The organism is Corynebacterium sp. HMSC074C03 (assembly GCF_001838285.1).
Taxonomy (GTDB): Bacteria; Actinomycetota; Actinomycetes; order Mycobacteriales; family Mycobacteriaceae; genus Corynebacterium; species Corynebacterium amycolatum.
In genome coordinates, this window is sequence record NZ_KV836214.1 from 57672 (window position 1) to 105978 (window position 48307).

General features: G+C 60.2%; 47 protein-coding genes (1 of these 47 running past the window's edge). 12 read left to right on the forward strand and 35 right to left on the reverse strand.

All coding sequences use genetic code 11. The features are described from left to right. The 3 genes from HMPREF2847_RS05500 to HMPREF2847_RS05510 form a co-directional block, all read right to left on the reverse strand. A protein-coding gene (locus HMPREF2847_RS05500; protein ID WP_038627602.1) for a DUF3592 domain-containing protein crosses the window boundary here: on the reverse strand, positions 1-322 show its 5' portion. Its footprint begins 170 nt before the window's first position; 322 of the gene's 492 nt are visible here — the first part of the coding sequence; its start codon is at positions 320-322; the stop codon falls past the left edge of the window. Positions 323-419: 97 nt separating this feature from the next. Further along, positions 420-2159: a 2-succinyl-5-enolpyruvyl-6-hydroxy-3-cyclohexene-1-carboxylic-acid synthase gene (gene menD, locus HMPREF2847_RS05505; RefSeq protein WP_168168364.1), complete on the reverse strand. Its 1740-nt coding sequence runs from the start codon at positions 2157-2159 to the stop codon at positions 420-422. Between the two features lie 337 nt (positions 2160-2496). Next, the gene (locus tag HMPREF2847_RS05510; protein ID WP_070851755.1) at positions 2497-3522 is read right to left on the reverse strand and encodes an o-succinylbenzoate synthase; all 1026 of its coding nucleotides are present in this window, start codon (positions 3520-3522) and stop codon (positions 2497-2499) included. Between the two features lie 13 nt (positions 3523-3535). Between HMPREF2847_RS05510 and HMPREF2847_RS05515 the strand changes: the two genes are divergently transcribed. Next, positions 3536-4516 (forward strand): 1,4-dihydroxy-2-naphthoyl-CoA synthase, encoded by a 981-nt coding sequence (locus tag HMPREF2847_RS05515; RefSeq protein ID WP_016422029.1) that lies wholly within the window; start codon positions 3536-3538, stop codon positions 4514-4516. A 106-nt stretch (positions 4517-4622) separates the two neighbouring features. On the opposite strand, the gene HMPREF2847_RS05520 is transcribed toward HMPREF2847_RS05515, so the two are convergent. The 5 genes from HMPREF2847_RS05520 to HMPREF2847_RS11250 all read right to left on the reverse strand — a co-directional run bounded on the left by HMPREF2847_RS05520 (position 4623) and on the right by HMPREF2847_RS11250 (position 9588). Then, positions 4623-5282: an ABC transporter ATP-binding protein gene (locus tag HMPREF2847_RS05520; RefSeq protein ID WP_080969612.1), complete on the reverse strand. Its 660-nt coding sequence runs from the start codon at positions 5280-5282 to the stop codon at positions 4623-4625. Positions 5283-5461: 179 nt separating this feature from the next. Continuing rightward, on the reverse strand, positions 5462-6511 hold the full coding sequence (locus tag HMPREF2847_RS05525) for a FecCD family ABC transporter permease (protein ID WP_070851786.1): 1050 nt from the start codon (positions 6509-6511) through the stop codon (positions 5462-5464). Between the two features lie 95 nt (positions 6512-6606). Further along, entirely contained in the window at positions 6607-7728 is a 1122-nt protein-coding gene (locus tag HMPREF2847_RS05530; RefSeq protein WP_246821952.1) for an ABC transporter substrate-binding protein, read from the reverse strand. Positions 7729-7942: 214 nt separating this feature from the next. Further along, positions 7943-9343: an MATE family efflux transporter gene (locus tag HMPREF2847_RS05535; RefSeq protein ID WP_065421727.1), complete on the reverse strand. Its 1401-nt coding sequence runs from the start codon at positions 9341-9343 to the stop codon at positions 7943-7945. After that, positions 9340-9588 (reverse strand): hypothetical protein, encoded by a 249-nt coding sequence (locus HMPREF2847_RS11250; protein ID WP_241482443.1) that lies wholly within the window; start codon positions 9586-9588, stop codon positions 9340-9342. Before HMPREF2847_RS11250 ends, HMPREF2847_RS05535 begins: the two co-directional genes overlap by 4 nt. A gap of 6 nt (positions 9589-9594) precedes the next feature. Here HMPREF2847_RS11250 and HMPREF2847_RS11770 point away from each other — a divergent pair, with 6 nt between their 5' ends. Then, positions 9595-9744 (forward strand): hypothetical protein, encoded by a 150-nt coding sequence (locus HMPREF2847_RS11770; protein ID WP_241482441.1) that lies wholly within the window; start codon positions 9595-9597, stop codon positions 9742-9744. 454 nt (positions 9745-10198) lie between these two features. On the opposite strand, the gene HMPREF2847_RS05545 is transcribed toward HMPREF2847_RS11770, so the two are convergent. From HMPREF2847_RS05545 to arfB, 7 genes are all read right to left on the reverse strand, one after another. Next, entirely contained in the window at positions 10199-10951 is a 753-nt protein-coding gene (locus HMPREF2847_RS05545; RefSeq protein WP_083317223.1) for an ABC transporter ATP-binding protein, read from the reverse strand. Continuing rightward, positions 10948-11898, reverse strand: a complete 951-nt coding sequence (locus HMPREF2847_RS05550; protein ID WP_016422020.1) for an ATP-binding cassette domain-containing protein — start codon at positions 11896-11898, stop codon at positions 10948-10950. Before HMPREF2847_RS05550 ends, HMPREF2847_RS05545 begins: the two co-directional genes overlap by 4 nt. Further along, a complete protein-coding gene (locus tag HMPREF2847_RS05555; protein ID WP_016422019.1) occupies positions 11895-12722 on the reverse strand; it encodes an ABC transporter permease in 828 nt (275 codons plus the stop codon). The genes HMPREF2847_RS05550 and HMPREF2847_RS05555 overlap by 4 nt, the downstream gene beginning before the upstream one ends. Beyond that, positions 12715-13662: an ABC transporter permease gene (locus tag HMPREF2847_RS05560; protein ID WP_016422018.1), complete on the reverse strand. Its 948-nt coding sequence runs from the start codon at positions 13660-13662 to the stop codon at positions 12715-12717. The genes HMPREF2847_RS05555 and HMPREF2847_RS05560 overlap by 8 nt, the downstream gene beginning before the upstream one ends. A 126-nt stretch (positions 13663-13788) precedes the next feature. Next, positions 13789-15441: an ABC transporter substrate-binding protein gene (locus HMPREF2847_RS05565; RefSeq protein ID WP_070563925.1), complete on the reverse strand. Its 1653-nt coding sequence runs from the start codon at positions 15439-15441 to the stop codon at positions 13789-13791. Between the two features lie 231 nt (positions 15442-15672). Continuing rightward, positions 15673-16599, reverse strand: a complete 927-nt coding sequence (gene pdxY, locus HMPREF2847_RS05570) for a pyridoxal kinase PdxY (RefSeq protein WP_224784074.1) — start codon at positions 16597-16599, stop codon at positions 15673-15675. Positions 16600-16640: 41 nt separating this feature from the next. After that, positions 16641-17084, reverse strand: a complete 444-nt coding sequence (gene arfB, locus HMPREF2847_RS05575; protein WP_070851757.1) for an alternative ribosome rescue aminoacyl-tRNA hydrolase ArfB — start codon at positions 17082-17084, stop codon at positions 16641-16643. A gap of 139 nt (positions 17085-17223) precedes the next feature. Here arfB and HMPREF2847_RS05580 point away from each other — a divergent pair, with 139 nt between their 5' ends. From HMPREF2847_RS05580 to HMPREF2847_RS05605, 6 genes are all read left to right on the forward strand, one after another. Next, positions 17224-18006, forward strand: coding sequence for an SDR family oxidoreductase (locus HMPREF2847_RS05580; RefSeq protein ID WP_048759274.1), 783 nt, complete (start codon positions 17224-17226; stop codon positions 18004-18006). Positions 18007-18022: 16 nt separating this feature from the next. Beyond that, positions 18023-18703 carry an alpha-ketoglutarate-dependent dioxygenase AlkB family protein gene (locus tag HMPREF2847_RS05585; RefSeq protein ID WP_070851758.1) on the forward strand — a complete coding sequence of 227 codons (681 nt, stop codon included), beginning with the start codon at positions 18023-18025 and terminating at the stop codon, positions 18701-18703. 33 nt (positions 18704-18736) lie between these two features. Next, a complete protein-coding gene (locus tag HMPREF2847_RS05590) occupies positions 18737-19966 on the forward strand; it encodes a sensor histidine kinase (RefSeq protein WP_070851759.1) in 1230 nt (409 codons plus the stop codon). A 52-nt stretch (positions 19967-20018) separates the two neighbouring features. Then, positions 20019-20726, forward strand: coding sequence for a response regulator (locus tag HMPREF2847_RS05595; RefSeq protein WP_070851760.1), 708 nt, complete (start codon positions 20019-20021; stop codon positions 20724-20726). Between the two features lie 118 nt (positions 20727-20844). Beyond that, positions 20845-21588, forward strand: a complete 744-nt coding sequence (locus HMPREF2847_RS05600) for an ABC transporter ATP-binding protein (RefSeq protein ID WP_070560785.1) — start codon at positions 20845-20847, stop codon at positions 21586-21588. After that, positions 21585-23018: an ABC-2 family transporter permease gene (locus HMPREF2847_RS05605; RefSeq protein WP_070851761.1), complete on the forward strand. Its 1434-nt coding sequence runs from the start codon at positions 21585-21587 to the stop codon at positions 23016-23018. The genes HMPREF2847_RS05600 and HMPREF2847_RS05605 overlap by 4 nt, the downstream gene beginning before the upstream one ends. Positions 23019-23052: 34 nt before the next feature. On the opposite strand, the gene HMPREF2847_RS05610 is transcribed toward HMPREF2847_RS05605, so the two are convergent. Continuing rightward, complete coding sequence (locus HMPREF2847_RS05610) at positions 23053-24234, reverse strand: YkvI family membrane protein (RefSeq protein ID WP_070851762.1); 1182 nt, start codon at positions 24232-24234, stop codon at positions 23053-23055. A 99-nt stretch (positions 24235-24333) separates the two neighbouring features. Continuing rightward, positions 24334-24990 carry a peptide-methionine (S)-S-oxide reductase MsrA gene (gene msrA / locus HMPREF2847_RS05615; RefSeq protein ID WP_070851763.1) on the reverse strand — a complete coding sequence of 219 codons (657 nt, stop codon included), beginning with the start codon at positions 24988-24990 and terminating at the stop codon, positions 24334-24336. Between the two features lie 150 nt (positions 24991-25140). On the opposite strand from msrA, the gene menE reads away from it, so the two are divergent. The 3 genes from menE to HMPREF2847_RS05630 all read left to right on the forward strand — a co-directional run bounded on the left by menE (position 25141) and on the right by HMPREF2847_RS05630 (position 28467). Then, positions 25141-26301: an o-succinylbenzoate--CoA ligase gene (menE, locus tag HMPREF2847_RS05620; RefSeq protein ID WP_070851764.1), complete on the forward strand. Its 1161-nt coding sequence runs from the start codon at positions 25141-25143 to the stop codon at positions 26299-26301. Positions 26302-26379: 78 nt separating this feature from the next. Then, on the forward strand, positions 26380-27276 hold the full coding sequence (locus HMPREF2847_RS05625; RefSeq protein ID WP_070851765.1) for a 1,4-dihydroxy-2-naphthoate polyprenyltransferase: 897 nt from the start codon (positions 26380-26382) through the stop codon (positions 27274-27276). Positions 27277-27285: 9 nt separating this feature from the next. After that, entirely contained in the window at positions 27286-28467 is a 1182-nt protein-coding gene (locus tag HMPREF2847_RS05630; protein ID WP_083327327.1) for an alpha/beta fold hydrolase, read from the forward strand. 26 nt (positions 28468-28493) lie between these two features. Here the strand turns inward: HMPREF2847_RS05630 and HMPREF2847_RS05635 are convergent, their stop codons facing one another. Then, a complete protein-coding gene (locus tag HMPREF2847_RS05635) occupies positions 28494-28895 on the reverse strand; it encodes a DUF4229 domain-containing protein (RefSeq protein ID WP_070851766.1) in 402 nt (133 codons plus the stop codon). Between the two features lie 193 nt (positions 28896-29088). On the opposite strand from HMPREF2847_RS05635, the gene HMPREF2847_RS05640 reads away from it, so the two are divergent. Further along, positions 29089-29391: a hypothetical protein gene (locus HMPREF2847_RS05640; protein ID WP_070851767.1), complete on the forward strand. Its 303-nt coding sequence runs from the start codon at positions 29089-29091 to the stop codon at positions 29389-29391. Here HMPREF2847_RS05640 and rfbA read toward each other — a convergent pair. The 17 genes from rfbA to HMPREF2847_RS05725 all read right to left on the reverse strand — a co-directional run bounded on the left by rfbA (position 29388) and on the right by HMPREF2847_RS05725 (position 48190). Continuing rightward, positions 29388-30263: a glucose-1-phosphate thymidylyltransferase RfbA gene (gene rfbA / locus HMPREF2847_RS05645; protein WP_048759301.1), complete on the reverse strand. Its 876-nt coding sequence runs from the start codon at positions 30261-30263 to the stop codon at positions 29388-29390. The two genes, HMPREF2847_RS05640 and rfbA, sit on opposite strands and share 4 nt — an antisense overlap. Before the next feature lie 20 nt (positions 30264-30283). Beyond that, complete coding sequence (locus tag HMPREF2847_RS05650) at positions 30284-30973, reverse strand: dTDP-4-dehydrorhamnose 3,5-epimerase family protein (protein ID WP_070851768.1); 690 nt, start codon at positions 30971-30973, stop codon at positions 30284-30286. 103 nt (positions 30974-31076) lie between these two features. After that, positions 31077-32069: a dTDP-glucose 4,6-dehydratase gene (gene rfbB / locus HMPREF2847_RS05655; protein WP_070851769.1), complete on the reverse strand. Its 993-nt coding sequence runs from the start codon at positions 32067-32069 to the stop codon at positions 31077-31079. 52 nt (positions 32070-32121) lie between these two features. Further along, positions 32122-33132, reverse strand: a complete 1011-nt coding sequence (ccsB, locus tag HMPREF2847_RS05660; protein ID WP_070851770.1) for a c-type cytochrome biogenesis protein CcsB — start codon at positions 33130-33132, stop codon at positions 32122-32124. Between the two features lie 172 nt (positions 33133-33304). Next, positions 33305-34993 (reverse strand): cytochrome c biogenesis protein ResB, encoded by a 1689-nt coding sequence (locus tag HMPREF2847_RS05665; RefSeq protein ID WP_070851771.1) that lies wholly within the window; start codon positions 34991-34993, stop codon positions 33305-33307. A 15-nt stretch (positions 34994-35008) separates the two neighbouring features. Next, positions 35009-35869 (reverse strand): cytochrome c biogenesis CcdA family protein, encoded by an 861-nt coding sequence (locus tag HMPREF2847_RS05670; protein WP_070851772.1) that lies wholly within the window; start codon positions 35867-35869, stop codon positions 35009-35011. A 23-nt stretch (positions 35870-35892) separates the two neighbouring features. Next, positions 35893-36507, reverse strand: a complete 615-nt coding sequence (locus HMPREF2847_RS05675) for a TlpA disulfide reductase family protein (RefSeq protein ID WP_070851773.1) — start codon at positions 36505-36507, stop codon at positions 35893-35895. A 54-nt stretch (positions 36508-36561) separates the two neighbouring features. Further along, a complete protein-coding gene (locus tag HMPREF2847_RS05680; protein WP_070851789.1) occupies positions 36562-37155 on the reverse strand; it encodes a histidine phosphatase family protein in 594 nt (197 codons plus the stop codon). Positions 37156-37303: 148 nt separating this feature from the next. Then, a complete protein-coding gene (hemL, locus tag HMPREF2847_RS05685) occupies positions 37304-38650 on the reverse strand; it encodes a glutamate-1-semialdehyde 2,1-aminomutase (protein ID WP_070851774.1) in 1347 nt (448 codons plus the stop codon). Between the two features lie 35 nt (positions 38651-38685). After that, positions 38686-41277 carry a heavy metal translocating P-type ATPase gene (locus HMPREF2847_RS05690; protein WP_070851775.1) on the reverse strand — a complete coding sequence of 864 codons (2592 nt, stop codon included), beginning with the start codon at positions 41275-41277 and terminating at the stop codon, positions 38686-38688. Positions 41278-41296: 19 nt separating this feature from the next. After that, positions 41297-41677 (reverse strand): hypothetical protein, encoded by a 381-nt coding sequence (locus tag HMPREF2847_RS05695; protein ID WP_070851776.1) that lies wholly within the window; start codon positions 41675-41677, stop codon positions 41297-41299. Next, positions 41674-42309: a hypothetical protein gene (locus tag HMPREF2847_RS05700; RefSeq protein WP_070851777.1), complete on the reverse strand. Its 636-nt coding sequence runs from the start codon at positions 42307-42309 to the stop codon at positions 41674-41676. The genes HMPREF2847_RS05695 and HMPREF2847_RS05700 overlap by 4 nt, the downstream gene beginning before the upstream one ends. Positions 42310-42354: 45 nt before the next feature. After that, positions 42355-43413 (reverse strand): porphobilinogen synthase, encoded by a 1059-nt coding sequence (gene hemB / locus HMPREF2847_RS05705; RefSeq protein WP_070438168.1) that lies wholly within the window; start codon positions 43411-43413, stop codon positions 42355-42357. A 47-nt stretch (positions 43414-43460) separates the two neighbouring features. Beyond that, positions 43461-45128: a bifunctional uroporphyrinogen-III C-methyltransferase/uroporphyrinogen-III synthase gene (locus HMPREF2847_RS05710; protein WP_070851778.1), complete on the reverse strand. Its 1668-nt coding sequence runs from the start codon at positions 45126-45128 to the stop codon at positions 43461-43463. Positions 45129-45332: 204 nt separating this feature from the next. Next, complete coding sequence (gene hemC / locus HMPREF2847_RS05715; RefSeq protein ID WP_070851779.1) at positions 45333-46265, reverse strand: hydroxymethylbilane synthase; 933 nt, start codon at positions 46263-46265, stop codon at positions 45333-45335. A 15-nt stretch (positions 46266-46280) separates the two neighbouring features. After that, positions 46281-47723, reverse strand: coding sequence for a glutamyl-tRNA reductase (locus HMPREF2847_RS05720; RefSeq protein WP_083327328.1), 1443 nt, complete (start codon positions 47721-47723; stop codon positions 46281-46283). A 224-nt stretch (positions 47724-47947) separates the two neighbouring features. Then, a complete protein-coding gene (locus HMPREF2847_RS05725; protein ID WP_070851780.1) occupies positions 47948-48190 on the reverse strand; it encodes a glutaredoxin family protein in 243 nt (80 codons plus the stop codon). Positions 48191-48307 lie beyond the last annotated feature (117 nt).

A 48307-nucleotide genomic window follows, 5' to 3' on the forward strand; every position in this document is an offset into this window, starting at 1 on the left:
CGGCGACGCGGACGACATTGGGGTCAGTGCGGTCGTATTCGACGCGGACGCGCTGCCCCTCTTCCAGACCAACGGGATAGAGCAAGCCGGTTGGTGGCGACTGAAAATCACCATTCTCGTCGACGAAATCGACCGTGGTGCGAAGAAGCTCGACCGAGCGCACATTGGCTACGGACTGCCCCATGTTCGACTCGATATTGCGGTCATTAATGAAGCAGCCAACCACCATGGCCAGGCACGAAAGCAACAGGCAAATAATTACAAAGAGCAGCACCTGACGAAGGAAGCGCGGCCAATTGGCCAGGGCAGTTTTCCACTGCATGGCGGTCGCGACCTCCTTATTCTTCTGTCCTTGATTGTTTCCAGCTCTAATCTGATGCTGCCGGCCAGCTAGTCCTTATCCAGCAAGCCTTGTTCAGCTAGTGCTTGTCCAGCACCCCAATCTCCGCATTGTATGCCAGCTTGTGATGCAACTGTCTCCGCGTCGCACGCGTGGTCGCCACCTCGATGACGCGGATGCCATCGACGTCGGTATCCGGGTGCAGCTGCGCGAGCAGATCTGGGAGGCGGTCAACATGCACGTGCTCGACCCCGTAAGCCTGACAGATGCCCTCAAAGTCCACGTTCTGCGGTGTGCCGAAGATGCGCTCGAAGCTTCCCCGCAGAGCCGGGCTGCCCGCCTCCAGCGTCTCGAAGATACCGCCACCGGCATCGTTGGCCACCACGATGGTGAGGTTTTCCGGCCTCGGCTCCAGCGGCCCAATCGCCAACGCTGCGGAGTCGTGCTGGAACGTCAGGTCCCCCATGAGCGCAATCGTCCGCGGCGGGCGGATCTCGTCGGCATGCTCGCGGTCGGACGCCAGCGCAATTCCAATCGCCGTCGCCACCGTGCCGTCGATGCCCGCGGCGCCCCTCCCCGCATACGTGTTCACCCCCGGGAAAGGCAGGCCCGTGTACGACGCATCGCGCACCGGGTTCGACGCGCCTAACACCACATTGTCACCCGTGCGCAGGCTATCCGTCAGCGCTGCCGCCACATGAAATCCGGTCAGTGGCTCCTCCGCTTCAATCGACTCGGTAATCGTCTCCCGCACGGACTTCACCGCCAATTCACTGGCAGCCTCACAGATTTTCGTCCACTGCGGGTCCTGGTCCCCCATAGTCTGCACATGCTTGACGACGGCCCTTGCGTTCGCCGTTACATCCGGAAACTCCACCCCAAAGCCGTGGTTTTCCGCATCCGAGACAACCGTCAACTCGATATCAGGATTGGCCAGCAGCTTAGAGATCCCTCGGTGCAGCGTCGGTCTGCCGACCAACACAATCTGCTCCGGCGGAATCTGCGCAAAAGTACCCGCCGCAAGCGGGTGAACCGGGTGCGCCGGCGCATATGCATTCGGCTCAGCGATGGTTGGCAAATCCTCCAACTCTGGCAGATGCGGGGCATTCGAGCCCGCAATCACGAGTGTGCGGCGGCTGATGTCAATTGTGGCTGTGCTAGCCGCGTTGGCCGGGCTGGTAGGGGCCGAGTTGGCCGCGATGGCGGCTGCGCCGACGTTGTTGCTGTTGGTAGGCGCAATCGTGGTCCAGGGGCCGCCGTCTGCGCGACCCTCGGGGATGTCGGCAACGGAGTCGTCGCCAGGCACGAGCGGTTCGACAAAACGGACGTTGAGGTGGCCGGCCCCGGATGCCATGGCGGCAACAACGCGATCAATGCGGGCGCGAATCTGCGCGGCAGTGGCATTCGTGACCGGGGCGGTGCCGTCCAGATCGAACTCAACGACGGAGGCATCGGCGAACAGGCGGTCCTGGACGATGGTCTGGTTCGCGCCGGTGCCGCGATAATGCGCGGGGCGATCGGCGGTCAGTGCCAGCAGCGGAATGCCCGACGCGGTGGCTTCGACCATGGCGGGCACGAGGTTCGCGACAGCTGTGCCGGATGTTGTGATTACCGGGGTCACCTTGCGGGTGCGCGAGGCCAGGCCGAGGGCGAGGAAGGCGGCGGAGCGTTCATCGATGCGCACATGGAGGCGGACCTTCGCCGCATCGGCGGCCTGGACCAGAGCGCGGGCCAGCGGGGCGGACCGGGAACCCGGGCACACTACGGCATCGACCATGCCGAGACGCAGCAGCTCATCGACAATGAGGCCCGCTACCACTGCGGATGGGGCCGCGGGGGCTGTATGGGCTGCGGAGGTGTGGGGCGTGGCGTCGGTTGCCGAGGCTGGGGTGCCAGCATCGGTGGCGGCGGCATTGGTGATGTTGGTGCCCTGAGCGTGCGAAGTCTGGGAGGTGTCCTGGTTGTCGTTCACACTCAATAGGCTACTTGTCAGGTCGGATATCGGGCTCGTTGGGAGTTACTGACCCCGTTTATGACAGTTTGGAGCCGTTTTTCGAACTCAAAGTGTCATAAACGGGGTCAGTATCTCTGGATGCTCCGTGAGTTGGAGCAGGTTGTAGAGCAGCTACAGGTGGGATAGGCCGCCAGGTGCGCCGCTACAGGTGGGCGTACGCCGCGCGGAGGCGGTCGAACCACCAATCGCGGCGGGGACCCGGCGCGGCGAGCTCGGCCAGGCGGGAAGGGTCGGGGGCGGGGTTGGTGACGGGCAAACGGCCATCGATAAGTGGCCGGGGCTCGATGACGTCCTCGATAAACAGCGAGGACGTGGCCAAACCCGCCGCGTTCGGCTCCGGCTGCAGCTCGGTAGTAGGCAGGGCCGCCGCCGCGAACAAGCCGGCAGCCATGCCAACGCCAGTGTCCAACGCGCTGGCGACGGTCACCTTCATCTCCAGCTCCTCGGCCAACCGAAGCAAACGGCGTGGCCCACCAAGTGGCGCGACCTTCATTACGCCCACGTCAGCCGCCTGCTCGCGCGCAACCAAATACGGATCCTCAGCCTTGCGGATCGACTCATCGGCAGCAACCGGGCAAAACTCCCCCACTGCGTCGCGGACCTGCCGCAGCTCGGCGACAGTCGCAACGGGCTGTTCCATATACTCCAGCGGGCCCAACTCATGAGCGGCGCGGATGGCCTGCTCCACCGACCAGCCACGGTTCGCATCCACCCGCACCACAGGTTCATAGCCATAGGCTTCGGCCACCGCGGTGCGGACGGCGGCTACGCGCTCGATGTCGTCGTTAAGCGATTGGCCGCTCTCTGCGACCTTGACCTTGAACGTGCGGCACCCGGGGTAACGCCCCACGACCTCCGGCACCTGCTCGGGTGTGATGGCGGGGATGGTGGCGTTGACCTCGACAAACTCGCGCTTCGGGGTGGGCAGGCCGACGTAGGCGCATTCGATGGCCGAGCGCAGCCACGCGGCGGCCTCGGGCGCCTCGTACTCCAGGAAGGGCGCGAACTCGCCCCAGGTGACGGGGCCGTCGATGAGGAGCGCCTCGCGAGTGGTGACGCCACGGAATTTCACTGCCATGGGCAGAGCCACGACGTGGGCGCGGTCGAGGATGTCGTCGATTGGCGGAAGCTGGATGTTGGGCGCAGCGGACACACACATACCCCTCATGCTAGAGACCTTTATGCTGGAAGCCATGACTGATACCGCGAAGTACTCGACCGATAACCCCTTCCGCCCTGAGCAGTGGAAGACGGTTGATGGTTTTGAGGATTTGACCGACATCACCTACCACCGCCACGTCGGCGAGGGCCGCGAAAACGGCATTGTGCGTATTGCGTTTGATCGCCCAGAGGTTCGTAACGCATTCCGCCCGCATACCGTCGATGAGCTCTACCGCGCACTCGACCACGCGCGTCGCACCCCGGATGTCGGCGTTGTGCTGCTGACCGGTAACGGCCCGAGCACCAAGGACGGTGGCTGGGCATTCTGTTCGGGTGGTGACCAGCGCATTCGCGGTCGTTCCGGCTACCAGTACGCCACATCCCACGAGCATGACGACGCTACCGCGGACGCATCCACCATCGATACCGCGCGTGCCAAGGTCGAGGGTGGCCGCCTGCACATCCTGGAGGTGCAGCGCCTGATTCGCACTATGCCGAAGGTTGTCATTGCCGTGGTCAATGGTTGGGCCGCAGGTGGCGGACACTCCCTGCACGTGGTGTGTGACCTGACACTGGCATCCCGCCAGGAGGCCCGCTTTAAGCAGACCGACGCTGACGTGGGATCTTTCGATGCCGGCTATGGCTCGGCCTACCTGGCGAAGCAGGTTGGTCAGAAGTTTGCCCGCGAGATTTTCTTCCTCGGCCGTTCCTACGACGCTGAGACCATGCACCGCATGGGCGCTGTCAACGAGGTCGCCGACCACGCTGAGCTGGAAGATGTCGCGGTGGAGTGGGGCCGCATGATCAACGGCAAGTCCCCGACGGCGCAGCGTATGCTGAAGTTCGCTTTCAACCTGACCGATGACGGACTGATGGGCCAGCAGGTCTTCGCGGGCGAGGCCACTCGCCTGGCGTACATGACCGACGAGGCCGTCGAGGGCAAGGAAGCGTTCTTGGAAAAGCGCGACCCGAACTGGGATGAGTTCCCGTTCTATTACTAGGGGCAGTTAGGGGGCGCCGGCTGGGGCGCTCGTCGGGCCCTGCACTTTAGCGCTCATTCGTGGCTGTAGAACAGCCGAGAGCGTGCGCTACAGTCACGGGTCTGCGCTAGAGTGCCTCCGACGCTTCGACCGCCAGCCCGCCATTGCGAGTCGGGAGCACCGCACCTTCTACCTGATAAACCTCTCGCAGCATAGCTTCATTAATGACCTCTGCCGGAGGCCCTGCACTGCTGACCCGACCATCGGCTAGAACAACCACATGTTCGCAAAAGCGCGCCGCTTGCCCCAGGTCATGAAGTGTCATCACTACCGCGCAGGGCAATTCCCGCGCACACTTGCGTACCTGCCCGAGAAGCATCAATTGGTTACGCAGGTCGAGTGCGCTGGTGGGCTCGTCGAGAAGCAATACCCGAGGTCGTCGCACAACCGCCTGCGCAAAACTCACCAACTGCCGCTGTCCCCCAGACAACTCAGACATCAGCCGCGATGACAACGCAACCAACCCAAGTCGTTCAATGGTGGCCTGCACTTCTGCCCGCACTGTGGATCCGACACGCAGTGCGGAAAACCCAGAAAACGACTGTTGCCGGGCAAGCAGGACGCTTTCGTACACGGTCAATGAGCTCAGCGGCGGAGGGTCCTGTGGCAAATATAGAGATCTTTCAGCACGTACCTGCCCCGAGCAGTTTTCAAGGCCCGCCAAACACCTCAGCAGTGTCGATTTGCCAGCTCCGTTGGGACCGACCAACGCAGTCACGCTTCCCATCGGAAGAGGCCCAACGTCGACATTGTGCAGGACATGATGGCCGTCGTAAGCAAAAGACACTCCTCGCGCGCTAAGAGCGGACGATTCTGGAGGGGTTTCGCCGAGGGGTTTACCGTCAGGTTTACTGGGGCTGTCGTGATGACCATGTACAGCGTCGTTCCCGACAAAGCGACTTGCCTTTAGCCAACCCACATTTTCCTCCTCTGGCCAGCGATAATCGCGACAAATACGGGCACTCCTACAATTGCGGTAATAATGCCTACGGGAAGAATTACACCCGGTTGAATCACCTTCGACACTGCCGATGCCGCAACCAGAAGCAGCGCCCCTACCAAAGTCGAAGCAGTAAGAAAATAACGTTGATCTTCGCCTACCAATAAGCGCGCAACGTGTGGGCCGACGAGACCGATAAATCCAATCGTACCGGCCATCGACACAGCGGTTGCCGCCATAAAGGACACCACGATAAGGGTCAGCGCACGCAGTCGATCAACGTCTACGCCAAGGGCTTTTGCGCGGTCATCGCCCATCCGGAATGCAGTCAGCGACCAGGCATTGAGGTAAAAGAAGAGTAGCCCCATCACGAATATCACCGCGAGCAACGCAATCTGCGTCCAGTTCGAGCGGGTGAGACTACCCATCGTCCAGAACACAACCTGTTCCAACTGCGTCTCCGAGGCCAGGTATTGCATCAGGGCCAGTAGAGCGTCGAAAAAGAATACAATCGCGATACCGAGGAGAATCATCCCCTCGACTCCTGGGCCACGAAATCGGGAAAAGAGCAGAATCGCAGCGCAGGCCAGCATCGCGAACACCCACGCAGTCCCGGCCATCCCCAGCACCGCACCGATTCCCTCAGAAGCGAAGCCGGTGACCACAGCCAGGGCAGCACCGAATCCGGCCGCCGCTGACACGCCCAGGGTGTACGGCTCGGCCAGGGGATTTCCCAGAATTGTCTGCATTTGTGAGCCCGCCGCTGCCAGCGTCGCTCCGACGAGCACTGCAGTCACGGTCATCGGAAGCCGAATGTCGAAAACAATCTGGTGGTCAATGGGTCGCGCACCAACCGGATGGGTCAATGTATGCAAAACTTCGCTGGCAGGCATGCTACCGCCACCGAGTAGAAAGTCAGCAAGCGATGTCAAAGCCAACACCACAGTAATCAGAGCGATTATCACCCACTTCTTCCGTGCTGCGCGCTGATACCAGTGAAAAATTGACTGCACCATTACTCTATCAGGGCTGACTTCCTGCTCCCCGCGAACGGCGTCTCCGCTCCCCTGCGTTGTTGCCAGGTTTCCGTGCGAAACTTGCATGTTCGACATCACTCCAGCCCAGTCCAGAAGGTGCCCGAGGCCTCGATTGGCAGGAACTTATCGTGCAGGTCCTGTACCTCTCGTTCAGTGTCAATGTCGCCGAACAAGTCCGGGTGCATGGCCTTTGCAAACATCTCGACTGCCAGGAAGTTATATGGCGAATCGTAAAAATGATGCCATGCGACGAAAGTACGCTTACTTTTCACCGCGTCGACTTCACGCACAGCGGGTTGCTTATCGACGACATCGTGAAGGGCCTTTTGCGCCTCTTCCTTCGATTCCGAGTAACCCAGCGGTACGTAATTTCCTTCCTTGACCGGAGTCTTACCCTGATCCCAGTCTGCGCCTGTGGCAATGATGACTTCAGGATTCTTCCCGGCCAATGCCTCTGGCGATACCTGCCCTTGCTTCGCATCAATCATTTCGTCGCCAAGGTTTAGTCCACCGGCAAAATTGACAATCTGCGCCAGGTTGGACTTGGCGAAGGTTGAGCAGCAGTCAAAGTAACCGGGTGCTCGCCACAGGAATGTCGGTGTCGGTGCTGGTTTCTTCTCGGCAAGGCGGTCAGCGACCTTGTTGACCTTCTTCTCGTAGTAGTTGATAAAGTCTTCCGCCTGCTTTTCACGCCCCAGCAGTTGTCCCATCATTCGAATACTGGGCTCGGTGTTTTTCACTGGGTCAATGAAGTAGTCGACAGTCACCGTCGGCACGCCTGCCTTTTCTAATCCATCAACGATTCCAGCATCTTTAGCCGCGTCGAAGACACCCGCGTTTACTACGAAGACATCGGGTCGGGACTCCAGAGCCTGTTCCAGCGACATAGTGTTGTTGTAAATCTCGCCTGTGGTCGGGATGTCCTTGATTTTGGGGAACTTCTCAACGTAGCGGTCGTAAGTGGCTTTGTCGTTTTCCTTCAGGTCCTCTGGCCAGGCAACGATCTTGTCAGTTGGATTGTCTGGGTTCAGAAGCGCCGTCGTGTAAAGCATCTTCTGCCCGCCCATCAGGATTCGCTCGACATTCTGCGGGACTTTAACTTCGCGTCCTAGCGCATCGACGACGGTACGCTTCTCACTGCTAGCGGATGCGTCTCCATTTCCATCTGAGCAAGCGGCGAGAAGGACGAGCGACATGCATAGGAGTACCGCGAAAAGCACCCTTGCGGGGAAGTCACGCAGTAGCACGCTTGGAGTAAGAGGAGAACTAACCTTCATTTTCTTCTTTCCGGAGCAGGCGGTCAGTCGACCGCATATTCAGCTCCTCGGATCCCCTTCGGTAGAGGGAAAACGTCATCTTTACGTGGATGGTTCAGACTATTTCTGGATGGGTGTTACGAAGCTTCGGCCGTCACACGGAACTAGTGGGTTGCAGGTGACGCTGCAGAGCGCGGTAAAGCAGAGCAGCGGTCGTGGAAAAGCCAAGGATGAGCCCAACCCAAACGCCATATCCTTCCCAACGAAGGCCAAGGCCAAGAATCAGGAGAGCTGGAACCCCCACCGCCCAGTAGCCCCAAAGGGTCGCACTGAGACCCGACTTCGTGTCGCGCAGCCCACGAAGGAGCCCCACCAGCACGTTCTGGGAGCCTTTAGCGAACTGCTGAAGCACGGCAAGGCACAACAAGATTGTCGCTATATGGCGTACATCGGGATTGGCACTAACGTTGGAATCAGTAAGGAACAGTCCAACGACGTACTTGCCCAGTAGCAACCAGAGCAAACCGACGACGGCAAGATAAATACCCACTGCGTGCAAAACCCGACGTGATACCTGTTTGACTGCCTCGGCACCATCCGCTAATGCACGGCTGACCAGTATAGATCCTCCGTGCGAGAAGCCGATACATACTTGGTAGACGATATAAGCGAGTTGGTTAACAACGGTGTGCGCTGCCAGCATGACTGGGCTAACCAGGCCCATCGCTAGACCTGCGATAGTAGTAATCGCAGCTTCAGAGCCGTAGGTAAGCGAAACTGGAATCCCAAGCCGAATAATGCGCCTCATGCATGCTGCGTCGCCGGGCCTCGGAATGACCGCGAAGAATTTCCGTAGCTGACGGTCTCTTTGCAGCAAGCCAGCAAAGGACAGCAGGGTAAAAACCTGGACGCAGGTGGTCGACAGACCGATGCCCACCAGTCCCCATGCAGTTCCCCATTCATTGACACTTGTTAGCCGGAGGAATCCAGCGTTGAGAGCAGCGTTGACAACGATGGAGATGAGCGTAACCACCAGCAGAGAGCCCGGCCGACGCATGCCGACTGCAAACTGCCGCAGGACATTGAGCCAAATCATCGGGATAAGGCCTGGTGCAAGCGCGACCGTCATCGAGAACGCTAGCTCGGCAACAGTGTCGTCGATGGGCAAGATGAGTGCAAGCGCACCAAATGAAATCACGATGAGGCCACCAATGATTGCAGTTGCGGTACCGACGGCCATGCAACTGCGTACCGCTTGGCGGATTCGCTCAGCCGCAACTTCCTCGCCTGTCTTTTCCCACTCCGACGCGGCCTCGGCTACTAGGTTGCCTCCGGCGGTGACCATACCGACACACATGGTGCGAATCTGGTTGTAGAACTGCATTGCGAGTCCGCCGCCGGCAATTGCCACTACACCGAGGGTCTGCAGCATCAGCACATCGGTCGTGGTTAGCGCAACCCCCGCTAGCTGAACGCCCGCGATGGGTAGCGCAAGCGAATAGACATCACGGTAGGACACGGTTTGCTGGCCAATTGCACGAGCTGGATTTATCACCCGGCCACCTCGAAGGAACTAGCAATGGCACGAGAATCACCATAGGCTCTGAGCATTCGCGAAACTTGACGCTCCATAACTTCTGAATACAAATGATTTTTCTGAAGCCAATCAGTATCAAAAATTGTGTCGAGATATTTCTCACCAGCATCACAAACAATGACGACCATTGTTGTTCCTGCCTGAAACTCGTGTAGATGACGCAAACCTTCGTAGATTGCAGCACCTGCTGTGCCTCCAACCATGAGCCCATGTTCCCTAGCCAACACTCGGGCCACAGCGAATGCCTTGACATCGCTAACTTTGACTCCATGGTCGATGAGGTCGTAGCGGGAGTTCGCGAGGCTCCAACTTTTTGGCAGTCCATTAGCGCGTATGGCATGCCGCTTTCATCGTCGTAGAGACTAATGGTGGTGTAGTACTTATCTGGGTTGTCGCTTCCGTGGCGATAAGAGGTCTTGTATCCAACGAGATCACGGTTGGCATCAAAACCGAGCATCGAAAAAGCAATCGAGTCCCGGCTCTCAACCGGTAAGTCAATCATCATTTTTGTCGGGCACTGCGAGGAACCTTCCGCGAATGCCAAGTATCCATCTTCTACTGCACGGATAACCAGCGAAGGTTCGAGTTCGATATCTTCCAAGTCCGATCGGGTCAAAAGTCGAAGCTTTGGAGTTTTTGAATCAATCAATAGAAGTCCTTCAAGCAAGTAACGATTGATAGCCAACCATTCAACCAACAAAAGGAGAGCCTACACTACCTGTCATAGGTATGGCTACCCTAATTCCTAGATTCTATCGGCGATCACAGGCAGTGAAGGTTCAATGACTCCAAGCTGGGCGCTAAGCAATATCGCTACTCTAAGGCGAGGACGCCGTCGCACACGGCGGCGAGAAGCCTGTGTTCATGGCTAATCATGAGAACACCGCCGCCAGATACGGCGAAATCCCGGATGACCTCGACGATTGCCGCGGAGTTGGCGGCGTCGAGCATGGCGGTCATCTCGTCGCAGATGAGGTAGCGTGGACCGGCGGCCAGGGTGCGAGCGACTGCGGCACGCTGGAGCTGCCCGTCTGAGACCTGGCTAGGGAAGCGATCGAGAAGGTCCGGAGTCAGCCCAACGTTTCGGATGAGCTCGTCGATGTCCACACTTTTCCCGGTTCGCTGACCATCCCGCCGCCCTTGCCGCCCCTGTCGTGCGGCTGAGCGAATGGTGCGCCCCAAAGTCATCCGCGGGTCGCAGGACCTTCGGGGAGACTGAAACACCATCCCAATCTGGCCACGAACCCGCTGCCCGGCGCGGCTGCGCACAGCGCCGACCGGCACCCCGTCGCAGAAGCACTGCCCTAAATCGGGCACTTCCAGGCCTGCGAGGATACGGCCGAGCGTGGACTTGCCAGCCCCCGAAGGCCCACGAAGCCCGACGATCTGCCCTGGATCAACCCTGATGGAAACGTCCGATAAAACGACTCTCGCAGAGCCGTCCTTGGCGCCGAATGACTTCGACACGTTCTCGGCGACCAGCGCTTTGCCACTCGCCTGCGCGTCACAGCTCACCGAAGCCTGCTCACTCACCAACGCCTTACTCACCACAGCCTCCTCGTTCATTTCCCCGCCTCCTCGAGCCTGCGCGCGTAGCAATAGTCCTCGTCCAGGTTCGTCAAGCTCGGCACCACGCCGGGCATCGGCCGCATGCCGTTTTCGGGCAGCGCTGCGAGCAGGTCGCGCATGTATTCGCTGGCTGGGGCCTCAATCACCTGTTTTGCCGGTCCCGTCTCCTCAAGGCGCGATGCGTACATCACTGCAACTCGGTCGGCGATGCCGCTATCGCGCAGCTCGGAAATGTCGTGCGTAATTAGCATGACTCCCACACCACTGTCGGCGATTTGGCGAAGCATGCGCAGCAGGGCCATGGTCAGGTCGGGGTCGAGGGAGGCCGTCGGCTCGTCAGCAATCACCAGAGCAGGGTCGCCAGCCAGGGCGAATGCCACTGCTGCGCGCTGCGCCATACCCCCGGAAAGTTCGTGGGGATACAGCGCCGCGACCTCCGCATCCAGGCTGACTCGCCGCAGCATCTCCTCCACCGTGTGGTTGCGCCCCAGAACGGAAATTGTTTCTTTTAGCTGTGCCCCGACCGTGCGCACCGGTGTCAAAAACGTCGCCGCCGACTGCGGTACTAGCGCGATTTGCCGCCCCGCCAGCTCCTCGTCAGTGCGAGCAAGGCCCGCGCCGGTACGTCGCCGCGCCAGAATTTCGATGGGCTCGGCGTTCCTCTCCGCTTCTGCACCACTGTCAGCTGCCCCTTCGCGCGGATAGAAACGCACCTGCCCCTCTACTCTCGCGTGCGGCGGCAGCATGCCAACCACCGCCGAGGCAATAATCGACTTTCCGCAGCCCGACTCACCCACAACCGCGACGACCTCTCCCCTACCCACAGTCAGGGACACGCCCGTCGCGGCATGCACCACGTCACCACCGCGCAGGGGAATCCGCACTGTCAGTCTCTCAATGTCCAGCAGCTTCTCTCGCTTGCCGACGCCCTCCCGAGCACTCACACCAGCACCTCCTGTCCGGTCACCCGCTCCTTCAAATGCGTGCCGACGGCCGCAATACACAACGTTGTGGCGACGAGGAAAAACGAGGGAAACACCAAAATCCACCAATGGCCGAGAAGCAGGGCGCCCTCGGCGTCGGCAAGCAGAGTCCCGAGAGACGGCTTGTGCGGCGGCAGGCCCACCCCAAGGAAAGACAGCGTTGACTCGTGCCAGATTGCGTGCGGGATCAGCAAGATAAGGCCGACCAAGGACTGCCCCAGTGCCGCCGGAACAACGTGCCGAGCTAGCACGCGTGCGCGGCTCATTCCGGACAGGAGCGCGGCCTCGACGAACTCGGCGCCCCGCAGATGCAGCACGGACGCACGGACCGTTCGGGTGATGGTCACCCAGTGCGTCAGTACCAGGGAGATGATGATTGCGGGGACCGAGCCTCGGAAAAGGCTGACGATGAGCAGCCCCAGTAGCAGGTGCGGCAGCGCGTTGGTGACGTCGGCGCTGCGCATAATGACGCGGTCGACGCGCCCGCCGAGCATGCCTGCGGTAACGCCGAGGACGATACCGACGATCGCCGAGCACACTGCCGTGACCAGTGCAATGAAAAGGGAAATGCGCATTCCCGCAGCAACTCGAACGAAAACGTCGTGCCCCTTCGAATCGGTACCGAAGAAGTGCTCAGGCCCCGGGGCGACACCGGAATTGGCGAAGTCGGTGAGCACCAGGTCGGAGTCGTGAAACAGCGGAGTTAAAAAGGCGTAGGCAGCGATGAGGACCAGGCACGCCACGGCCACGACCGGGGCGACCGGCCTCTTTGTCGTTTTAAGCATCTGCATCCACCCGTGGGTCGAGGACGACGAAGGCGACGTCGGCAAGCAGATTTCCGAGCAGGACGATAGCCGTCGTCGCGATAGTGAGAATGCTCAGCAGCGGAAAGTCCAAGCTCTGAGCCGATTTGACCAGTGCGGTTCCGAGCCCAGGCCACGCGAAGACCGCCTCCACCAGTGTCGATCCGACGACCAGCTCAGACAGTCGCGCGCCGATGAGCGCGAGGAAAGGCGGCACTGCGGTCGGCAGGATATGGGAGAAAATAATCGTTCGGCGCGGAATGCCGCGGACCTGCGCTCCGGTGACCGCGCCGGAGTCCATGACCTCGACGATGGACTCACGCAACGACAGCACCAGCCACGGCACCTGCGTAATCGCAAGAACGACAGCTGGCAGCGTAAGGTGCGCCACCGTAGAGGAGAAAGTCACGGGCTCGCCCGGGTAGGTCAGGCCTCCGGTGGGAAATAGCTTCCAGGCCAACGCAAAAAGGCCGAGGCCGCCGAGTGCAACGACGAAGGGCGGGGTCGCCTGAATCACCGTCGAGATCGACAGGACTAGCCGGTCTAGCACTCCCCCGCGCCGCACCGCAGCCCACAGTGCCAGAACGAATGACAGCGCGATAGCTCCGGCAAGTCCGCAGGCGCCGAGCAGCATCGTCCACGGCAGACGCTCGGCGAGCACCTGCGTCACCGGCTGTGAGTAGGACCTCGAAATGCCAAGGTCGCCCACCGCCAGGCCCTGCAGCCACACCAACCACGACTCCCACCAGGGCCTATCCAGCCCCAACTGGTGAGAAATCGAGACTCTCTGCGCTTCGGTCAGGTTGCCCGCCTGACCTTTGAGATACGCATCCAAAGGGTCGAAGGGGCTCACCGCCGCCAGCGCGAACACTGCTGCCGTCACCGCCACAACGATGGGAACGGCTACCAGCACTCGCCTCACGACGATTCCTGCGACCTGCCGTTTCCGGCTCTTGAAACGGGGTTGATGCTCAGAGGGGTGTAGACGCGGGTGTGAGTGCGGGCGCGAGCGAGGGTGAGGACGTGGGTGTGGCTCGGCTTTTGTCATTTACTTGTGCCATGCCCCCAGGTTGAACCACGGGCCGAAGTTCAGGCCGTGGGCATGGGGCTCAAGGATGGCATCCGGGTGCGTGTAGCCACGGTCGCGCTCGACATAGACATGGTCAACGTAGACCAGCTGCAGCATGGCGGGCTTTTCGGCGTAGAGCTTCTGAATCTTACGGTAGAGCTCGTCTCGCTTGGCCTGGTCCGCTTCGACGCGCGCCTGGTCGAGCAGCTTGTCGATCTCCGGGTTGACGTAGTCGGAGCCGTTATCCCACTTGGCACCGGCACCCGGCTCAGCGTACTTGGAGTGCAAGATTGAGTAGATCTGGCCGTCGACGGAGTACGGGGTACCGCCTCCTCCCAGCATGACCGGGGTCTTGGCGTAGTCCTCGCGGGTGACAGACTTGGAATCACGGGCGACCGGATTGACCTCAATGCCGACCTTCTTCAGGTCGGAGGCTGCGGCCAACGTCAGGTCTGTGCGGGCGTGATCGCGGTTCGGGAAGTAGATGACATCGAACGCGGCGCGCTGGCCGTCCTTGACGCGGATGCCGTCCGAGCCCTTCTTCCACCCGGCGTCGTCGAGAAGCTTCTCGGCCTTCGCGGTGTCGTGCTTGATCTCGGCGGTCGGGTCGTAGGCGTCGCCGTAGAAGTCCGCGAGGAAGGTGGAGTTCGGCTTCGCGTGGCCCTTCATCACGTCTTTCGCCATGGCCTCACGGTTGACAGCCAGGTTGACCGCATTGCGGATTGCCTGGTCACCGGTGACCGGGTTGCCCGCTGGAAGGGTGATTCCGCGCCAGTCCGCCGAATGCGCCGACTCGACCTTGAATCCCTCCTGGCCTTCAAATTCCTGCGCCAACGCCGGCTCCATAATGGTTCCGTCGCCCTCGCCGCCGCGCAGCTGCTGAGCACGGGAGTTTTCGTCCTGATTGACTCGGTAAATGACTTTCTTCAGCTCAGGGGCCCCGCCGTGATAATCCTCGCGGGCCGTGAAGATGGCCTCGTCGGCACGCAAAGATTCGAGCTTGAACGGGCCAGTTCCCACGGGCTTGGTATTGAGATCTGAGTCCTCGGCGGGCTTCAAATCATCGAAGTTGAAGGCCTCCGACGGGGCGATGCCGTTGAGGAGCTGGTGATCGAATTCCGCGTACGGGATATTCAGCTCGAAGACGACCTTGTCTCCGTCGGCGTGCACCTCATCGAGCATTTCCCAGTTCGGAGCCTCAGAGGAGGCCGAGCGCTCGTCGAGGATGGCCTTGTAGGTCGCCACGACGTCCTCCGGCCCGAAGGTGGTCCCGTCGGAGAAGGTGATTCCGTCCTTGATTGGAACGGTCCACGTTTTGTTGCCATTGCTCGGCTCGGCGGGGCCGGAGGCTAGCAGAGGCTCAAAGTCGACGGGCTTCGTGGAGGTGTCACCCGACACCGGCTTGAGCCGGAAAAGGCCCTCGTAGACCGGGGAATCGCCGGACCTGCTGTAACCAGCAACCGGGTTGTATCCGCCGGTTTCGTTGTTATCCAGCAGGACCAGGGTCTGCTCGGCGCTGGCGCCGGAGGCGGACTTATCATCGGGGTTCGAACAGGCGGTCAACCCGAGGCCACAAATCGCAAGTGCAGAGACCGAGACAGCCAGGGTTCGCCCCGTGCGGGTAGAAAACATTTACTCCCCTTTATTGAAGGATAGGCGCAACTAAGTAGTAACCGTTTTCATTTTTTACTCATTGGAAACTTTATTTCAATGGTTCGAAATCTTTTCTTCTTGTTGCATAAATGTTTAGAACCCAGGTAAGAGGCAGAAAAATCCCGAAGACCTGGTACGACGATGGCGGCAACACATAAGTGCTGCCGCCATCGACTCCCCCTATATTCGGTTATAAAGCCCTACCTCCACCTACTGAACCTTCGTAACCTCAAAGCGCTGCTCCGGGTGGACGTAGGCCTCCTGCGCACGAACGAGCTCCAGCTCGTCAGAGCCGGACTCGTGCGTGACCTTTAGCAGCTCAAAGATACTGGCCGCGGTGTTGCCCAGCGCGACCGAAAGGTCACCGTCAATACCGCGACCACGCAGCAGGTTGCCCGCGAACAGCGCAGCCGCGACATCGCCGGAGCCATTGCGCTTCAGCGGCAGGTACGGCGTCGCCACCAGCCATGCGCCCGAGCCGTTGACGGCGAGCATCTCAATCTCGCCCTCCTTGCGCTCCGGACGCAGCACGCTGGTGACCAGCACGGCCTCCGGGCCCATCTCACGAGCAGCATGGGCTGCCGCAATGGTGGACTCCAGGTCGCTGACCTCGCGGCCTGTCAGGTATCCCAGCTCAAACTGGTTCGGCGTAATCACGTCTGCCACCGGCACAACCTTGTCGCGCAGCAGCGGCGGAATGTCATCCGAGACGTGGCAGCCACTCTTGGCATTTCCCATCACCGGGTCACACGAGTAAATGGCCTTCGGGTTGCGCTCCTTGGCCAGCGCCACGGCCTCGATGATGACATCCGCAATATCGCTACCGCCCTGGTAGCCGGAGATAATCGCGTCGACGTCGTCAAGCTTGCCCAGCTCATCGATACCCTTGATGACCTCACGCACATCCGTGGCCGGAATCATCGGGCCGCGCCACTGGCCGTAGCCGGTGTGGTTGGAGAAATCGACGGTGTGGACCGGCCACACTTCAAAACCTGCGCGCTGCAGCGGGAAAACGGCAGCGGAGTTACCCACATGGCCGTAGCTCACATGCGACTGGATGGACAGGATCGAGGGCACGCGGTTGAACTCCGCGACGGCTTCAGCTGCCTTTTCGGTAGGGGCCTGATTTTCGCTCATTCCTCTATATTGCAACGAATGCGCGAAAATCCCATATTCCCCTAGTAGGAGCTGGGTCGGCGCCTGCTGGCTTTGAGCTCAGAGCGGCGTTGCTTCTGCGCTTTACGACGGGCAATCGAGGCCCGACTTGGTCGAGTCCGCCGGCGCCTCGGAGGCGGTGGCTGCACGGCTTCCCGAATGAGATCCGCCAAGCGACGCCGGGCTTCCGCGCGGTTGCGTACCTGGGAGCGCTGCGTGGTGACCGACACGGTGAGTGTGGTGCCGTCGAGTCTGTGGCTGAGGTTCTGGAGGGCGCGGCGGCGGTGGATGTCGGAAAGCACGCTGAGCTCGGCGATATCCACCGATAGCTGCACCTTGGAGTCGGTGGTGTTAACACCCTGGCCGCCCGGCCCTCCGGAGCGCGCGAAGCGTTCGGTGAGCTCCGCTGCGGGGATGACGAGGCCCTTTGGGATGCCGGGACCTGGTGGGATGTTCAGGGGTTTCATGGTGGCCAGTGTAGAGGGCGCGTTTGTAATCAGGGCGCGTTTCCTCTAATCCGCGGTTAAACAACAAATACTCACCTAAGCTGGCAAATAACATTTATCCACTTATAAAAACAGCAAGAAAAGGCAGGATTGAGACACCATGGCCACTTCTGATTCCCCGTCCATTTTCATCTCCGGCGGCGCGCAGGGCATTGGCCGCGCGGTGGCCGAGAAGTTCCTGGCTGCAGGCTGGACCGTCGGCGTCTACGACATCAATGAGGATGCCCTGGCGAAGCTCAAGGCTGAGCGCCCGGAGGTAATCGTCGGCAAGCTGGACGTGACGGACTTTAAGCAGTGGGAGGACGCGCTTGCGGACTTCACCTCCCACACCGGCGGCAAGCTGACGGTGCTGGACAATAACGCGGGCATCATCGGCGATGGCGATATCACCGACCAGTCGCCGGAGATTATTCGCGCGCAGGTGGACATCAACTGCACCGGCCTGACGCTGGGTGCGAAGGCGGCACATCCGTACCTGAAGCGCACCAAGGGGTCTCACCTGGTCAACATGGGTTCGGCTTCGGGTATCTACGGCCAGCCGCACATCGCGCCGTACTCTGCGTCGAAGTTCTACGTCTCGGGTCTGACGCAGGCTCTGGATTTGGAATGGCGCAAGGACAAGATCCGCGTCGTCGCCATCATGCCGCTGTGGGCGAAGACCAAGCTGGCGGACGTTTCCGCTGGTTCGACCCGTCGTCTTGGCGTGCGCATCACGCCGGATCAGGTCGCTGATGCCGTGTGGAAGGCAACGCATCCGCAGAACTTCATTGAGCGCCAGCGCCACTTCTACTCGGTGTCGGCAGCGGACTTTATCCTGCGCTACCTGGGCAAGATTGGTCCGCAGTTCCTGTCCCGCCCGGTTAACGCAATCATCGCGGGTTAAGAGGCAAACTAGACCTATGCTCTTTGATCAGCTCCCGCGCGACGATGCCCGCATCACGCCGGGAGTTGTTCATCTTCCGGGGTGGCTTCCATTGGAGCGGCAGGCCGGCATCATCACGCAACTCCGCGACATCGCCCGCGACGTTGCCGGCACTCCCCTGGCCATGACTCGCCCGCAGCTCAAAAGTGGTCAGATGCAGGTCTTCATGCTGCACCTGGGGCGCATGTGGGCCACGAATCCGTACCGCTACGTCACGCACGCAGGCGGCGTTCGCGTCCCACCTGTGCCTGACAATTTGCTGCAGCTCGCCACCGAAGCACTCGGCGCTGCCGCGCTTTACGACGAATCCCTCAACCAGTGGCCCACCACTTTCCGGCCCGACATGGCGTTAGTCAACTACTACCCACCTGGGGCCACCATGGGGATGCACCAGGATCGCAACGAAAACTCCCCTGCGCCAATTGTGTCGCTCTCTATCGGCGATGAGGCTCTGTTCCGCATTGGCGGAACTGAAAACCGCAACAAACCCTGGGATGACGTGACTCTCGCCAGCGGGGATGTGATTGTGTTTGGTGGTCCCAAGCGGCTTGCATTTCATGGTGTGCCCAAGACTCGTCCGGACACTTTGCCTGAGGGGTGCGGGCTTAAAGAGGGCCGCATCAATATCACTTTTCGGCAAGTGGAAAACTCACACTAAACCGCGCAAGCCACCGACCGCTAGCCTAGACACATGCAGCGCACCACTTCCTCCATGCACGCACAGGCTGCCACCACGCAGACTCCTGCCCCACTCGACTGGCGCAGCCGGGTGCGTTTCTTTGTCGGCTCGTTCCCAGCTGCCGATCTCGCTATTGCGGCTGCTTTCCTGCTGTGCTGCTGGTTGAGCATGACGCCGCTATTTACTTATGGCCCGAGCTTCACTTATGTCACCAATGTGGTTCTGTCCGCGATGATTGCCGGCGCCGCAGCGTTTCGTCGTAAAGCAGTGCGTGCATCGTTTGTGATTACGTACAGTGCCCTAGCGGGCCTCGCCTTGCTGGTGTGGCTATCCCCGGTGAACCTTGGGGTAGACCCTATTATTGTTGCCGCCCCACTATCACTATGGGCTGTGACCAGGTGGGAACAGAATCGCACCTGGGGCATAGTTGGGCTCTTTTTAGGGTTGATTGGCAGTTTCCTCAACCCAGCGGTTCCAGCCTTCGGTTTTACTCCGGAACGGCTGTTGGTCTTCGGTCTGCCCGCGGTGCTCATCACGGCGAGCGCGTACGCAGTGCCGCTGTGGCTGCGCATCAACGCCGAGGAACATGCCGCGGAGTTGGAGAACGTCGTGGCGCTCAACAAGTTGGAGTTGTCCCGGGAGCTTCACGACGTCGTGGGGCACGGACTCACCTCTATTAAGGTTCAGGCCCAAACAGCGCTGTACCTGGCGGAGATGGATGACTCACGAGCGGAAAGCGCTGCTGAAAAGACCACGCTGGAAGGTATTGCCGAGACCGCAGAACAATCGTTGCGAGATGTGCATGCGCTTGTCGATGCACTACGTGAAGGCGGCGAGATTAGCGCTGATCCGAATGAGATTCCACGTCTGGTTGCGGCTGTTTGTCCGCCGGGTCGCAATGTTTCGGTGACTCTGCCGGAGTCTTATGAGGCGCTGGCGGATTGGCCACTCGCGAAGCGACTGACTCTGGTGCGGGCAGTGACGGAGTTGGCCGCGAATATGGCCAAGCACTCATCGGGGGCTGGTGAGCTGGCACTGATAATCAATCCACCTGCCGACGCTGATGACAGCCCGGCGCGGGTTCATTTGGTGACCGCAAACCGGGCTGAGAGCGAAACTTTGGACCCCAGGAAGCGAGCTGGTGCTGGCCTGATTGGTCTGGATGAACGCGTGGCGCAGCTCGGTGGCGAGATGACTTATGGTGAAAGCGACGGCATGTTCCGCGTCAGTATCCGCCTGTAAGCGGTTCAACCGAAGCAGGGCTGGCTGTCGAAACTGTCAAGAAAGACGAGCAATGGATGTAATTCGAGTATTAGTGGCTGAAGATCAGGCTCTGATTCGGCAGTCTTTCGCGCAGCTTATTGATGCCCACCCGCAGATGAAAGTCATTGGTGCCGTAGGCGACGGCGCCGAGGCTGTGCGTCTTGCCTCCGGTGCGGATGTGGTCGTCATGGACATTCGTATGCCCGTGATGGACGGTATCGAGGCCACGCGGCAAATCGTGCGAGGGGCATCGTCCGGAGGCGCGACCCACGCATCCGCTCCGAAAGTTCTGGTACTGACCACCTTCCGCGAAGAATCCCTCGTGCTCGGCGCTTTAGAAGCTGGGGCCGCAGGCTTTTTGCTCAAAGACTCCAATCCCCGTGAGCTGCTTTCGGCCATCATGCGTATCCACCGCGGTGAAGGAGTCATCGATCCGAAGGTGACGCCAATGGTGTTGCGACACGTTTCACCGCGCACGGCCCACTTCGAGCAGTCAGCAAGCGCTTCCTCGACACATGGCGCTGGCTCAGATCCCACCGACGCAGGAACCCAGTTCACACCCCGCGAACAGGAGATTTTGGACCTCGTCTGCCAGGGGCTTTCCAATGATGAGATCGCTCGCAGATTGGTGGTCGCCACGACGACCGTGAAAACCCATGTGAAAGCGCTACTAACAAAAACGGGCTCACGCAGTCGCGTGGATCTTGTCATTTGGGCTGCGAAAAACGGGCTGCTGTAGCTTCTCCTCACTGGTTCCGTCATCCTCGCTATCGCCTCTCCTCCCTGGGGAGGATATTTCCGCCATCTCATCCTCAGGGAGGGCGCGAATCGTGCCAAGCACTCCTATTACTTAAGGCATGAACGCACCAACTCCTACCTCAGACCCTTCCGCAGATGCCGCCGCTTCCCTCCTTCAGCTGCGCGGCATCACTGTCTCCTACGGCAAGAACGAACCTGTCCTAAACGGCCTCGATATGAGCGTCCGTGCCGGCGAGGTCTACGGACTATTGGGACTCAACGGCGCAGGTAAGTCCACGCTGATGAGCACTGTGCTTGGGCTAATTCCCTACTCCGGTGAAATCAGTATTGCGGGACGCCCGTGGTCCGTTGCCGACCTAGACCGCATCGGCGCCTCCATCAATGGCCCGGCGTTCTACCCACAACTCTCGGCCACCGACAACCTCAAAGTGCACGCACATTTGACCGGCACGGACAAGCACCGTATCGCCGAGGTCCTGGACATGGTCGGGCTTCATGCTGGTAACAAGCGCGCGCGTGCTTTCTCCACCGGCATGAAGGTTCGTCTCTCCCTGGCAATGGCTCTGCTTACCGACCCCGATATTGTGCTTCTCGACGAGCCCACCAACGGCCTCGATCCGGAAGCTATCGTGGGCCTGCGCACCTTGTTGCGAAATCTCGCCGCTAGTGGCAAGGCCGTCGTGGTGTCCTCCCATCAACTCGGAGAGGTCGAAAAGAGCGTTGACCACCTTGGCGTCCTTGCTGGGGGCCGGCTGGTCTACGAAGGCCCGCTGACTGACTTTGCGGCTGCTGGTCAATCCCTCGAGCAGGCTTTCTTTGCCGCAGTAGGTGTTGCCCGATGAGCGCTCAACCGCACACACGCACTCTTAACACGCGCGCTGTTCCTACGCGCCACTACTTCCGCGCCGAACTACTGCGGGCGAAGTGGTCGCTCACCATGTTCCTGCCCATCATCATGGTGGCAATCGCTCTGGTCAGCATGGTTTTTTCTAGAGGTGTCGATGCCACCGCCATGGCGAGTGCCCACATCTACTCACTTATCCTGCTTCCTCCCCTGGCTGCTATTACGTCCGTCATTGGCCAAAACCGTGAAGAAAAGCTCCGCCAAGGTGGCCTAATCTGGCGCAATATCTCGAGCACTCGAGTGCTCCTGGCACGCGCAGCCACTGTCATCGCCTCCACGGCCCTCGGCCACGCACTGATGGCCGCTCTCCTTGCCCGGAGCGTGAGCACCGCATTGCAATTCACGATCTTCAACACGTTGTCATTCTTCGTGTTCTGGGCATTCGGCCTTGCCCTATGGCGCCTTGTGCCACGCGCAGCTCTCTTCCTTGCGCCGCTGACTGCCATCGCTTGGGCCATCGCAGGAACACTGGATGCCATGAGCCCAAACTGGCAAGCTCTCCCGTGGACCTGGGCAATCCGCCCAACGTTACCTATTCACGGTGTGCAGGCTAATTCCATCACGGCTCCCGCAGACAGCGAAATCTGGGACATCGCCATCCTGCCGCCCGCGCTGCTGCATTTACTCCTCGGGCTAGGCTTCTTTGCCATCGCATTGGCTGCGCACGGAAAATCTGTCAGCTTGCCGACGGGCCGGGAACGCAGCACTTCGTCGTTAAGCCATGGCATGAGCGCGACCCTGCCCTGGCGCACCTGGTGGAGCCTCGCAGCACTGATGCTTGCCGGGCTTGCGGTCGTGCGTGTGGTGTGGAACCCGGAGTATGCGCTGGGGCTGCTGAGTTTCGTCTGCGTGCCGACGGCCGCAACCGTGGTCGCCATCATGACGTGGACCTCGCAAGCTGATGCCTGGCCAGCGCTGATGTATCGGCGCTCGCGCGGGAGCATCACGCTCCGACTGTTTGCCTTGGATATGGCATTTCTCGCGCCAGTGCTCGTGATTGCGGCGATTATCAGCGGCGCAGGCGGCGAAGCCAGCAGCGAGACCGACATCAACCCTTGGCCGTACCAGGCGGTCATCGCGCCTCTTGTGGCCGCAATGATTGTGGCCGTGACCGGATTGATTGCGCGTCGGAGTGTGGCAGCGGCGATTTTTGCCTCGGTCGCGCTCGGTGGTTGGGCGGTGATGGTTGGCGGTGATGTCCTCAGTGCCTCACCGCTGTGGTGGACCTCAGAATGGGGATGGACCTGGGTGGTCCGTGATTACCCCGAGCGGTGGCCGCTGATGGTTCTCGTATCCGCCATTGTGACCGGGGCATTCGTGGCCTGGGCGCGGGCAACGTCGCTGAAAGCCATCCGATTCCTGAGCTGACAGCGACGCTGACTGCAGCCACGCGCCAGCCCACCTACTCCTCGATAGCCTCGCGAACCTCTTCGACGCTGAGGTTGGAGTCTTCGATTTCCTCGCGAGCTTCCTTCTTCCGACCACGGCGAACAAGGCGGAAGATGCGCTTACGGCGAGAAGTCTCTTCGCTGATGCGCTCACGACCGCGCAGCCAGGCAATGAGCATGACGGTAATGAGCAGCAGCCCGATGTAGCCCAGGATTGGGTAGACCCAACCAATCAGGTTCTGGAAGCCCATGAAGCTCAAGGCGAAACCGAGCAGAACCAGACCAACGTAGACAATCTTGAACTTTTCCGGGTGATTTGCGGTGACGCGACGCCCCAGTGCGTAGAACATGCCAAGTGCCGTGTTGAAAATCATACCGAGAATAACCACGGCCATTGCCTGACCAAGCCACGGGTGCAAGCGGTTAATAACGGTGAGCATCGGCACGGCATCAGTGGCGACGGTACCAACAGTGTGGAACAGCGTGATGGTGGTAATCAGCAGCATTGCGGAGTACACCAAACCGCCAACGAAACCACCGGCACCTGCAGCGCGGGGATTGAACAGGTTGCCGCCAATAACAATCGCCATGGAGACCGCAACCATCAGGTTAAAACCGACATAGTTCACTGCGGCGACAACCCAGTTCGGCAGAGTAGTCGGGACTTCTGCGATGGCAGCTGCCTGCTCCGCGGCCGGGGTGGCATCGGTAAACGCCAGCGTATAAATACTGGCCAGTAGGATAAAGCCAACGATAAACGGCGTGATGGAACCGATCACAGTGGTCACGCGATCGACGTCGAGGAAACCGGCTGCGATGGTCACTAGCACCATCATCACGGCACCAATCCACACGGGGATGCCCCACTGCTGCTCCATGTTGGCACCGGCACCGGCGAACATAACGAACCCCGTGGCGAAGAGCGTGATAATCACGCCGATGTCCAGTACTCGCGAAAAGATGGGATGCGATACGCGTCGGAATACTTCACCGTGCTCGGAGGCCTGGAAGTAGCTTCCCAGCTGCAGAATAATCATTGCCATCAGGCTCATGATCACCGCTGAGAGAACGGCACCCCAGACACCATCGATGCCAAAGGCGACGAAGTATTGCATGATTTCCTGACCCGTCGCAAAGCCCGCGCCGACGACTACGCCGACGAAAGCAAATGCAACGCGCAGTACTTGCTTCACCACAAGGGTTCACTCCTGTTCAACTATCTGATTGATATAACCACCTTACTTTTCTCAGTGCGTTTTACTAATCGCGATTAAGCGTTCTACGAAATTTCGCCTTTAAATCCCGCAGGCCACGCCGGTTGAATGCACCGGGCAGTAGCCGTTCGGATTCTTAAACAAGTACTGCTGGTGCTCGTCCTCGGCTCGGTAGTACTCCCCTGCCGGAGTCTCCGACAGTGGCTTAATCTCGGTGGTGATGGGGCCCAGGCCAGCATCGGCAAGCTTCGGCGCGTACGCATCGGCGATTTCTTGCGCCCGGCGCGCCTGCTCGGGCGTCGTCGTGTAAATCGCGGAACGGTATTGCGTGCCAACATCATTACCCTGACGGTAGCCCTGCGTGGGGTCATGGGCCTCGAAAGCCTTCGCGATCAGCTGGTCGAAGCTAATCTGCTCCGGGTCGTAGACGACCTCCACAATCTCAGTGTGGTTGGTGCGCCCAGTGCAGGATTCGCGGTAAGTAGGATTTGGCGTCACGCCACCGGCGAACCCGACCGACGTACTGAGCACGCCCGGGGTTTCCCAAAACAGCTTCTCAGCACCCCAGTAGCAGCCGATACCGATGTAGACAACCTCCTGGCCATCCTCCCATGGGCCGGTAATAGGCGTGCCGAGCACCGCATGTGGCTTCGGATTCTCCAGCACCGGGTGCGAGCCGCCCTTTAGCGCCTCACCTTCCGGCACAAGCTCCGCCGACCTACCAAAGAACCAACCCATCTTCGATGCCTTCCTATCTGTGTTTCTATCTACGACTTCCTACGGTCTGCGCAACGCGTCCGCGGCAGCGATTGTTCCGCCCCCCTGTCACCACCGCCACACTCACGTTTCACACGCCTCGTCACCAGAAACTACGGCACAACACGGGCTATGGTTTGGATTGTGCGTACGCTCAGCCTGCTTTCCGTCAATCCCCACGACCCGACCGCTATCCTGCCCGATCTCCGTGCCGCGCTGGACGGCGAGGTCTCGCTGCTTCCCGTTCCGCTTCACGACGGCACGCGAGCCTCAATCTTGCGGAACTCGCAACGCGCAGGTGAGCCAATTGATGAGTCCATCGCACTTGTTGTCGGCACCTCCGGTTCCACCGGCACACCGAAGGGTGCACAACTGACGGTGGATAACTTGGTCTCCTCTGCTACCGCTACACATCAGTGGCTCGGTGGTGAAGGACAGTGGCTGCTGGCGATGCCGGCCTACCATATCGCTGGCCTGCAGGTTCTCATTCGTTCGCTGCTCGCGGGCACGGACCCGGTCTGCGTGGATGTGACAGACGGTTTTGATGTAGCCGCATTCGCCGACGGCGCCGAGGCCCTCACTAGTGCCGGTGCCGGCGACCGCGCCTACACTTCGCTGGCTCCCATGCAGCTGGCGAAGGCCATGGAAGAACCCTTTGGCGTGGCAGCCCTGCGTCTCTTCGACGCCATCCTCGTCGGCGGCGCGGCCTTGAACCCACAGGTGGCAGCACGCGCGGAAGAGCTCGGCATTAACATCGTGACCACCTATGGTTCTTCCGAGACGGCCGGCGGCTGTGTCTATGACGGCCAGCCCATCGAAGGTGCACAGGTCGCTATCGAAAATGGTCGCGTCTGGCTCGGCGGGCCGATGATTGCACACGGTTACCGCAATGCGCCCGGTCACGAGGCCTTTTCCAAACCTGGTTGGTTCGCCACCTCCGATGCGGGCGAAATCCGCGGCGGTCGGCTCATCATTACGGGACGCTTGGACACCATCATCGACTCCGGCGGGCTGAAACTGCACCCCGAAGTCCTCGAGCGTGAACTGCTCGCCATCGATGGCGTTACGGGAGCCTGCGTGGTCGGCGTGCCACACCCACGGCTCGGCCACGCCATTGTCGCAGCGTATGAAGGAACCGCTGAGCTCAGCGATGTCATGGACGGCCTCGGCGATTCTGAAGACGCTGGGCGCATCAATCACTGGATGATTCCGAAGGATCTGCGTCGCGTGGAGGCCCTGCCACTGATTGGGCCGGGCAAGGTCGACCGGAAGAAAGTCGCGGCGCTCTTTTAATCTTTTGCCTTCCAGCCTTTAAGCCGCTCGAACCCGCATTAGTTCAAGGCATTTGGTGTCACGTCCTATTATTAATTCATGTCTGAAGCACCAAAGAGTCCTGCAACGGCGTCGTTAAGCGATTGGCTGGAAGGCGCGCGCCCCCATACCTGGGCGAATGCGTTTGCGCCGGTCATCGTCGGTGTCGGAGCAGCATCGACGCACGCGCCGATTATCTGGGGACGCGCGGTGCTCGCGCTGGTTGTCGCGTGGGCGCTGATTGTGGGCGTGAACTTCGCCAACGACTATTCCGACGGCATCCGCGGCACTGACGATGACCGCTCAGGCCCGCTGCGCCTGACTGGTTCTGGGCTGGTGGAGCCGAAGGTCGTGAAGTACGCGGCGTTCGGCGCTTTTGGTGTCGCGGGTCTTGCCGGTGTGGCGCTGTCTCTGATGAGCGCGTGGTGGCTCATTCTGGTCGGTGCGCTGTGCATCGCGGCGGCGTGGTTCTACACCGGCGGCAAGAATCCCTACGGATACCGCGGCCTTGGCGAGGTCTCGGTCTTCGTCTTCTTCGGTCTCGTCGCGGTGCTCGGTACGGAGTTCACCCAGACCGGCTCCCTGTCCTGGGTCGGTCTGGCCTGCGCAATCGGTATCGGTTCGGTGTCCTCTGCCGTAAACCTGGCGAACAACTTGCGCGATATTCCCACCGACGCTGCCACCGGCAAGATCACCCTGGCAGTTCGCCTGGGCGACTTCCGCACTCGCATCGTCTGGCAGATTCTCTCCATCATGCCTGCCCTGGCCAGTATCTTTATCGCTTTCTGGCGCCCATGGGCGTTGGTGGGTCTGCTCATCGTGCCGCTGTGGGTGAAGGCTTCCGAGCCAATCCGCATGCATAAGAAGGGCAAGGAGCTCATCCCGGTACTGGGGCTTACCGGCAAGATGATGCTTGCCTGGTCCGTCATCACGGCACTCGCACTCGCACTCAGCTAAGGGGTACCGATGGACTTCCGCGCACTGACGCACAAGACGCTTGACGACGTCCAGAAGGCCGCAACCCGAGTAGGTGACACAGCAGCCAAGGCTCCAGCTTTCGTCCGCAGCGCTGCTCTGCGTTTGACCAGTTCGGGGCGTCGGCGACTGGCACTGGAGCACGGCGCGCTGCATTCACAGACCCGTGAACCGGGCCTGACGGATCTTACGGCCACCGGTGTAGTACATATCAAGACCACACCGGTCACAGCCGACATTGCGGCCAAGGATGACGAGCGAAAGGCCAGTGACAAACCAGATGCTGTCACCACCGATATTCCGGTGCACTGGTACGAGGTTGAGCCTGAGAGTCCCCCTAGTGCTCCCGCCAACGACCCCGTGACCATCGTCTTTATCCACGGCTTCACCCTGGCTGGCGAGTCCTGGTACCGGCAGTTCAACGCGCTGCGGAAGTCACACCCGGAAGCACGCCTGCTCACCATGGATCTACGCGGCCACGGCCAGACCGGCGCGGTTCCGGCTTCACTCTGCACGGTCGAAGGTGCCGCGGCCGATGCGCTGGCCGTGATTGCGGAGCGCGCCGCGACCGGAAAACTCATCGTGGTTGGGCATTCACTGGGCGGTTTGATCGCACTGCACATGGTGCGCGCTGCCGAGGAAAGTATTCGCCGTCGGATCGCAGGCGTAGTGCTGATTTCCACGTCTATCGACAAGCTTGCCGCCCAGGGGGTACCGCAGATTCTCGCGTCCCCGGTGGCGGATGCGGCGCGCAATGCGATTGAGTCCTCGCCGAAGGAGATCCGCAAGTTCCGCGAGGCAATCGCGTCACTGATGGCGCCGTCGTTGGCAGTTGCGGTGTTCGCCCGGCGCACGGACTACGAGATCATCGAGTTCCACGCGGCCATGATTAATGAAACACCGCTGGAAACTTTCGTGGGATACCTCGACGACCTGCAGGACCATGAAGAGTTCGCGGCCGGACCTCGCTTAGAGGGTCTGCCGGGAGCGGTACTGGTGGGCACGAAGGACGATGTCACTCCCCGCAAGCAAGCAGACCTAATTATGGAAAAGTGGCCGGATGCCGAGCTAGTTGAAGTCGACGGGGCCGGCCACATGTTGCCGCTGGAAGCTCCGGATGCGGTGAACCGGGCAATCGAGCGGGTGCTGGAGAAAGTTCAGAAAAGAAGCTAGAGCGGCAACGATAGCTGACTAGTGCCCTAGTTTTCCTCGCGGTCCTTAATCTGCTGCGCAATGTATTCCTTATGCGCGCGGCGGTTCTCCGACCACACTGCAACAGAGTCATTGGCCTGGACACGCAGCTTCGGGAACACAAACACCGACAGTGGCATCGCAATAATCAGCGCAAACACAGCCGTAATTGCGGCCGGAATCCGCACGCCAACAAGGTAGATAATCCCGAGCAGGATGAAGAACAGCACCAGGAACAGCAGCAGACGCGCAAGGCCGTACCAGAACAGTCCCTTCATGGCATTGCCGCGACCAGCATTCTTGGAGCTAGGAGCTGACTGCTTCGGAGCTGCTGGAGCCGAAGCCGGAGTCTGCGTCGACTCCCCTTCAGCCTCAGAAGCCAACTTGTCCTGCTCTGCTGGATTGGTCATTAAACCCTCACCTCTACGTATTACGCCTGTACTGCGCCCGACGTTGTTAGCGCCCCATGGCTGTTCGTGTCCAACGTTCCTTTGTACCCTAACGAACTCTGTACGCCGTACCGCCTGCGTTGCGATACCCCTCGTGGGCACTACGGGACTCGTTGCGTATTCTAGTCGGTAAATCCAGGAGGTTAGCTATTACATGGGTCGGCTCATTCTGCTGCTTTTCATCATCCTTGTCGTAGTCATGCTGTGGAAGGCATTTGGCCCCGGCAGTCGTGGCAACGGCATGCGGCGTATTTCTGCTCCGCAACCGGAGCCCCGCCCGCTTGCTCCTGACGATGATCCGGAGTTCCTCTGGAAGCTCAAGAAGGCCGAATTCGATCGCCGCAAGCGTGAGCAGGAGCTACAGGAACGGCGCGAACGCGACCCTCGCGACCGGGATAACCAGGGAGATAAACCAGATAGTCCCAATAGCCCTGATAATCCCAGCGAAACCGACTAAACGTCTTTGCCTCGCAGCAACAACTGCTGCAGGTACTCCCCGTAGCCGCTGGCGCTGAGGGCGTCGGCACGCACGCTAAGCGCTGCATCGTCGATGAATCCCATGCGCCACGCCACCTCTTCCGGCGAACCAATCTTTAAACCCTGGCGCTGCTCAATCGTGCGCACGAAATCGCCCGCTGCCATCAGATTGTCCACCGTGCCCGTATCCAGCCAGGCTGTCCCACGCGGCAGCACCTCTACCCGTAGTTTTCCGCGCTCCAAGTAGGCGCGGTTAACATCCGTGATTTCCAATTCGCCGCGTGACGACGGTTCCAGCGAGCGAGCTATTTCAACAACATCGGCGTCATAAAAGTACAAACCCGGCACCGCGAAGTGGCTGCGAGGTTTCTTCGGCTTCTCCTGAATTGCCACGGCCTTGCCGCTTTGGTCGAAGTCCACTACTCCATAGGCGGTGGGATCTGCGACCCAGTAGGCGAAGATTGCTCCGCCATCGACGTCATGGAAGCGACGCAGCTGCGTGCCCAGGCCGGCGCCGTAGAAGATGTTGTCGCCGAGGATGAGCGCAACGGAATCATCGCCGATGTGGTCAGCACCGATGATGAATGCTTCCGCGAGACCACGGGGCTCGTCTTGGGTGGCAAAGGTGAGGTTGAGACCCCACTGCGAGCCATCGCCAAGTAGGCGCTCAAACTGCGGGGCATCATGTGGCGTGGTGATGACGAGGATGTCCCTGATTCCCGCGAGCATCAGCGTGCTCAACGGGTAATAAATCATCGGCTTGTCATAGACGGGGACTAGCTGCTTGCTGACACCAAGCGTGATTGGAAACAGCCGAGAGCCCGTGCCACCTGCGAGGATGATGCCCTTCATAGTGCTCGCGCCTTTCTGCCCTACCGCCCAGCCGCTTCGTTGGCGATGGCCCACTCGTCGCGAGCCATGTTTTCGAGGTCCTTGCAGTCAAACTCACTGGGGAGCTTATTGCCTTCGGCCTCGAACTGCTCGATCGTCGGAGCTTTCTGATCGCGCTCGGAGAGAATCATATCCGCTTCGGTGAGATTTCCCTTGGCCAGCAGTGCGGCTAAATCAATTCCGAGAGTCGGGTCCTGGATGCTAACAGCGCGTTCAGCCTCCGGGTTGTAGCCGGTGGAAGTGAGGTAGGTGAGCACAGAGTTGTCGGCAAGCGAGACGAAACCATGTCCGATGCCGTTCGGGAGATAGACCACGCGGCGGGTCGTGCTGTCGAGCTCGAAGACCTCAACCTTGCCGAATGTGTCAGAGCCGCGACGCAGGTCAACCGCAATGTCGAGGATGTGGCCTACGGGGCACGTAACCAGCTTCGCCTGGCCGGGATGACCGTCTAGAGCGGTGCTGACGTCGGCGAAGTGAAGGCCACGGACAACGCCAGCGGCGGAGACACTCATGTTGGCCTGCTCCGGAAAGAACGGGTAGCCCGTGGCCTCGGCGAATGCGTCGAGGCGATACCACTCGTGGAAACTACCGCGGCTGTCGCCGTGGATGACCGGCTCGAAGGTGAAAACGCCGTCGATGGAAGTGGGCTGGAATGTGCTCTTAGGGCTCATGGGTAACAAGTGTAGACGCGGCGCCCGGGCTGAGGCTGTGGCACGCGTTTAGTGTGCACTGAGTGTGCGTTGGGAGTGCGCTAGGTGTGCCCCGACAGACGAACTACAACTCCTGCTCGCGCTCAGCGTAGCCAGCCTCAGCGGCATCGTAGGCCGCAGCCCACCAGGACTCGTTGGCGCGATACCAGTCGATAGTCTCGGCAAGGCCGACGGAAAAGTCTTGGTAGCGCGGTTGCCAGCCAAGGCTGCGGATGGATGCGGGATCAATTGCATATCGACGGTCATGCCCCGGGCGGTCAGTAACATGAACGAAGTCAGTGCGCGAGTGACCGAAGCCCTCCAGGATGTCTCCGACCACGTCGAGGTTGGAACGCTCGCCATCTGCACCGATGAGGTAGGTCTCCCCCACCTCGCCGGAATCCAAGATTGCCCAGACCGCGTCATTGTGGTCATCGACGTGAATCCAGTCCCGAACATTCTCGCCAGTGCCGTACACGCGAGGGCTACGACCGCGCAGCAGACCACAAATCTGCCGGGGAATCAGTTTCTCGGGATGCTGCCTAGGCCCGTAGTTGTTCGAGCAGTTACTAATCGTCGCCGCCAGCCCGAAGCTGCGCACCCACGCCCGGACAAAGTGGTCCGCTGAAGCCTTGGAGGCCGAGTAGGGGCTGGAGGGTTTGTACGCGGTGGCCGTCGTAAAGCGTGCTGGGTCGTCGAGAGCGAGATCACCGAAGACCTCGTCGGTGGAGACATGGTGGAGGCGAACGTCGTGGGTGGCGCAAGCCTTGGCCAGATTCACGGTGCCCATGACATTAGTGGTGACGAAGGGGTCGGCATCCACCAGCGAATTGTCGTTATGGCTCTCTGCGGCGAAGTGGACGACCACGTCGAAGCGGGGCACGAGGCGATCGATCAGCTCCGCGTCACGAACATCGCCGCGAATGATCTCACAGTCTGCGCCGTCCAAGCTCGCTGGGTTCGCGGCATAGGTGAAAGCGTCCAGCACCGTGACATTCACATCGGGCCGTGTAGCCAGAGTGCGGAGAACGAAGTTGGAACCAATAAAGCCGGCACCACCGGTGACGAGAACGCGCATGGAAGCGATTCTAGTTCACCCGGCGATGCCGGCTTTGTACAAGTGTGAAGACTTAGTTCAGACCAGCGTAGGAGTGCAGGCCCGAAACCACCATATTGATGAAGAAGAGGTTGAACACCATGGTGGCAAAACCGAAGATGTTGATCCACGCGGCCTTCGTATTACGCCAACCCGAAGTCGCGCGAGCGTGCAGGTACAGGGCGTAGATAATCCAGGAGATCAGAGCGGTGGTCTCCTTCGGGTCCCAGCCCCAGTAACGACCCCATGCGGACTCGGCCCAGATAGCGCCCAGCACAATGCCCAGACCGAACAGCGGGAAGGACCAAATAGCGGTGCGGTAAGCAATCGCATCCAGCTTTTGAGCATCCGGCAGTGGCGCGACCAGTTTGCCCAGGAAGCCCTTTTCCTTGCCCTCGCGGTTGTACATCCGCAGCATGTAGAGAATCGAGGCAACACCGGAAATCAGTGCGATACTGCACCCGATAGAAATAATCGAGACGTGAACCGGAATCCAAATCGACTGCAGTGCCGGCACCACCGGAGCAGCCTCAACATATAGGTTCTTACCACCGTAAAACATCAGCGCCAGAATCGGAGCCAACAGCCACGGCCAGAACACACGCATGGTTTCACGATGCAGTACGCCAGCTGCAATTGCCATAGCAAAGAGGATTGAAACTGATACGTACTCGTAGAGGTTGCCCCACGGGAAACGCTGCACGGCCAGGCCACGCAGCAGCACCGATGCAAAGTGCACGGCCACCCCGACGTAAATCAGCATTTCCGTCACAACGCCGAGTCGGTTCGTCAGCACCTGGTTCTTAGGCTCGCTTGCCGACGACTTCGTCGCCGACTCCCCCGAGTCAGCGACACTAGCAGTGGTAGCTCCATCACCAGCACCTGCGGTTACCAGCTCGCGTTCCGCAACCTGGCTTTTCGCTTCAGCGGCCGCGATACGACGACTGTAGTAGGCAATGGATACAACAAAGGCCACAAGATAAAAGGCGAAGGCCGTGAAGTACGACCAGTCCGAAAACTGCGCCAGTGTCTTATTGACGAGCATGTACTTGGCTCCAAAATGTGGAATTAGCGGAATACTTCTTCAAACCCTAGTACTAAAGCAGGACTAAGCAAAAGGGGACCGGGGACACGGGGGACGCAAAAATGCGCGGAGGCGCAATTCTCGCCCCCGCGCATTCACCCTGCAGTAATGATGGACCAGACTTAGTGGTCAGTTAGCTTTTGTCCTTGTCGTCCGCGCTCTCGTCGGTCGCAGCATTGTTGTCAGCAGCATCCTCGTCATCACTGTCACGTTCCAGGATGTCATCTACGATGTACTGGAACTCCTCGCCCCAACCTGCCTTGTCGGTGCGGGCAAGGCCACCGAACTCAACGCGAGTGCGGCCATCTTCCAGCGGGAACATGCGCACCCAAACACGTCGGCGCTTAATGCCCAACGAAAGAACCATGCCAGCCAATGCGGACACAGTCGCCACCAGCACCCAGAACTGCGTGGGATCGTGCGAAACCTGCAAGTTGACGAATTCCTTCGCACCGAGGAATTCAATCTTGGTGCCGTCGGCAAGCTCGGTGGATTCGCCCTGTTTGAGGTTGACACGGGCTTCCTTAGCCAGCTGACCCGAGTGCATCAGATCGCGGTCGAGGGAAAACAGCCCCTGCGAACGACCGGTGTCCAAGCCCGCGTCGCCGCGGTAGATGTCGACAGCCACGGCCGGGTCTTGCATCGCCGGGTAAGAGGACTGCAGCAGAGCACCCTTTTCACCAGTAAACTCCGCGGTCGGAGCGAACAGTCCCTCGATTGCAATCTGGTTCTGGCGGCGCTCGAACAAGTCCGGGTACATGCCCGCTGGTGGGTCGAAGCGCAGCGCCCCAGAGGACAGGAAGAAGGTCGGGTCATCCGGGCGGAACTGGACAATCGACGTACGCGACTCACCATTCGGCCAGGTCACCTTGAACGCAGGCGCAAAGCCGTGCCCCTGCAGGTAGACGCGGTCACCGGCGATGCGCAGAGGGTGGTTGACCTGCAGCGTGGTCTTCTCCCACTCATCGACAGGCTTACGCATATCCTCTTCTTCTGCGAATCGGATATGCGAGGTGAACATCTTGGCCTGGCCGTTCGGCAGGTAATCGGCAGCAAAGTCCTCCACCTGAATACAGAATGGGTTCAAAGTCGTACCGTCGAAGGTGTTTCCCGAGCGCAGCGAGTCATAGTTTGCCGCTGCGGTGTTACAGAACGGAACGCCCACCGCGCTGTTGACGTTGTCATCAGAAATTTCGGTGCCGGTGTTGGTCATCAAAATGACCTGGCCCTCGTAATAGATCATGCGTCCCAAGCCGACGATGATAATCAGCAGCGCAATGCCCAGGTGGAACACCAGGTTGCCGAACTCACGCAGGTAGCCCTTCTCCGCAGAAAAGGAGCGCGCCCCAGCGCGATCTTCATCTGCTGGAGTTTCCGTCAATGCCCACTTGTTCAGGCGCTCACGCACCCGCTCAGAAACCTCGTCCGCGGAAGCATCGACCACGGCTTCGTCGTGAAGCGGAAGACGCGCCAACCGTTTCGGTGCCCTGGCCGGCGGTGTCTTCATGGCCTTGTAGTGGTCGATGGTGCGCGGAATAATGCAGCCGACCAGGGAAATCAGCAGTAACGCCACGATGGCGACGAACCAGACGGACGAGAAGACATCGAAAAGCTGCAGCTTATCCATGATCTCGGCGGTCTTGCCGTTGGCGGCAAGATACTGGTCGACCTTGTCCTTATTCAGCGAGCGCTGCGGCAACAGGGCACCCGGAACCGCTGCGAAAGCGAGGATGAACAGCAGAATCAGCGCCGTGCGCATGCTGGTCAACCAGTTCCAGACCTGCTGGAAGGGCTGTCGTACCTTATTCCAATTCACCGACATCGAAGAAATCTTTCACTAAATTGGCGTTACCGTATCAGTAATAAAAGCGGCCTGAACCCAGGCAACAAAAACATCCCACAGTCCCGTGACCAGGGCAATTCCGACCAGCACCAGCGCCACACCACCGATGAGCTGAATGGTTCGCGAGTGCTTACGCAGGAAGTCCACTCCACGCATCGCACGTGCCGACCCCAGCGCCACCAAAATGAACGGCAGCCCCAGCCCCAGGCAGTAAGCGATAATCAGCGCCACTCCCCTGGCCGCAGTCATGCCCTGTGTACCTGCGGACACCGAAATAATTGCAGTCAGCGTCGGTCCCAGACACGGCGTCCACCCCAGCGCGAACACCGCGCCGAGCAGTGGCGCTCCCAGCCACGTGGTCCAGCGCTTCGGCGCCATGCGGGTGTCTTTCTGCAGCGCTGGCACCATGCCCATGAAGGCAAGTCCCATCACGATGGTCACCACGCCACCAACAATCGTCAGCGTGCGCGCCTGCAAACGCAACGTGGACACGAGCCCGAAAATCGAGGCCGACCCCAGCACGAAAATGACAGTAAAGCCCAACACGAACAGCAACGCGGCGAGGCCGACGCGGGCAGTCGAGGAACGCTGGCCACGGCCTCCATCGCCGTCATGCTTATCGACGGCGGTTGCGTCCGCAACTCCCGTCGTCACGCCATTGCCCTGCGCCCCCGATGCTCCGGAAATACCGGTGAGATAGGAGACGTAACCGGGCACGAGCGGAATGACGCACGGGCTGGCGAAAGAGACGAGACCGGCCAGTGCAGCGGCAAGCAGCCCCAACACAATGGGACCGCCGGTGGCGACGTCCGCGAACTGCTGGCCGATGCCATCGGCAAGATAGATCGTGTCCATGGCAAGAGTTGACATGCCGGGGCCTAGCCCTCCGCCTTCACTTCATTGACGGCCTTCATCAGCATCGTGTGATCGACCTCGCGGAGGAAGACCTTCGCCGGGCGGTGCTGCTTGTCCAGGATGATGGTCGTCGGAATCACCGACGCCGGGATACCACCGAGCGCACCGGCGTTGACGAATGCCGGGTCATAGATGGACGGGTAAGTAATACCGTTGTCCTTCACAAAGTCGATGGGGGCTTGGCGGACATTGTCGCGGACGTTAATGCCGAGGACGGTGCCAATTCCCTGCTCTTCCATCTGTTCCTGAACGTACTGCAGGTCATCTGACTCGGAGCGGCACGGGGCGCACCACTGACCCCAGGCGTTCAGAACAACAATCTGGTCCTTGAAGTCATCGAGGGAGATCTTCTTGTCGTCGTCCTCCAGAGAAGGACCGAAGACATTGCCGACCGGCTTGCGTTCCTCCGGTGCGTAGTCAATGATTTGCTGACCACCCGGAGAAACGAACTCGAACTGACCGCCGACGGCAACGGCGTCGTGTCCCACTGACTCTCCGGGGTTACATGCCGCGAGCGATAGAGACAGAGTTGCTGCCGCCAGCGTTGCTGCAATTCGGGACGATGAGACCTTGGCCACCTGGGGTGCCACCTTCCGGGGTCAGTGAAACTTCAACAAAACTATTTATTCACCTTACAGGTGACCGGCCGGCTCACTGTAGCGCACGTCGACAATGGTGTCTCCGACGAAGACCAAGGAGGTTACGCTGGCCAGATCACACCGCCTGGTCGCCGGGTTGTGGGCGAGCTTCAAGTACCGCGCACGACGCTGAGCTGCGATGATGCATAGCTGGTGCGTCACCAGCACTGCTTCCGCGCCCTCGGCGGCCTCGCGGGCTCGCTCGATCGCGTGGAACATACGGTCCGCGATCTCGTCGTAGGGCTCGCCCCAGCTGGGAATGCTCGGACGACGCAGTCGCGGCCAGTACTTCGGATTCCACAGTGCGGAATCAATGCCCTTGATGTGCAAGCCCTCGAAGGAGTTACCCGCCTCCAGCAAATCTTCATCCAGGATTGGCTTCGTGCCAATTACCTCGGTGAATGGCCGTGAGGTTTCCTGGGTGCGCTGCAGCGGAGAGCAGGCGAAGTAGCGGATGTCGTGGCCTTCGAAGGACGAGGCCGTGGCCGCTGCCTGGCGCTGACCGCGCTCCGACAGGTGCCAGCCGGGCAGACGTCCGTAGAGAATCTTATCCGGGTTATAAACCTCGCCATGGCGGACGAGATGCACAACCGTGGTCTTGGCGTGCTTCGTTGCGCGCTTAGCTGCCTGATTCTCCGGCTGTACCGGCTGCGCGGCCTGCGGCGCTGCCTGCGGTGTGGCTTGCTGTGCTGCCTGCTGCGCGGCCTGCGAATTGGTCTTGTTCGACACGTGTCACCTACTCCGGCTTGGCGGCTGCCGCCGCCTCGGCCGCGCGGGTTACTGCACGCTCGATGATTTCGAAGTCTGCGTCGGTGAGTGCGGCGGAGACGAACCAGGTCTCGTAGCAAGAAGCCGGCGGGTAGACACCATTGGCCAGCAGAGCGTGGAAGAAGGCCGGGTAGCGGAAAGTATCCGCTGCCTGCATCTGCTCAAAGTTGTGCCCCTCGCCCTCGGCGAAGCGCGGCGAGAGCATCGTGCCCGCACGCTGAATGTGGTGAGCCACGCCCTGCTTGGTCAGGGCATCGGACAGAATCGTGGCCAGGCGATCCGCATTGGCCGCAACGGTGTCATAGACATCCTTCGTGGCGTTTTCTAGGTTGGCCAGGCCAGCTGCCATAGCGACCGGGTTACCGGAGAGTGTGCCTGCCTGGTACACCGGACCGTTCGGAGCCAGGTACTCCATGATGTCGCGGCGACCGCCGAAGGCAGCGGCCGGCAAACCACCGGAGACGACCTTGCCGAACGTGGTCAGGTCACCGGCCACACCATCAATGCCGTACCAGCCGTTGTAGGAAGCGCGGAAGCCAGTCATAACCTCATCGAGGATCAGCAGAGCGCCGTCTGCGTGACAGACTTCCTTCAGCTTCGCGTTGAAGTTGTCCTGCGGTGCGACGGTACCCATGTTGCCCGCTGCCGCCTCAGTGATGACACAGGCAATCTCGCCCGGGTTCTCAGCGAATGCGGCCTTGACCGCCTCAATGTCGTTGTAAGGAACAACAATGGTGTCGGCAGCCGATGCACCGGTGACACCCGGCGAATCCGGCAGACCGAAAGTAGCGACACCAGAACCGGCCGATGCCAGCAGCGCGTCCACGTGACCGTGGTAGCAGCCGGCGAACTTGATGATCTTGGAACGGCCAGTGAAACCGCGAGCCAGGCGAACTGCGGACATGGTGGCCTCAGTGCCGGAGTTGACCAGACGCACCTCATCTACCGACGTGCGTTCAACGATGTGACGAGCCAGGTCGGTCTCAGCCGTCGTCGGAGCGCCGAAAGACAACCCGCGAGTGGCGGCACTCTGAACGGCTTCCACCACTGCCGGGTGGGCGTGGCCCAGAATCATTGGACCCCACGAGCAGACCAAGTCCACATATTCGTTGCCATCAACATCCACGAGACGAGAGCCCGCGGCGTGGTCAATGAAACGTGGGGTGCCACCGACGGAACCGAAGGCGCGGACCGGCGAGTTCACGCCACCCGGCGTCACTGACTGAGCCTGCGTAAAGAACTCTGCCGAACGCTCGGTGAGCTCAACGTTTTCTGGGACATGAGGAGCATTAATGTCTTGAGTCACGGTGACCATCGTAGACGGCCACTCGGATTAAGGGCTACCCTGCCCTACCAACGTCCCAGCTTCACCCTGAATAGATGCTTCCTGCGGGACGACACTCGACGGGAACGCCAGTCGATCCACAAGCTGGAGAAAATCATCAATAGCGATGCCAGGAGCGGGTGAATCATACCGGTCATACCCAGCAGGATGACTGCAACGTTGTAGAACCACGCAAAGCAGATGTTGGAGTCCATCATCCGCACCACAGCACGCGCGATTTCAATGGCCTCCGGAATCGACAACACGTTGTTACGCAGTGCCACGACGTCGGCGTAATCGACATCAAGATTCTGGTTGCCTTCGGTGTTGTCCATCAAAACACCTACGTCAGCGGCACGCAGAGAGTCCCGGATGTCCTTGTCGCCAACCATCACGACAGTCTCACCGTCACTGTGGACCGAACGCACCGCAATGGCCTTGCGGGAGGCAATGATGCCCGCGAATACTCGCGAGATATTCAGCCGGTCAGCGAAACGACGAGCTACTGGATACGGATCTCGCGTGATCATCATGGTGTCCACGCCCATATCCTCCAGCTGGTCAATGCTCTCGACCGCATCGGGCTTAATGTCCTCACCAATGGTGATAACACCACGGACCTTGCCACGCCACGACACCACCATCGGAGTACCGCCACTGAGCGCAGCCACGGCCATTTTCTCGCTGAGTGCAGTGAGATCACGCGGACGCCAAACACGCCCCTCAACAAAGCGCATCTCCAAGTTGTCGTCGGAGTCCTTCACCGGAATCTCTACCTGGCCAACGAACGCACCGTCTTCCGCAATTGCGACATGCACGGTCTCAATCCAGTGCGGCACCTCGCCACCGCCGGAACCGGCGTCGCGGGATGCACGACACGCGCGCACGATGGCCGCCGATGCCGGGTGATTGCTCTCCATCATGAGAGCGCCCGCCACACGCAGAACCAAATCCGGATTTTCATTGCGCTCAGCGGCGACACCGAGCACGTGGGTGTCACCCTCGGTCAGGGTTCCAACCCGGTTAAAAATCACCACATTGGCGGTAGCCAACTTCCGGAAAGCCTCATTGCCACGAATCAAGATTCCGTTACTAGCACCGGCCAGAATCCCGATGCGCTGCACGGTCGACGTAGACATTGCCAATGCCACCGGCGCGATGCCCGAGAGCATGGCCAGCGCCACCGCGAGGGCACCGCTCATCGTGCCCGTCGCCAGCCACCAGCCGCAAAATGCCACGCCCGCCAACGACAGCGTCCACGGCACCAGCTCTGACGCCGAGTGCACTGCGGTCTGGTGCATCACCGTTTCTTCTCGAACCGCTTGACGCAGCCAGCGCGCTATCGACGACGCCCGGGTCTTGAAACCGGTGCGCTCGACGCGCACCTTGAGCTCCGAATCCAGGTTGATTGCGCCGGCCCAAACCTTGGAGTTGACCTTAACTTTCTGAGGTTCAACGCCAATACCGAGTAGCTGTGCATCCATCGTGGACGCACCACCGATGACTGAGCCATCGACCGGAATCACCGAGTGCGGTGGAACCACGATGTCATCACCGATATTGAGCTCCGCGACCGTCACCTCCACCCGTTTCGGCTCCGCGGATTTGGCGCTCTTGCGCACGACTGTCACGTTTCGCTCAGCTGGAATGCGTAGGTTGCGCAAAATCTGTCCAGTACGCACCTTGTTGTAGCGCGTAAACATACGGCCTGTTAGCAACAGCACGGTCAGGCCGCAAGCAACGTCAAAAAACACCTCTGCCGAGGCGCTTTCCCGATAGTTGAAAGCAAACCACGTGGGCGCAGTGGTATATCCAATCTGTCCAGCGGGGCCAAAGATAAGCTGCGCCAGCGACCACAGCCACGCGAGCAGAATGGCAATGGAGCTCGCCCCATCCAGCGCCGACATCCGCCGACGCAGGGACGCCGCCATTGCCCGGTGGAACGGCCAGCCACCCCACCACGCCACAATCGTGGTCAGCACAAGGCACATCCACTGCCAGCCCGGGAACTGCCAGTTGACGTTCAACGACGTCACCAGCACTGGAATCGATAAGAACAGGCTTCCCCAAAAGCGCTGCTTGGTCACCAGTTCACGCGCCGTGAACAGTACCTCCGCACCGCCGCCGCTTCGGCGCAACGCCGCTTCACGACGGCGAATGCGCTCCTCCTCATTCTGTTGAGCGGCAGCCGGAACAGCGGGACGGCGATGTTGCGACACATCCAGCCGAGTTGCACGACGACGAAGCGTGCTGCGCGTGAGGTACGACTCGATCCCAACTTCGCGGAGAGCTTCGATGAACTGATTCGGATCGATGGTATCGGGCGCTGTAATCCACGCGCGTCCGGGCTTGTAGACCACCGAGGCCGTCACATCTGGAAAGGATTCCAAAACATGCTCAGCACGCTCAGCACTCTCGGCGTTTTCCAAGTTTTCCAGGATGAGTGCGAAAGCTGTGTTGGACTGGCCTCTGCGGTGTGCAAGCCGCTGATGGGCACTTTCTTCGTCGATGTCCTGACGGCTTCGTGGCAATGCCTTACGAGCAGCGACCTTGGCATCCACAATCGCCTGTTCAACGCGATTGTCCAGAGAGAAATCAAACTCACCGGTGTCACTCATGGCCTTTGAAACTTTCCGTCTAATCCTGTGGCTGGTTGGCGCGCGTGAGCGCTAATTCACGATAGAGCAACAGTAATCCACACGCCATCGCCAGGCTGGGCGCGATAACCCATACAGTCAGCGCGCCGGCCATAATGGCAAAGAACATGGCGAGAGCCGTGACAATCACCATGATGAGCAGGCAGTTCCGGGAGAGCTTGAACTCAGTGGCCGTCGGCAAGCAGCCGCTACCTATGAGCGAGCAGACCAGCGTCACACCGGCGACGATGTAGATATCGCGGCCAACGGCGGCGGGAGCCTGCGAGTAATCTCCGGTGACCAGTATCAAGCTCAGGATAATCTGGGCGATGAGCGCGACGAAGAGCACCCACTGCCAGGGCCGACTCGGCAGGGACATCATTGCTTGGACTCCTCAGGCTGCTTGGGCTGTGACTGGTCCAGCTGCTGTTGCTGCTTTGTATCAGCGCCATACTTCGACGCTCCCGGCAGATGCGATTTCGGCGCGGACGGAGTCCACGGTTTCGAGGGGCGCTGATGATCGAAGTAGTCCTTGGACTCCTTCGAGGCGGCGAGCACCAGGCCAGCTACCGCGGCAGTGGCAGAGGCGATTCGCACAATTCCGCTGATAAGAACGAGGGATGCTGGCACTCCCGATTCTGAAGCCGTAGAAGAGAAGAAGGACATCAGCGCCGACAGCGCCAGGTAAAGTGAGCCGATAACCAGCACGGTGCGAGCACCTTCGCTCCCCTTGCGCATTCGCTCGATGATGGCGAAGAACGCGATGCAAAGCCCCACTGCGAAAAAGAACGCGATAACGATACTCGCCTTCATGGCGGCATCAATCTGGCCCTCGCTGAAACCCGGGAAATTCTCCTTAGCGGTTGAGGGGCTCATCAGCATTTCCGGATGCAGCCAGTAGGTCACCGTGGCTACTGCAGCGAGGAGCAGCTGCATCACGGCCGTAACCCGCCACGCCTGCCTAGCTCCCTCGACCTGCTCGGGAATTGCGGGCTTCTTCTCTTCTTTAGTCATCCGTCCACTTCTCGATACTTATTACTGCACGTTCACCCCAGCGGATTAGAACTGGGCACGCAGCTTCTTCGCCAAGTCCACCGCTGCGTAGGTCAAAATCTGCTCCGCACCGGCACGGCGAATGCTCAGTACTGCTTCCATCATCGCAGCATCCAGGTCAATCCACCCGTTGGCGGCAGCGGCGTGAATCATCGCGTACTCACCAGAGACCTGGTAGGCGGCAACCGGCACCGGCGACATATCCGCGACCTCACGCAGAATGTCCAGGTAGCTCATGGCCGGCTTGACCATCACCATGTCCGCGCCCTCGTCAACGTCGAGCTGCACTTCGAGCAGGGACTCACGACGATTTGCAGGATCCTGCTGGTAGGTACGGCGATCACCCTGCAGCGAGCTGCCCACGGCTTCACGGAATGGACCGTAGAAGGCGGAGGCGTACTTTGCCGAGTACGCCATGATGGAGACATCCTCATGGCCAGCGGCATCCAGGCCCTCACGAATGGCGGCAATCTGGCCATCCATCATGCCCGACGGGGACACGATATGTGCACCGGCGTCGGCTTGGGCAACGGCCATCTTGACGTAGTTAATCAGCGTGCGGTCATTCTCAACGACCGTGTTGCCGAAGCGGTCCGTGCCCAGTACGCCACAGTGGCCGTGGTCAGTGAACTCATCCAGACAGGTGTCGGCCATGATCAGAATGTCATTCCCGAACTCGTCGCGGAGACGACGCAGAGCGCGGTTGAGAACGCCCTCCGGATTCCAGGATTCAGAGCCCTCGCCGTCCTTATCCGCATCGAGCGGGACACCGAAGAGGTCAACCGCCGAGATACCTGCCTCAACAGCCTCGCGCACAGCTTCTACCAGGGAGTCTTCGGTGTGCTGCACTACTCCGGGCAGGGAGCTGATTGGCTTTGGCTCATCAATCCCATCTGCGACAAACATGGGAAGGATGAGATTCTTCGGAGTCAGTGTCGTCTCTGCCGTCATCGCACGCATCACCGGGTTGGTGCGCAGCCTGCGTGGGCGACGAATCGGGAGAGGAAATCCAAACTGTTCGAGATCGATTTCGCGGGATGATTCAGAAGCTCCAGATGTAGTCATAAAGACAACCTTAATCAAAACGCGAACTCGCCCCGATTCGCCCTGGCTTAGGCCTTGGTTTTACGCGAACGACGACGCTTTTTGCGCGGCGGTGGCAGTTGCCCTGCAGCCCGCAATTGCGCAACATGCTCTGCCAGCGCGTCCACCAGCTCCGGGATGCTTGCACGCTCCGGCACGACATCTACACGCAGACCGTACTCGCGAGCCGTGGCTGCGGCCATCGGCCCGATGCAGGCAATGATGGTGCGAGCATGCGGCTTACCCGCGATGCCGACCAGGTTCTTCACCGTCGACCCCGAGGTAAAGCACACTGCGTCGAAGCCACCGGACTTGATCATGTCGCGGATGTCCGCACTCGGTGGCGCTGCCCGCACGGTACGGTAAGCGACCACATCATCGACTTCCCAGCCCAGGTCAATCAGACCGTCGACAAGCACGTCGGTGCCGATGTCGGCGCGTGGCAGCAATACGCGGTTGACCGGATCGAGATCCTCGATGTACTCCGGGAACACGTCGACGATGCCCGCGGCGTTCTGACGAGTGTCGTCCGGAAGCAGCTCCGGGGTAATGCCGAGATCACGGATGGCAGCAGCGGTGCGATGACCGACGGCTGCGATGCGGACTCCAGCGAACGAGCGCGCGTCCAACCCGAATGCCTGGAACTTCTCCCACACTGCGGTAACAGCGTTGACGGAAGTGAAAACAACCCACTGGTAACGGCCGTCGACAAGCCCCTTGATGGCGCGTTCCATCTGCGCTGGGCTACGTGGTGGCTCGATTGAGATGGTCGGGACCTCAATCGGGATGGCGCCGTGCCCAACGAGTCGAGCACTCATCGGCCCTGCCTGCGCCTTGGCGCGTGGGACCAGCACCTTCCATCCGTAGAGGGCCCGGTTTTCCCACCACGAGTACTTCGAGCGATTGTCCACGCCCTTGCCAAGTGTGACCACCAGCGGACCGGTCAGGTCACCCGAAAGCTGCGCCAAGGTGCCCAGCGTGACATCGTAGGTGCGCTGCAGACGAGTCGTACCGTTGACAGTCACCGACACCGGCAACGACGACGGCAGACCGCGTTCACCGAGTTCGGAGGCAATAGCGGACAGGTCATCCTGCACGGCCTGCAGCACCAGCGGCTGCGGTGCCTGTGCCAGCTCGTCCCAGTCCACATCGGCGCGACCGAGATCGGTCTCCGTGTACGTCGAGCCCAACGCGATACCGGCAAATGCCGGGACGGTGGAGGGCACGGACATACCAGGGACGATCTGAAACTCAACATCGGCGTGCGAGACCTCGTTGATTTCGGCCAGCAGCGAATCGTTGGTCAGCGGATTTCCGGCCACCAAACGCACTACATCATTGCCTTTGGCTGCTTCTTCGACGAGCAGAGCGGCCATCTTCTTGGGATCGTCGATAGGCTCACGCAAATCTGCAGCGGTCGGCGGTGCCGGGCGCGGCGGCTTACGACGAGATCCCTTGGCCTTGGCGACGGCGCACATGCGCTCGTACTCTTCCTCGGCTTCCTTCAGCAGCTCGGGAGGAACAGGCACATCGGTTGCGACGAGCTCTCGAACCCCCGGCATGACATCGGCGTCGACGTAGGCGATAGCGGTGTCTGCGAGAATCTCACGGGCGCGAAGCGTCAGCAGGTCGGGATTTCCAGGACCAGCGCCGACGAACAGGATGCGTCCCGTTGCTGAGGGGAGGGAGGTGTTCATCGTTGCGGAGTGATTTCTTTTCTATTGGTTGTTCACTTTTCGTGCCGATGAGTCTCTAAGGAAGAAAGCGGACATGCGCCAACGCATGTGAGGGGCAGGTAGACACCTGAATCTCACATGCGAGCACACGAAGGAAACCCTTATCCCAACGGCATGCATACAGGCCTATTAGCATAAAGGGTTTGAGCCAAATTAACTAACCGGCTACTTTTGAGATTCCCGCAGGGTATCGCCCATTACCTCATGAGCACCCCGTTCAAGCAGGGCCGCCGCAACCTTCCGGCCAAGCTCATCGGCCTTATCCACGGTTGCGGTAGCGGTCTCGAGCAACTGGCGCGATCCGTCGACTGCGAACACCCCCGCCCGCAGGGTGAGTTCACCGCTATCGCTCACGGTTGCGTAGGCCGCAACCGGGGCGGTGCAGCCCGCTTCCAGCTCATTGAGTACCGCGCGCTCCGCGACAGCGCGGGCATGGGACACCGGGTGGTCAATCTTCCGCAGAATATCCACAATTTCGCGGTCAGCAGTGCGACACTCCAGCGCCAGGGCGCCCTGCGCCGGGGCCGGCATGAGGACGTCCACGTCCAGGGATTCCGCAATCTCTCCGAGACGCCCCGTACGCTCCAGTCCGGCGCGAGCCAGAATGACAGCGTCCAGGTCCTCAGAGACGCGCCCCATGCGGGTTTCGATGTTTCCACGCAGTGGTACAAGTTCCAGGTCGGAGCGCAGCGCACGCAGCTGAGAGACACGACGCGGCGCGGAGGTACCCACTCGAGCACCCTCAGGCAGGTCCATCAGCGGCGTGGCATCGCGGGAAATCAGCGCCTCTCGCGGGTCGACGCGCTCCGGCACGGCTGCGACCATCATGTCGTCTTCCGGCAACGTGGGCAGATCTTTAAACGAGTGCACGATAATGTCGCACACCCCCTCGCGGAGTGCATGACGCAGCGCCTGGGTAAAGACACCGATACCAATCTTTTCCACCGGGTCGTGGCGGTTATGGTCACCGGCGGTCTTTACAATCACCAGCTCTGCAGGCTGCCCCAGCTCAATCAGTGCATCACGGACGTGGCCGGCCTGTGTCGTGGCCAGTTCCGAGCCCCTGGTACCGATACGAATAGTCGCTGGGTCAGGCATGTTTCCCTCCGGGTGTTAATTTTTGGTGGTTTCAGCAACGCCTTCAATGATGGCACTACTGTCAAGACCATACTGCTCAAATCCCTGCATCCGCCCAATTCGGCCCTCTACCATGAGATCTGCGGGGATATCGGTGTCAGCATACAGGCCAGAGGGGGTAGATAGGGGCAGGTCGAAGAGCTTCTGCAGCGCAAGTGCGTAGTTGCCACCACCCTGCTGGCTAGAAAGCTTCTTGACCTGCACCGTTGGCGCATGCAAGAGCTTATCGACGACGCGGCGAACCGTGGACTCGACTTCGAGACGTTCCTTCTGCGTAAGACCTGGTGTCTTCGCCTCCAGGCGAGCGAGCTCAGCCGCCGCCACATCTGCCGCACGCTCACGCAGAGCGCGAACAGTCGGTGCTACCTCGCTTGCACGCTGCGCCGTGAGGTAGGACTCCAACTCTTCGGCCACAATGTCGCGCGCTGCAGCCTCCTCATCACGGCCCGGGACCTCCGTGCGGGTCATCTGCAGCAATTCGATGTTGAATAGTGCAATCCCCTCAAGCCCGGAGACATCCTCCGCAACGTCGCGAGGCATAGACAGGTCGACGATGGCGAGCGGGCCGTGGTCGATGACATCAGCAGCTGAAACGACGGGAGTCATGGCCCCAGTGGCGCTGACGAGAATGTCCACATCATCGAGGACATCGGCGAAATCATGTAACGCAATAGCAGTAGCGGGGATGCCCGCTTCGATGGAGTGGTTGGCCAGGTTCTGCGCCCTGTCAACGGTGCGGTTGGCAATAATCAGACGGTCAATACCGCAGCGCCCCAGGTAGCTAGCGGCCAGCGAACTCATCGCACCGGCGCCGAGGATAAGAGCCGAACGTCCGGCCAGGATATCGGTACCCTCAGCGACGTCAACACCAGAGTTGAATCCGGGTTGCAGTGCAGCAACTGCCTCGTCGATGGCCACGGAGACCATCGAAGCACCAGCGTTATCAATCAGAGTTTCACTGTGCACGCGCTTACCCGTGTGCAGCGCCTTCTGTGCCAAGTCATGCAACATGCGACCGACTGTGCCGGCTTCGTCCGCTTCCTGGTAGGCATTGCGAATCTGACCGATAATCTGCTGTTCGCCCAGCACCATCGAGTCGAGACCAGCACACACCGAAAAAGCATGCTCCGCCGCAGCCTGTGCATACCGGACATAGAGGTGCGGCGTCAGTTCATCGAGTTCGAGCCCAGTACGACCGACAATTTCACGGACCACAGCCGATAGCCCAGAGTGGAAGCCGTTGGCCACCACGTAGTACTCAACGCGGTTACAGGTCGACAACAGCATCGCTTCACTGATTGCTTCATCCGCGATCAGACGGGCCAAAATGGCCTCTCGCTCAGTTTCACCGACAGAGACCTTTTCAAGAAGGGTCACCGGTGCAGACCGGTACGACATTCCGACGAGAAGCACACTCACCGCTCAATCACCGCTCTATTGCTCCTTCACAGTCCCCGCTACGGGCTTTTTCACACAGCTATGACTGTTAACGCTAGACAACTCTGCCATCTCGCCACAACAAAGGCATACTTTACTTAGCCTCTACCTCGATGTTCGCAGCGCTCTACTGCTTCTTTGCCGCTACTCCACATTCTGCCATGTTCCCGCAGCTCCTAGCAGTTCGGCAGAGCTGTCTCGGGAACTTATTCGGCCTCCGCTATCGCTTCCAGGAGCTCATCGTCATCGATTTCCCAGCAAGCGATTTCCTCATCATTGACCAAAACCACCGGCACGCGATCGCCAAATTCCATGGCCAAGTTCGGCTCGGTATCGACGTCTTCCACCTGGAACTGCGCATTTTGCTCCCGAACCAGCGGCTCAATCTGCGCAATCACGCGAGCGCACGAACCGCACGTCTTCCTACTCATCACCGTCACAGTCACCATAACGGCCAGTCTAAAGGTCGACTGTTTCGCTTTACGACGTCCCCCTCCCCGCACTTCCCCTGCAAAAGTGACCCTTCTTATCTTTGCCCCGTTACCTTGTGAGTGTCCCCGATAATG

Excerpts from the sequence above, each read along its gene's own strand:
- HMPREF2847_RS05510 (WP_070851755.1), bottom strand. The coding sequence starts at position 3,522 with ATGAGGGGTATGTGTGTGTCCGCTGCGCCCAACATCCAGCTTCCGCCA.
- HMPREF2847_RS05515 (WP_016422029.1), top strand. The coding sequence starts at position 3,536 with ATGCTGGAAGCCATGACTGATACCGCGAAGTACTCGACCGATAACCCC.
- HMPREF2847_RS05520 (WP_080969612.1), bottom strand. The coding sequence starts at position 5,282 with ATGGGAAGCGTGACTGCGTTGGTCGGTCCCAACGGAGCTGGCAAATCG.
- HMPREF2847_RS05525 (WP_070851786.1), bottom strand. The coding sequence starts at position 6,511 with ATGGTGCAGTCAATTTTTCACTGGTATCAGCGCGCAGCACGGAAGAAG.
- HMPREF2847_RS05530 (WP_246821952.1), bottom strand. The coding sequence starts at position 7,728 with ATGTCGCTCGTCCTTCTCGCCGCTTGCTCAGATGGAAATGGAGACGCA.
- HMPREF2847_RS11250 (WP_241482443.1), bottom strand. The coding sequence starts at position 9,588 with ATGGTTGGAGGCACAGCAGGTGCTGCAATCTACGAAGGTTTGCGTCAT.
- HMPREF2847_RS11770 (WP_241482441.1), top strand. The coding sequence starts at position 9,595 with ATGTTCCCTAGCCAACACTCGGGCCACAGCGAATGCCTTGACATCGCT.
- HMPREF2847_RS05545 (WP_083317223.1), bottom strand. The coding sequence starts at position 10,951 with ATGAACGAGGAGGCTGTGGTGAGTAAGGCGTTGGTGAGTGAGCAGGCT.
- HMPREF2847_RS05555 (WP_016422019.1), bottom strand. The coding sequence starts at position 12,722 with ATGCTTAAAACGACAAAGAGGCCGGTCGCCCCGGTCGTGGCCGTGGCG.
- HMPREF2847_RS05565 (WP_070563925.1), bottom strand. The coding sequence starts at position 15,441 with ATGTTTTCTACCCGCACGGGGCGAACCCTGGCTGTCTCGGTCTCTGCA.
- pdxY (WP_224784074.1), bottom strand. The coding sequence starts at position 16,599 with ATGAGCGAAAATCAGGCCCCTACCGAAAAGGCAGCTGAAGCCGTCGCG.
- arfB (WP_070851757.1), bottom strand. The coding sequence starts at position 17,084 with ATGAAACCCCTGAACATCCCACCAGGTCCCGGCATCCCAAAGGGCCTC.
- HMPREF2847_RS05580 (WP_048759274.1), top strand. The coding sequence starts at position 17,224 with ATGGCCACTTCTGATTCCCCGTCCATTTTCATCTCCGGCGGCGCGCAG.
- HMPREF2847_RS05585 (WP_070851758.1), top strand. The coding sequence starts at position 18,023 with ATGCTCTTTGATCAGCTCCCGCGCGACGATGCCCGCATCACGCCGGGA.
- HMPREF2847_RS05590 (WP_070851759.1), top strand. The coding sequence starts at position 18,737 with ATGCAGCGCACCACTTCCTCCATGCACGCACAGGCTGCCACCACGCAG.
- HMPREF2847_RS05595 (WP_070851760.1), top strand. The coding sequence starts at position 20,019 with ATGGATGTAATTCGAGTATTAGTGGCTGAAGATCAGGCTCTGATTCGG.
- HMPREF2847_RS05600 (WP_070560785.1), top strand. The coding sequence starts at position 20,845 with ATGAACGCACCAACTCCTACCTCAGACCCTTCCGCAGATGCCGCCGCT.
- HMPREF2847_RS05605 (WP_070851761.1), top strand. The coding sequence starts at position 21,585 with ATGAGCGCTCAACCGCACACACGCACTCTTAACACGCGCGCTGTTCCT.
- msrA (WP_070851763.1), bottom strand. The coding sequence starts at position 24,990 with ATGGGTTGGTTCTTTGGTAGGTCGGCGGAGCTTGTGCCGGAAGGTGAG.
- menE (WP_070851764.1), top strand. The coding sequence starts at position 25,141 with ATGGTTTGGATTGTGCGTACGCTCAGCCTGCTTTCCGTCAATCCCCAC.
- HMPREF2847_RS05625 (WP_070851765.1), top strand. The coding sequence starts at position 26,380 with ATGTCTGAAGCACCAAAGAGTCCTGCAACGGCGTCGTTAAGCGATTGG.
- HMPREF2847_RS05630 (WP_083327327.1), top strand. The coding sequence starts at position 27,286 with ATGGACTTCCGCGCACTGACGCACAAGACGCTTGACGACGTCCAGAAG.
- HMPREF2847_RS05635 (WP_070851766.1), bottom strand. The coding sequence starts at position 28,895 with ATGACCAATCCAGCAGAGCAGGACAAGTTGGCTTCTGAGGCTGAAGGG.
- HMPREF2847_RS05640 (WP_070851767.1), top strand. The coding sequence starts at position 29,089 with ATGGGTCGGCTCATTCTGCTGCTTTTCATCATCCTTGTCGTAGTCATG.
- rfbA (WP_048759301.1), bottom strand. The coding sequence starts at position 30,263 with ATGAAGGGCATCATCCTCGCAGGTGGCACGGGCTCTCGGCTGTTTCCA.
- HMPREF2847_RS05650 (WP_070851768.1), bottom strand. The coding sequence starts at position 30,973 with ATGAGCCCTAAGAGCACATTCCAGCCCACTTCCATCGACGGCGTTTTC.
- rfbB (WP_070851769.1), bottom strand. The coding sequence starts at position 32,069 with ATGCGCGTTCTCGTCACCGGTGGTGCCGGCTTTATTGGTTCCAACTTC.
- ccsB (WP_070851770.1), bottom strand. The coding sequence starts at position 33,132 with ATGCTCGTCAATAAGACACTGGCGCAGTTTTCGGACTGGTCGTACTTC.
- HMPREF2847_RS05665 (WP_070851771.1), bottom strand. The coding sequence starts at position 34,993 with ATGTCGGTGAATTGGAATAAGGTACGACAGCCCTTCCAGCAGGTCTGG.
- HMPREF2847_RS05670 (WP_070851772.1), bottom strand. The coding sequence starts at position 35,869 with ATGGACACGATCTATCTTGCCGATGGCATCGGCCAGCAGTTCGCGGAC.
- hemL (WP_070851774.1), bottom strand. The coding sequence starts at position 38,650 with ATGGTCACCGTGACTCAAGACATTAATGCTCCTCATGTCCCAGAAAAC.
- HMPREF2847_RS05690 (WP_070851775.1), bottom strand. The coding sequence starts at position 41,277 with ATGAGTGACACCGGTGAGTTTGATTTCTCTCTGGACAATCGCGTTGAA.
- HMPREF2847_RS05695 (WP_070851776.1), bottom strand. The coding sequence starts at position 41,677 with ATGATGTCCCTGCCGAGTCGGCCCTGGCAGTGGGTGCTCTTCGTCGCG.
- HMPREF2847_RS05700 (WP_070851777.1), bottom strand. The coding sequence starts at position 42,309 with ATGACTAAAGAAGAGAAGAAGCCCGCAATTCCCGAGCAGGTCGAGGGA.
- hemB (WP_070438168.1), bottom strand. The coding sequence starts at position 43,413 with ATGACTACATCTGGAGCTTCTGAATCATCCCGCGAAATCGATCTCGAA.
- HMPREF2847_RS05710 (WP_070851778.1), bottom strand. The coding sequence starts at position 45,128 with ATGAACACCTCCCTCCCCTCAGCAACGGGACGCATCCTGTTCGTCGGC.
- hemC (WP_070851779.1), bottom strand. The coding sequence starts at position 46,265 with ATGCCTGACCCAGCGACTATTCGTATCGGTACCAGGGGCTCGGAACTG.
- HMPREF2847_RS05725 (WP_070851780.1), bottom strand. The coding sequence starts at position 48,190 with ATGGTGACTGTGACGGTGATGAGTAGGAAGACGTGCGGTTCGTGCGCT.